Origin of the sequence: Mesorhizobium sp. M2E.F.Ca.ET.219.01.1.1, assembly GCF_004016445.2 — a bacterium.
In the GTDB taxonomy this organism is placed as follows: domain Bacteria; phylum Pseudomonadota; class Alphaproteobacteria; order Rhizobiales; family Rhizobiaceae; genus Mesorhizobium.
In genome coordinates this window covers 1-57,671 of sequence record NZ_SADT02000009.1, presented here as the reverse complement: position 1 = coordinate 57,671, position 57,671 = coordinate 1, and the positions used below count along the sequence as shown (strand labels likewise).

At 58.5% G+C, this 57,671-nt stretch carries 49 protein-coding genes and 6 pseudogenes (1 of these 55 running past the window's edge); 19 read left to right on the top strand and 36 right to left on the bottom strand.

The features are described 5' to 3' along the window. Both EN862_RS32960 and EN862_RS32955 read left to right on the top strand, forming a co-directional pair. On the top strand, window positions 1-2,101 hold the 3' portion of the coding sequence (locus EN862_RS32960) for a TaqI-like C-terminal specificity domain-containing protein (RefSeq protein ID WP_127868761.1). 1,931 nt of this gene lie to the left of the window's left edge; only the last 2,101 of its 4,032 coding nucleotides appear in the window; the start codon falls outside the window, past its left edge; it ends in the stop codon at window positions 2,099-2,101. Between the two features lies 1 nt (window position 2,102). Continuing rightward, a complete protein-coding gene (locus tag EN862_RS32955; protein WP_127868760.1) occupies window positions 2,103-3,587 on the top strand; it encodes a hypothetical protein in 1,485 nt (494 codons plus the stop codon). A gap of 242 nt (window positions 3,588-3,829) precedes the next feature. Here EN862_RS32955 and mcrC read toward each other — a convergent pair whose 3' ends face one another. The 9 genes from mcrC to EN862_RS37465 all read right to left on the bottom strand — a co-directional run bounded on the left by mcrC (window position 3,830) and on the right by EN862_RS37465 (window position 12,155). Further along, window positions 3,830-4,960, bottom strand: a complete 1,131-nt coding sequence (mcrC, locus tag EN862_RS32950; RefSeq protein ID WP_127868759.1) for a 5-methylcytosine-specific restriction endonuclease system specificity protein McrC — start codon at window positions 4,958-4,960, stop codon at window positions 3,830-3,832. After that, complete coding sequence (locus tag EN862_RS32945) at window positions 4,960-7,161, bottom strand: AAA family ATPase (RefSeq protein WP_127868758.1); 2,202 nt, start codon at window positions 7,159-7,161, stop codon at window positions 4,960-4,962. The genes mcrC and EN862_RS32945 overlap by 1 nt, the downstream gene beginning before the upstream one ends. A gap of 182 nt (window positions 7,162-7,343) precedes the next feature. Beyond that, on the bottom strand, window positions 7,344-7,817 hold the full coding sequence (locus EN862_RS32940; protein ID WP_245519797.1) for a helix-turn-helix transcriptional regulator: 474 nt from the start codon (window positions 7,815-7,817) through the stop codon (window positions 7,344-7,346). Window positions 7,818-8,272: 455 nt separating this feature from the next. Then, window positions 8,273-8,593, bottom strand: a complete 321-nt coding sequence (locus tag EN862_RS37070) for a hypothetical protein (RefSeq protein WP_245519796.1) — start codon at window positions 8,591-8,593, stop codon at window positions 8,273-8,275. A gap of 124 nt (window positions 8,594-8,717) precedes the next feature. Continuing rightward, window positions 8,718-9,416, bottom strand: coding sequence for a ParA family protein (locus tag EN862_RS32925; RefSeq protein WP_127868780.1), 699 nt, complete (start codon window positions 9,414-9,416; stop codon window positions 8,718-8,720). Window positions 9,417-9,509: 93 nt separating this feature from the next. After that, the gene (locus tag EN862_RS32920) at window positions 9,510-9,746 is read right to left on the bottom strand and encodes a hypothetical protein (protein WP_127868756.1); all 237 of its coding nucleotides are present in this window, start codon (window positions 9,744-9,746) and stop codon (window positions 9,510-9,512) included. Window positions 9,747-9,748: 2 nt separating this feature from the next. Continuing rightward, window positions 9,749-11,329, bottom strand: coding sequence for an IS66 family transposase (locus tag EN862_RS32915; protein ID WP_127868755.1), 1,581 nt, complete (start codon window positions 11,327-11,329; stop codon window positions 9,749-9,751). Between the two features lie 62 nt (window positions 11,330-11,391). Then, window positions 11,392-11,745, bottom strand: coding sequence for an IS66 family insertion sequence element accessory protein TnpB (gene tnpB, locus EN862_RS32910; protein ID WP_127868754.1), 354 nt, complete (start codon window positions 11,743-11,745; stop codon window positions 11,392-11,394). Further along, on the bottom strand, window positions 11,742-12,155 hold the full coding sequence (locus EN862_RS37465) for a transposase (RefSeq protein ID WP_127868753.1): 414 nt from the start codon (window positions 12,153-12,155) through the stop codon (window positions 11,742-11,744). The genes tnpB (EN862_RS32910) and EN862_RS37465 overlap by 4 nt, the downstream gene beginning before the upstream one ends. Before the next feature lie 737 nt (window positions 12,156-12,892). On the opposite strand from EN862_RS37465, the gene EN862_RS32900 reads away from it, so the two are divergent. The 5 genes from EN862_RS32900 to EN862_RS32880 all read left to right on the top strand — a co-directional run bounded on the left by EN862_RS32900 (window position 12,893) and on the right by EN862_RS32880 (window position 21,895). Beyond that, window positions 12,893-13,294, top strand: coding sequence for a MobC family plasmid mobilization relaxosome protein (locus EN862_RS32900; protein WP_127868752.1), 402 nt, complete (start codon window positions 12,893-12,895; stop codon window positions 13,292-13,294). Window positions 13,295-13,297: 3 nt separating this feature from the next. Then, window positions 13,298-15,751: a conjugal transfer protein TraA gene (locus tag EN862_RS32895; RefSeq protein WP_127868751.1), complete on the top strand. Its 2,454-nt coding sequence runs from the start codon at window positions 13,298-13,300 to the stop codon at window positions 15,749-15,751. 6 nt (window positions 15,752-15,757) lie between these two features. Then, the gene (locus EN862_RS32890) at window positions 15,758-15,964 is read left to right on the top strand and encodes a hypothetical protein (protein WP_127868750.1); all 207 of its coding nucleotides are present in this window, start codon (window positions 15,758-15,760) and stop codon (window positions 15,962-15,964) included. 1,357 nt (window positions 15,965-17,321) lie between these two features. Next, complete coding sequence (locus tag EN862_RS32885) at window positions 17,322-17,693, top strand: hypothetical protein (protein ID WP_127868749.1); 372 nt, start codon at window positions 17,322-17,324, stop codon at window positions 17,691-17,693. 470 nt (window positions 17,694-18,163) lie between these two features. Further along, window positions 18,164-21,895 carry a caspase family protein gene (locus tag EN862_RS32880; RefSeq protein ID WP_193771620.1) on the top strand — a complete coding sequence of 1,244 codons (3,732 nt, stop codon included), beginning with the start codon at window positions 18,164-18,166 and terminating at the stop codon, window positions 21,893-21,895. Between the two features lie 763 nt (window positions 21,896-22,658). Here the strand turns inward: EN862_RS32880 and EN862_RS32875 are convergent. Next, window positions 22,659-23,405: a DUF4336 domain-containing protein gene (locus EN862_RS32875; RefSeq protein ID WP_127868747.1), complete on the bottom strand. Its 747-nt coding sequence runs from the start codon at window positions 23,403-23,405 to the stop codon at window positions 22,659-22,661. Window positions 23,406-23,549: 144 nt separating this feature from the next. Here EN862_RS32875 and EN862_RS32870 point away from each other — a divergent pair, with 144 nt between their 5' ends. Beyond that, complete coding sequence (locus EN862_RS32870) at window positions 23,550-23,783, top strand: hypothetical protein (RefSeq protein WP_127868746.1); 234 nt, start codon at window positions 23,550-23,552, stop codon at window positions 23,781-23,783. Window positions 23,784-23,944: 161 nt separating this feature from the next. Here the strand turns inward: EN862_RS32870 and EN862_RS32865 are convergent, their stop codons facing one another. Genes EN862_RS32865 through EN862_RS32805 form a run of 13 tightly spaced genes read right to left on the bottom strand, consistent with a single transcriptional unit; the run spans window position 23,945 to window position 36,919 of the window. Further along, on the bottom strand, window positions 23,945-26,086 hold the full coding sequence (locus EN862_RS32865; RefSeq protein ID WP_127868745.1) for a type IV secretory system conjugative DNA transfer family protein: 2,142 nt from the start codon (window positions 26,084-26,086) through the stop codon (window positions 23,945-23,947). Further along, window positions 26,083-27,099, bottom strand: a complete 1,017-nt coding sequence (gene virB11, locus EN862_RS32860) for a P-type DNA transfer ATPase VirB11 (RefSeq protein WP_127868744.1) — start codon at window positions 27,097-27,099, stop codon at window positions 26,083-26,085. The genes EN862_RS32865 and virB11 overlap by 4 nt, the downstream gene beginning before the upstream one ends. Next, window positions 27,080-28,306, bottom strand: a complete 1,227-nt coding sequence (virB10, locus tag EN862_RS32855) for a type IV secretion system protein VirB10 (RefSeq protein WP_127868743.1) — start codon at window positions 28,304-28,306, stop codon at window positions 27,080-27,082. The genes virB11 and virB10 overlap by 20 nt, the downstream gene beginning before the upstream one ends. Beyond that, window positions 28,306-29,115, bottom strand: coding sequence for a TrbG/VirB9 family P-type conjugative transfer protein (locus EN862_RS32850; RefSeq protein WP_127868742.1), 810 nt, complete (start codon window positions 29,113-29,115; stop codon window positions 28,306-28,308). The genes virB10 and EN862_RS32850 overlap by 1 nt, the downstream gene beginning before the upstream one ends. Further along, window positions 29,112-29,801: a type IV secretion system protein gene (locus EN862_RS32845; RefSeq protein WP_127868741.1), complete on the bottom strand. Its 690-nt coding sequence runs from the start codon at window positions 29,799-29,801 to the stop codon at window positions 29,112-29,114. Before EN862_RS32845 ends, EN862_RS32850 begins: the two co-directional genes overlap by 4 nt. Before the next feature lie 38 nt (window positions 29,802-29,839). Continuing rightward, window positions 29,840-30,871, bottom strand: coding sequence for a type IV secretion system protein (locus EN862_RS32840; protein ID WP_127868740.1), 1,032 nt, complete (start codon window positions 30,869-30,871; stop codon window positions 29,840-29,842). A 15-nt stretch (window positions 30,872-30,886) separates the two neighbouring features. Next, window positions 30,887-31,111, bottom strand: coding sequence for a hypothetical protein (locus EN862_RS37060; protein WP_127868739.1), 225 nt, complete (start codon window positions 31,109-31,111; stop codon window positions 30,887-30,889). Next, complete coding sequence (locus tag EN862_RS32830; protein ID WP_127868738.1) at window positions 31,101-31,805, bottom strand: type IV secretion system protein; 705 nt, start codon at window positions 31,803-31,805, stop codon at window positions 31,101-31,103. Before EN862_RS32830 ends, EN862_RS37060 begins: the two co-directional genes overlap by 11 nt. 10 nt (window positions 31,806-31,815) lie before the next feature. After that, window positions 31,816-32,901, bottom strand: coding sequence for a lytic transglycosylase domain-containing protein (locus EN862_RS32825; protein WP_127868737.1), 1,086 nt, complete (start codon window positions 32,899-32,901; stop codon window positions 31,816-31,818). Continuing rightward, window positions 32,898-35,309 (bottom strand): VirB4 family type IV secretion/conjugal transfer ATPase, encoded by a 2,412-nt coding sequence (locus tag EN862_RS32820; RefSeq protein ID WP_127868736.1) that lies wholly within the window; start codon window positions 35,307-35,309, stop codon window positions 32,898-32,900. Before EN862_RS32820 ends, EN862_RS32825 begins: the two co-directional genes overlap by 4 nt. Before the next feature lie 3 nt (window positions 35,310-35,312). Continuing rightward, window positions 35,313-35,612 (bottom strand): VirB3 family type IV secretion system protein, encoded by a 300-nt coding sequence (locus EN862_RS32815; protein WP_127868735.1) that lies wholly within the window; start codon window positions 35,610-35,612, stop codon window positions 35,313-35,315. A 2-nt stretch (window positions 35,613-35,614) separates the two neighbouring features. Further along, window positions 35,615-35,962 carry a TrbC/VirB2 family protein gene (locus EN862_RS32810; protein WP_127868734.1) on the bottom strand — a complete coding sequence of 116 codons (348 nt, stop codon included), beginning with the start codon at window positions 35,960-35,962 and terminating at the stop codon, window positions 35,615-35,617. 12 nt (window positions 35,963-35,974) lie between these two features. Further along, window positions 35,975-36,919, bottom strand: a complete 945-nt coding sequence (locus tag EN862_RS32805) for a lytic transglycosylase domain-containing protein (protein ID WP_127868733.1) — start codon at window positions 36,917-36,919, stop codon at window positions 35,975-35,977. A gap of 154 nt (window positions 36,920-37,073) precedes the next feature. Between EN862_RS32805 and EN862_RS32800 the strand changes: the two genes are divergently transcribed. From EN862_RS32800 to EN862_RS36380, 6 genes are all read left to right on the top strand, one after another. Next, complete coding sequence (locus EN862_RS32800) at window positions 37,074-37,682, top strand: hypothetical protein (RefSeq protein ID WP_127868779.1); 609 nt, start codon at window positions 37,074-37,076, stop codon at window positions 37,680-37,682. Then, window positions 37,679-38,224 carry a thermonuclease family protein gene (locus EN862_RS32795; RefSeq protein WP_127868732.1) on the top strand — a complete coding sequence of 182 codons (546 nt, stop codon included), beginning with the start codon at window positions 37,679-37,681 and terminating at the stop codon, window positions 38,222-38,224. Before EN862_RS32800 ends, EN862_RS32795 begins: the two co-directional genes overlap by 4 nt. Beyond that, a complete protein-coding gene (locus EN862_RS32790) occupies window positions 38,221-38,934 on the top strand; it encodes a thermonuclease family protein (protein WP_127868731.1) in 714 nt (237 codons plus the stop codon). Before EN862_RS32795 ends, EN862_RS32790 begins: the two co-directional genes overlap by 4 nt. A gap of 111 nt (window positions 38,935-39,045) precedes the next feature. Further along, window positions 39,046-39,585, top strand: a complete 540-nt coding sequence (locus tag EN862_RS32785; protein ID WP_127868730.1) for a hypothetical protein — start codon at window positions 39,046-39,048, stop codon at window positions 39,583-39,585. A 12-nt stretch (window positions 39,586-39,597) separates the two neighbouring features. Continuing rightward, window positions 39,598-40,014 carry a hypothetical protein gene (locus EN862_RS32780; RefSeq protein WP_127868729.1) on the top strand — a complete coding sequence of 139 codons (417 nt, stop codon included), beginning with the start codon at window positions 39,598-39,600 and terminating at the stop codon, window positions 40,012-40,014. A gap of 18 nt (window positions 40,015-40,032) precedes the next feature. Beyond that, window positions 40,033-40,194, top strand: a complete 162-nt coding sequence (locus tag EN862_RS36380) for a hypothetical protein (protein ID WP_167524594.1) — start codon at window positions 40,033-40,035, stop codon at window positions 40,192-40,194. A gap of 339 nt (window positions 40,195-40,533) precedes the next feature. Here the strand turns inward: EN862_RS36380 and EN862_RS32775 are convergent. From EN862_RS32775 to EN862_RS32730, 11 genes and pseudogenes are all read right to left on the bottom strand, one after another. After that, window positions 40,534-40,902: pseudogene (locus EN862_RS32775) on the bottom strand (helix-turn-helix domain-containing protein); the annotation flags it as partial. 112 nt (window positions 40,903-41,014) lie between these two features. Next, window positions 41,015-41,443 carry an IS66 family insertion sequence element accessory protein TnpB gene (gene tnpB, locus EN862_RS32770; RefSeq protein ID WP_127868728.1) on the bottom strand — a complete coding sequence of 143 codons (429 nt, stop codon included), beginning with the start codon at window positions 41,441-41,443 and terminating at the stop codon, window positions 41,015-41,017. Beyond that, window positions 41,424-41,544: pseudogene (locus tag EN862_RS37055) on the bottom strand (IS66 family insertion sequence element accessory protein TnpB); the annotation flags it as partial. The gene tnpB (EN862_RS32770) and the pseudogene EN862_RS37055, both read right to left, overlap by 20 nt. 109 nt (window positions 41,545-41,653) lie before the next feature. Beyond that, window positions 41,654-42,305 (bottom strand): annotated as a pseudogene (locus EN862_RS32760) (IS6 family transposase). A 214-nt stretch (window positions 42,306-42,519) separates the two neighbouring features. Then, entirely contained in the window at window positions 42,520-42,786 is a 267-nt protein-coding gene (locus EN862_RS32755; protein ID WP_281035870.1) for a sensor histidine kinase, read from the bottom strand. Beyond that, window positions 42,783-45,497, bottom strand: a complete 2,715-nt coding sequence (locus EN862_RS32750) for a glycosyltransferase family 39 protein (protein WP_127868726.1) — start codon at window positions 45,495-45,497, stop codon at window positions 42,783-42,785. The genes EN862_RS32755 and EN862_RS32750 overlap by 4 nt, the downstream gene beginning before the upstream one ends. A gap of 97 nt (window positions 45,498-45,594) precedes the next feature. Further along, window positions 45,595-45,759, bottom strand: a complete 165-nt coding sequence (locus tag EN862_RS36375; RefSeq protein WP_193771619.1) for a hypothetical protein — start codon at window positions 45,757-45,759, stop codon at window positions 45,595-45,597. Window positions 45,760-45,881: 122 nt separating this feature from the next. Then, window positions 45,882-46,088, bottom strand: a pseudogene (locus EN862_RS32745) (IS6 family transposase); the annotation flags it as partial. Window positions 46,089-46,145: 57 nt separating this feature from the next. Next, a pseudogene (locus EN862_RS32740) lies at window positions 46,146-46,331 on the bottom strand (IS6 family transposase); the annotation flags it as partial. Window positions 46,332-46,507: 176 nt separating this feature from the next. Then, window positions 46,508-47,827, bottom strand: a complete 1,320-nt coding sequence (locus EN862_RS32735; RefSeq protein ID WP_127868725.1) for an ATP-binding protein — start codon at window positions 47,825-47,827, stop codon at window positions 46,508-46,510. Then, entirely contained in the window at window positions 47,820-48,566 is a 747-nt protein-coding gene (locus tag EN862_RS32730; RefSeq protein WP_127868724.1) for a response regulator transcription factor, read from the bottom strand. The genes EN862_RS32735 and EN862_RS32730 overlap by 8 nt, the downstream gene beginning before the upstream one ends. Before the next feature lie 231 nt (window positions 48,567-48,797). On the opposite strand from EN862_RS32730, the gene EN862_RS32725 reads away from it, so the two are divergent. The 3 genes from EN862_RS32725 to EN862_RS32715 all read left to right on the top strand — a co-directional run bounded on the left by EN862_RS32725 (window position 48,798) and on the right by EN862_RS32715 (window position 54,084). Beyond that, window positions 48,798-49,652, top strand: a complete 855-nt coding sequence (locus tag EN862_RS32725) for a MipA/OmpV family protein (protein WP_127868723.1) — start codon at window positions 48,798-48,800, stop codon at window positions 49,650-49,652. A gap of 104 nt (window positions 49,653-49,756) precedes the next feature. Further along, window positions 49,757-51,004 carry an efflux RND transporter periplasmic adaptor subunit gene (locus EN862_RS32720; RefSeq protein ID WP_193771618.1) on the top strand — a complete coding sequence of 416 codons (1,248 nt, stop codon included), beginning with the start codon at window positions 49,757-49,759 and terminating at the stop codon, window positions 51,002-51,004. A gap of 11 nt (window positions 51,005-51,015) precedes the next feature. Next, window positions 51,016-54,084 (top strand): efflux RND transporter permease subunit, encoded by a 3,069-nt coding sequence (locus EN862_RS32715; RefSeq protein ID WP_127868721.1) that lies wholly within the window; start codon window positions 51,016-51,018, stop codon window positions 54,082-54,084. Between the two features lie 12 nt (window positions 54,085-54,096). Here EN862_RS32715 and EN862_RS36610 read toward each other — a convergent pair whose 3' ends face one another. Both EN862_RS36610 and EN862_RS32705 read right to left on the bottom strand, forming a co-directional pair. Beyond that, window positions 54,097-54,438 (bottom strand): hypothetical protein, encoded by a 342-nt coding sequence (locus EN862_RS36610; protein WP_210235697.1) that lies wholly within the window; start codon window positions 54,436-54,438, stop codon window positions 54,097-54,099. 392 nt (window positions 54,439-54,830) lie between these two features. Continuing rightward, on the bottom strand, window positions 54,831-55,076 hold the full coding sequence (locus EN862_RS32705; protein ID WP_127868720.1) for a hypothetical protein: 246 nt from the start codon (window positions 55,074-55,076) through the stop codon (window positions 54,831-54,833). 439 nt (window positions 55,077-55,515) lie between these two features. Here EN862_RS32705 and EN862_RS32700 point away from each other — a divergent pair, with 439 nt between their 5' ends. Beyond that, complete coding sequence (locus tag EN862_RS32700) at window positions 55,516-57,129, top strand: hypothetical protein (RefSeq protein ID WP_127868719.1); 1,614 nt, start codon at window positions 55,516-55,518, stop codon at window positions 57,127-57,129. Beyond that, window positions 57,119-57,671: pseudogene (locus tag EN862_RS32695) on the top strand (dienelactone hydrolase-related enzyme); the annotation flags it as partial. The gene EN862_RS32700 and the pseudogene EN862_RS32695, both read left to right, overlap by 11 nt.

The window sequence follows — 57,671 nt, the reverse complement described above, 5'->3', positions numbered from 1 at the left end:
CGAGGCCATTCCCGCCGCCAATGAACGCGCCGCCGAGATCGAGAAGGCCGAAGCTGCTCTCGCCGAATTCGACGCCAAATTCGAGAGTGGCCACTATCCCGATTACACCCGCAAGCTGTTCCTGATCGACCGCTGCCTGCATGGCGTGGATATTCAGCCGATCGCCGTGCAGATCGCCAAGCTGCGCTGCTTCATCAGCCTGGCGGTCGAGCAGAAGGAGAATCCTGACCGCCAAAATCGCGGCATCACGCCATTGCCCAACCTCGAAGCCAAGTTCGTCGCCGCCAACGCGTTGACCCCGCTGCACCGTCACGGTCAGGTGAGGCTGGTGAGCCAGGACTTGCTCAAGAAGCAGCGGGCGCTGCGCGAGGCCAACCGCGCCTTCTTCGCCGCAGCCAACGGAGCGGCCAAACGGCGGGAGCAGCGCAGGATTAAGCTGTTGCGTGCGGAAATCGCCGACGAGGTGACCCGAGACCATGCCTTCGTCGGCGACGATGCCAGGAAACTCGCGGCTTGGGACCCGTTCGATCCCAACGCCTTCGCGCCCTTCTTCGATGGCGAATGGATGTTCGGACTCGATGCCACGGCCAACGAAGGCTGGTTCGATATCGCCTTCGCTAATCCGCCCTATATCCGGCAGGAAAAGATCGAGAGTTTTCGCATCAACGATCGGCCCGTCATCGCCAAGGCCCAGCTCAAGATCGATTACAAGACTTTCGCTGGCACCGCCGACATCTATGTCTATTTCTACGAACGTGCATTGCGGCTGCTCAAGCCCCAGGGAGCGCTCGCCTTTATCACTTCGAACAAGTGGTATCGACTGCCTTATGGGAAGGGCCTTCGTGAGTGGCTTGCCACCAACGCGCGTATTCTGAAGATCGTCGAATTTGGTGATGCGCCTGTGTTCGAGGCGATCGCCTATCCGACCATCCTCATCGGCACGCGGAAAGCCGCACCGGGCAAGCCCAGCCCGAATGAAAGCGTCCGGGCGCTCAACTGGACCCCGGTCGAGGACGAAGACCCCAAGGAATCAGTCAAGAGCTTCCCCGAACGGTTCACGGCTGAAGCCTTTGAAGTGCCTCAGACCGAGTTGGCTGATGGTTCTGATTGGCAGTTCATCCCGCGCTCGTCCGGCAAAATTCTGGCACGCCTTCGAACAAATCCGTTCACGGTCCAGGACTTTACAGTCGATACCGTATACCGTGGAATTACGACCGGATATAACGACGCCTTCGAGCTAAATGAGGCGGAACGACTAGCCCTACTCAAAGAGGACGACTCTTCAAGCGATCTCATAAAGCCCTTGTTGAAAGGGAAGGACCTGTCGCGCTGGACTACTCCAACGGCGAATAGGTGGATAATCTTCACTCGACGGGGTATTCGACTCAGGGACTATCCCGCGATCGAACGACATCTTTCTCAATTCCGGGACCGGCTGATGCCGAAACCAAAAGACTGGGTCGGTGCTTGGTCCGGCCGCAAGCCCGGAAGCTACGAGTGGTTTGAGATACAAGACAACGTCGCATATTGGCCGATATTCGAGAAAAGGAAGATCGTCTCCAACAAAGTTACGGACAAGCCGAATTTTTCAATTGATTTCGAGAAGTCATACCTTGCCAACACCGCATACTGTTTTGAGGCGAAAGAGACAGAGTTCGTTACAGGAGTTCTAAACTCCAGTACTCTACACTACGTAGCGAAGCGGGTCTTCGCAGACAAAGAAGGCGGATTTTATGAGGTCCAGCCCGCGGCGCTCCTCAGTCTTCCGATTCCTCTCTGCGGCGAGAAGGAAAAGGAACTCCTGGTGGCCGCTGTGAGCGCTTTGGTTGCCGGGGCCGACCGCCTGCGTCTCGAAGCGCTAATCAACGCCTTCGTTTACGAACTTTTTTTTGCTGACGAGTTGCACGCGGGAAACCTGCGCCCCTTCGCCGCCGCGCGCGAGGCGGGGTTGATGAACCTCGCGAAACTCGAAGGCCCCGCGCTCGCTCGCGCCGCCGACGAATGGTCCCGCTGCCTCGCCGACCCCGCCCATCCGCTCTACGCCACCCTCTTCGACCTGCAATCCATCGAGGCGGTCAGGATCATCGAAGGACGGACGTGACATGGCGAAGCCGGGGGGAGACGCCGCGAGGATCGCGTCCATCGCTATTTCCGACTTCCGTGCCTTTCCTTCATTGGCGCCGGCCTCCATCCTTCTCGATGGCAAGAACCTGTTGGTCTGGGGCGAGAATGGATCGGGCAAGTCCTCCATCTACCGTGCGCTTCGTGGTCTATTCTCGGTTGAGGCGCAAGATATTTCGCCGATGCGCAATGTTTTCAGCGAGTCAGCTGAACCGAGCGTCAAGGCCACACTGACCGACAAGATCGAGCTGCTGTGGTCGCAGGCAGTGCATCCGACCGCAACGGTGCTGGATACGGCGCGAAAGTCGGCCTTTCTGAGCCATACGCGGCTGATCGAAATGAACACGGGCCGGACGGCGAACGACGCCCCGAACCTGTTCACCGTGGCGGTGGAAAAGCTCCTCGCCGATTACGAGGCGACGGTCGCAGGCGGACTTAAACGGACAGTCGGCGAACTGTGGGCGGAAGTGGACGCAGCCCTCGAGCGCCGCGTACAATACACGAGGGGAACTCGTCGTCCGTCGGATTTCGCGGAGAAGGTTAAGGCAGCCTGCGACCAGTTCAATGAAGGAATGAAGCAGGCGCTAGAGGCGCTGGAAGCCCATGCCAAATCCGTCCTCCGCAAGCTGCTCGACGTTTTTCAGCCGGATGCACTCGACCTGGTAGGCTTCACCTTCTTCGGCGTGACTTATGACGAGAAGAAGCGCGAATTCGTCAACCAGACGCTGACCGCAAGCGTAAAATTTCGGGATCATGCGCTGCCGGCGCCACCCAATTTCCTGAATGAGGCGCGCCTTTCCGCGCTGGCGATCGCGACATATCTTGCTGGTCGCCTCGCCTGCGTCCCGGAAAATGACAAGGCGCTGAAGCTGCTAGTGCTCGACGATCTGCTGATCAGCCTCGACTATTCGCATCGCCGGCCGGTGCTGGACCTGATCGGGGAATTGTTCAAGGGGTGGCAGATCATCCTGCTCACCCACGACCGCTTCTGGTTCGAACTCGCGCGCGAGCAACTGTCGGGCGAGCCGTGGAAGGCGATCGAGATATATGAGAAGCTCGACGCCGATGGCCTGTTGCGACCAGTGATCTGGGAGAGCCAGGAGGATCTGGTCACGGAGACCTTGAAACAGGCGGGCAGGTTCCTCGACGATAATCATCCCGCAGCCGCAGCGAACTATGCCCGCACGGCGTGCGAACTGACGCTGCGCCGCTACTGCCGTAAGCACAACATCCCGTTCGGTTACATGGATGATCCGCAGAAGATCAAAATCGAGGATCTGCTCAACAAGGGCGAAGCCCACGCGAAGGGGAACACCGGCCGCGAGGCAGCCTTCAAGGGATTGAAGAAATACAAGAAGCTCATCCTCAATCCGCTCTCGCACAATCCCACGCAGCCTATCGTAAAGGCTGACGTGACGGCGGCGATCGAGGCCGTGAAGGAGCTTGTGAAGGCATGCCAGAGATGAGCTTCGCTCTAAAGATGACTTGGCACCCAAGCGCCGCGATCACACCATTTGAACCGTCAATCGTCGGTCCCTCTACGAAACGCCGCTTCGTAATCGTTCCGTTGAGGTTCCGGTTCCGGACTAGCTGAAAAGACGAAAGACCTGATCCAGCGCCTAAGAGTATCCTCGACATTGCGGAACAGATCGCCCTGGTCGCCACACGACTACCGCGTAAAGGGTATCGGCACGGCTTCCCAATTATCTTAGGCGCTGACCAAGTCGGTTCTGGGCGATAGAACGATGTCGCGCAGGCGCTGGATAACCCCCGAGGTCGATTGCGCGAGGTCGACCGTGACAAAACGCAGCTCATGCCCCTGGATGCGTACCGACTCGTTGACATCGGTATCAATCGACGGATGGATGAACATTCCCGAGGCAGTCAGCGAGAGCGCATTGTCCGCCCGTTCTTGGCTACGGAGATAGGCGTACAGTTGATAGATGTAGCCGCTCTTCAGCACAGCGGCGCGGTGCTGTGAGCGTCCAAAGACTGACGTGAATTTGGTGTCGATAATGAGACGCTTCCCTTGCCCTGCGTGCTCTAGAATGATGTCAGAAATCATCCCCGGCATGATCGCGGCGATACCACGCGTTTCGGATTCGATCTGCCATTTTAGAAACTTGCCTTGATGGACTTTCCATCCAAGGTGCGGCAATTCGGCAGCGTAGAAATTTCCAATAGCTTTCTCGAACAGGTGGCGGACGAGCACGATGTCCTTCTCCACGCGTGTCAGTGTGTGCCCGCCGGAATCTTCGGTTGGCAATACGAGGTCGAACACCAGCCGCGCGAGAGTCACCATCAAAAGGTCGTCGGCATCATGCCGCCCGATGCGATCTGCGCTCAGCTCGGCGCGCGAAGGCTTGATCCCCCCGACGCCTTGGCGCCCCAGATCGCCGGCTAAACGGCGGCATTCATGGGCCAGCGTCCAGTCGTCGAGACGGTTTGCGAGAGAATCCAATGCAGCCCGGACAAGACGATTGCGCGGCGTGTCGAACGTGAACTCCTCGAATCGGCATGCAACCATGCCCTTGCTCAGCAGGTCACCTGCGAAGGTATCGAGGATGTCGATGCGCCCTCTAACGCGGGCGAGTACAGCCCGCTTTTGCAGGTAGCCTCTGCTAAGATTTCGCCGCAGCCGCCGATCGACGGCATAACAGAGGATTCTGCCAATCAACGACGGGAAGTCCGGCGAGTCTTCGACCGCAGCTGCGTGCTGGCCGTGCAATTGCGCGAGGTTGTGGGCATACAGAAAGAGCAGCCAGATATTGCGAACTGGAATGCCGCCGATCAATCTGCTTGCGTCTTCTCCGGGCCTGTCAATCGTCGTGGCCTGCATTATAGCCCTTCGAGCAGCTTTTGCTTTGCTCCAGCCACCTTTTCGGGCGCGTCGAACCAGTATTCTTCAAGCAGCGGCACAATTTCCGTGCGAACGACGTCGCCGAACCATCCCTTCGCGTCACCGGCCAGGGCCCCGGCGGGCGTCACGTAACTATGACCGATGCGGTACTGATGCCCAAGAGAGCGATCCTCGCCGATCTCCTCGTTGAGCGCATTCATGCGCCGCTCGATGAGTGAAATGGCATCCACTGCAAGTCCACATTTGTTAGCGCACCAATCCCGCCACAGGCCATTGAGCTGCGGCTCAAGGGTGATGAACGCGAAGCGACGGCGAAGGGCCAGGTCCACAAGCGCCAGCGAGCGGTCGGCGATATTCATAGTGCCGATGACATAGAGGTTGCGCGGCACGTAAACCCGCTCTCCGAGCTCCCTCCGATAGGCGAGCTCCATAGCTTCCTCGCGACTGCGCTTTGTGTCCTCCAGGAGTGTCAGCGCCTCACCGAAAATCTGTGCCGGGTTGCCGCGATTAATCTCCTCGATCACGAGAACGAACGGCCGATCCGGCTCGGCCTTTGCGGCTTCGACGATCTCCAGAAACACGCCGTCGACCAGCGCAAGCTTGCCGTCACCCGAGGGTCGCCAGCCGCGCACGAAATCTTCGTATGAGAGTGAAGGATGGAACTGCATCACGCGCAGACGGTCGCGCGTGACTTTCGGGTCTTTTGATCCGATCAGCGCGTAAGCAAGCCTCTTGGCGAGCCACGTCTTGCCCGTTCCTGGTGGTCCTTGCAAGACGATGTTCCGCTTGCTGTCGATGCGGGCCAGGATGCCGCTGATTTCTTCCTTGGCCAGGAAGCAGCCATCGTCCGCGATGTTGTCGACCGTGTATGAAGGGGCTGCCGCCTCTTCCTCGGTTTCGAGTGCATCCGTCTCGAAAAACTCTTCAAGGCTCGCCGCCTTTTGCTCTGGCCCGTACCTCTTGGCAAAATAGGGCTGTCTGATCCAGAAATCGTAATCCTGTTTTGCTCCCGCAAAGGCGAAGACGATCAGCCTTCGCGCGAGCTCATCACTCGCATCGGCTTCAACGACGGTGACCCGGTACGTGTAGAAGAACCAGTCGCGGGGAGGGTCTAGCACTTCCCATTCCACCTTGACGGTCCTGCCGTCGCCAAGGTTTTCAGTGATCGTTCCGATCGCCTTTATGCGCATACAGGACACGGGCTGTCCGCGGTTATCGAACGGCAGATTGTGCTTGCGCACGAACGCCGCCTTGATGGCGATGCGGTCTCCCCGCTTCATGCGGCGAACTTCATCGCCGAACTTGTCTTGGTAGCCATTCTGCCAAATGCCCTCTGACAGAAAGCGCGGCGTTTGATCATCCGTTCCCCAGGCCGCTCCTACAAACCAGAAGCTGCGTGCCGGATCGGCAAATAGCTCCTGTCCTGTCACAACCTCTGGCGCGGGCTCCTCCTCGTCTTCGGCGGTCTTGAACTGCGATTGGACCTCGCGAAAGATTTGTAACGCGCCCGCATGAGTAAGCGACGTATTCAGGCCTTCCGAAGTCAGTGCCCACACGCCGCGTTTCGCGGCGTCGATCAACCCGGCCTTCGCCAGATAGAAGCGCGCCCAGGCGACTTTGTTGTTAAACTTGGATTGCCCGCCTTTATTGACCCCTTCGATTTCCGCGGCAGGAATGTCGAGGTGATCTTTGATCCACGCGAATACCTTGTCAGGTGTTGCCGAACCGCCCTGCGCGCGCAGCGCGTCGAGCACAGGATTGAAGTAATGAACGAAACGCGGCCCTCCTGCGTCATCGTCATCATTATCGGAGGGCATCCCCAGTTCGTCGGGAGCTATCCTAGCCCATTCAAAGACCGCCTGTTGCTGTTCCTGAACAAATCTGTGGGGGTCATCGACGGTCAGGCCAACCTTCTTCACCGCCGCCATGAATCCTGAAAGGGACTCGCCTTCCAGCCTACCCGTTTCGACATTATCTTTGCTGACGACGATGGCCGAGATGAGCGGCCATCCGCGCTCGCGAGAGATCACTACGAGCTGGTCGAGCTGCAGCGGCAACGGACGCCGGGCTTTTTTCCACGCCAAACCGCTCGCCGCAGCAACTTCGCCGTACGAGACAAAGCGGCCTTGCCTGGCACCGTCGAGAATAGCTTTGTAGCTCTTGTTGATGTCTAGGCTCATCGATCCCCCGTTGCCCCCGATATTGCGTTGTCCGACAGCGATGGGCAAGTTTCCCCTCGCGCCCTCTTTCGTTTCCAGGAACTGCAAAATCAAAGACTGCTTTCGTCTGAAGCCGTTCGGCGTCCCACGAAGGCGGGCGACGGCGACAAGCCAAGTTGGTCAGGACAAATGCGGGGCAGGGATTAGCGGTCCCCATCGCCCTTTGGTGCACTCCCCGGCGTGCCACCGGCGGCACGCTCCAAGTCCGCCATTTTCTTGACCAGGGCGAGCAGATCGCGCTTGGTGCCGTGCGGAAGAGACACGACCTGTCGCGCGAGTTCCATGCTGTCGCGCGCTTCTTCCGGCGTGCGGCCCCATAGATGCGGGGCAGCGCTGTACAGCATTTCCATCGGCATAAATCCTAGGATTTCGCACAGGTGGATCATCCTGGTTACGTGCATCTTTGAAAAGGCACGTTCATAACGGCCATAAACCTGCATCGAAAGGCCAAGCAAGGGCGCGAGCTCCGCGCGCGTCAGATCCTTGTCCTCGCGCGCCTTGCGGATGAACTGAGCTATTCTTTCGTCAATCTCGCCAAAGGTTTTGATGCCGTCGTATCCCGGGCGGCGGAAAACAGGTTTATCGATCTCGGGATCAATCGTCTCGACCAAATCCATTTTGTCTCTATAGGCATCCATATCCTTAGGCACGTCCCCTCCCTCCCACTGAGAGAAAATTAGATGGCCTTTGCTGCAACCATTCGCCAAGCACCCGGGTTTCCCTCGAACACAGCTTCGACAAGTTTTTCCCCATCGACCCACCCCCGATGCGCCAGGAGTTCGCGCGCGATAGAATCTCTGCCATTCCTAATACATCGCTTCACGGTAACCGTCGATCCAGTCCCGTGCACTGAGATATCCCAATTGGATAAGCGAAAGAGCTCGCCTTTGGCGGTTTCGTCAGATGGCCGGATGGCCGTATCGAGAGCGGATTCCATAAGCCCGTTCAATGGGGAAGCAGCATTCGAGCCTTCACCCAAGTCGATGCCTTGGCTTCCGGCCCATGGTGCGGCATAGATGCCAATAAGGATACCGATCGTGATCCCGAGCGGGAAGCTTCGACCGGGCACGGATCAATAGCCGTTGTCCCGAAGGAACTGGTCGATGGCCGCCTTGATGATCACGGTCATCTTGATGTCGTTGTCGAAGGCGGCTTTTTGCAGTCGCATCTTCGTGTCGTAGTCCAGCGGGCAATTGACGTAGTGCTTGGCTTCCCGCGCGTGCGCCCGCTTCAAGTCGCGGAGGCGATAACGTCCCTCCTCCTGAGCCAGGGCACGTTCGAGCGCCTTGCTCTTGCGCTCTTCCCCGGTCGGGTTTGGCAGACCGCGCCGAGGCCGCTCACTTGTCGCATCCGCTTCTGAAACCGGCAGCACTGTTGGCCCCTGTGCGGTCATTCGGGCCTCCTCTTCCGACACAGAGGCTGGTTTCATTGTGGCTTTGGATGTGGCTGGCTTCGGCCGCCGAGGAGCGATCGGAAAGTCAGAGACGGACAGTTTGCCTGGTTTAGACATTTCCCACCTATTTCCGGGTTGCCGCGAGATGGTGATCGAGCTCAGCCACAAACGCCGCGATCTCCGCGCGACCCTTCATGACCGGATCAGTGAGCTCGAGCATCTGCAAGGTGCCGAGACCGTTGCGGATTTCGCGGTAGCAATTTCTTTCGGTGAGCTCGGTTTCCATCAGCGTCGATTCATAGCCATTGTCGCGAAGGTTGGCGATGAACGGACGGATCAGCCTGTAGGCCTCGAGAACGCGTCCCGGCAGGGCGATGCGCGTCACCACGTTGAGGTGGGGAATCGCGCGCCCCTCCCGGTCGCCAATATCCGCCGTGATGGTGGCGGCTTCGCCGGCCGCCTTAATTTCATCCTGGTTCGGCTGAAGAGGCGTCAGCACCAGGTCAGAGTTGCGGATGATCGTGTCGCGGATGACGCTGTCGACACCGGGAGAGTCCATCAGGATTACGTCATAGACGCCGTCTTGTTCGGCCAGCACGGTTTCAATGCTTCGCTGCGTGGCCGCGCTGTGCAGCTCGATGTTGGCCGGAAGATTGTCCTTGGCCTCACATCGCTTCCACCATTCGGCGAGGTTCTGGCGCGGATCGGCGTCGATCAGAAGAACCCTCTTTCCCTGAATAGCGTACTCGCCGGCAACGAGGATAATGACCGTCGTCTTCCCGGCGCCGCCTTTGCCGCTGATCGCGCAAATCCTTTGAGGCATATTTGATCTCCCTCTTTTGATGCCAAAGCCGAACACGACAGGCCGTCGCCACGCTCTGTATCCTCGTAAGCGCCCGGTCATGACCCAGGGCTCTTACCGGCCATCGTTTTGACCGCTGCCGCGATTGGCTTTGTGCTCGCGGATGAAGTCGGTCAGGCATTCGAGGCCGAAGTCTGTGAAGGCAGGGATCTGCTGATCGTCGGGCCCGTAGACCCAGAGGCAACCGTCCTCCGGTTCCATGTCGACATAGACCTCCCACAGCAGTTCGGCATCCTGGCCGAGCATTTCGGCGGCGAGCGGGAGGGTGTAGACCCGGGTGATAGCAGCCACGGTCAGGCCGCCAGTCTGGTGCCGGATCGGGCGCGCCAGTTCCAGGGGAGAAGCTCGTCGATGCGATTGGCCGGATGGTCGCTGACGCGGCCGATCAGGTCGGCGAGATAGGCCTCCGGATTGATGCCGTTCAACTTGCAGGTCTGGATCAGGGTGTAGAAGACCGCGGCGCGCTCGCCGCCGGAGTCCGAGCCAAGGAAGGTCCAGTTGCGTCGTCCAAGCGTCAGGGGGCGGATCGCCCGTTCGGCGGCATTGTTGGTCATCTCGAGACGGCCGTCTTCGGTGAAGCGGCAGAGCGCCTCCCAGCGATTGAGGCTGTAGCGGATGGCCTTGGCGAGGTCCCCCTTGCGGCTGATCCGGCCCAGGCTGGCCTCCAGGTAATTCTTGAGGTCGGCCAGCAGTGGCACGCTTTGAGCCTGGCGCGCAGCCAGACGAACAGCAGCGCTTCGGCCATTGATCTCGCGCTCGACGGTGAAGATCGCGCCGATCTTGTCCAGCGCCTGACGCGCGATCGGCGATTTGGTCTTAGCGTGCTCGTCGAACAGTTCGCGCCTGGCATGGGCCCAACACGCGACTGGCTCCAGGCGCGGCCGACCGGTGATCGGATCCGGTTCGTAGAGCTTGTCAAAGCCGGCATAGCCGTCGGCGTGCAGGAAGCCGGATGCCGGCGCCAGCAGGGCTTGGGCGTGCTCGCCCTTGCGGTCAGGCGAGTAGCGATAGAAAGCCGCCGGAGGATTGGGCGAGCCCCAGGTGCCTTCGTCGCGCACAACGACCCATAGCCGGCCGCTCTTGGTGCGCCCGCGTCCGGGATCCTGAACCGGGATCGGCGTGTCGTCGGCATGGATGGCCGGGCCGGCGCGAGCGTAGTCGCCGATGCGGTCGGCAACCGGCGCCACCAGCCAGGCGGCCCGTCCGACCCAGTCGGCCAGGGTCGATCGATCCAGGTCGACGCCCTCGCGGGCGTAGATGCCGGACTGTCGGTTCAAAGGCAGGTGGTCGCAATATTTGGAGACCAGTACGTGGGCGATCAGCCCCTGGCCGGGTCTGCCGCGCTCGATCGGCAGGCTCGGCATCGTCGGCTGGGTGATGGCCTCGCAGTCCCGGCAGCTCAGTTTCGGCCGCACATGCACGATGACTTTGAAGTGTGACGGCACATATTCCAGCACCTCGCGTTCATCGTCGCTGATCCTGCGCAGCCGCTCGGAACCACAGGCCGGGCAGGCGCAAACCCCGGCATGGGTGACAATCTCGCGCGGCAGGTGATCGGGTAGCGGCCGGCGATTGCCCACGCGCTGTGGCCTGGTCGGCGCCGGTATCGCGCCCGGCATCGCCGCAGTCGCATCCTGGCCGGCTTCGCTGGCGGCCTCGGCCTCCTCGAGATCTCCGATGATCAGCTCGAGCAGATCGATCTGGCGATCGAGCTTCTCGGACGACTGGCCGAAGCGCGCGCGCCGCAGCGTCGCCAACTGGGCTTTCAGCTTCTCGATATGCAGCGTCTTGGCGTAGAGCTCAGCCTGCAAAGCCGCTGCGAACGCGCGCAGCGCGTCCGGATCCGACGGCAATTCCGCAGTGGCGAGAGACATGCCGGCTTATAGCAAAGTCATGACTCGCGAGCGAGAATAAATCCTTGGAATCAGGAACTTATTTAGATGGCTTCGGGGCGCGTGACCGGTTCCGGCGCGACTGTCCGCCGCCAGTCGATCCCTTCGACGAGCAAGGCCAACTGAGCCGGTGTCAGTTGAAGCCGGCCTGCCACGATCGGCGGCCAAACGAACTTTCCCTGCTCCAAGCGCTTGGCGAACAGACACAGCCCACTTCCGTCCCAGGCCAGGATCTTCAACATGTCGCCGCGCTTCCCGCGGAACACAAACAGCGCCCCGGAGAAGGGATCGGTGGCCAGCACGTTCTGGACCTGGGCGGCCAAGCCATCCATCCCTTTGCGCATATCGCATGGCTGCGTCGCCAGATAGACCCGCACCCCAGACCCGGGCGCGATCATGCCGCCGCCTTCAGAGCCGACAGCACCCGCCGCAGCGCCGCCTCGCTGACCTCGGCGTCCACCCGCACGCGCACGCCGCCGAGCAGGACGATCTCAATCACACCGCGCTGTTCCGCCCCACCCGCCGCGGCTGGTGCAGCAGCTGGCACGCTGCTGATGACCTCGACCGGGATCAACTCCAGCGGCAAAGCCGTCGACGCCGGCGGGCGCATCTGCCGGCGCCAGGTGAACAACAGGTTCGCATTGATGTCGTGCCGCCGCGCCACCAGCGACACCGACGCCCCGGGCTCACAGCTCTCGGCCACCAGCCGCTGCTTCTCTTCGAGCGTGTATGACTTGCGCCGGCGGGCGCGCGCCGTCTCGCCGCGAGAATCTTGGCCTGCCACTCCATCCGTCGCGATCGTGTCCATTAAACCCCGCTCGTGGACACTATCTTCAGCGTCCGGAGCCCGACCCCTATCCGATCCGATCCTCGCCACGGAAGGCGGTCGTCACCGGACGCTTACGTATCCTCTTGGGCAACTGCATTTCCATCTGAAGTGAATGCTGGGTTCGCATGGCGGTTTACACGATGCGATTAAGCCTCACTATCCTAGCGTGTGATACTTCAATCACATCTTACTTTCACATCGTAACGTCATGGCATGTGAACACATCGTGTGAACAAGTCGTGTGAAATCGGATCAACCGCGCGTTGCCGAGCGCTTGAGTGATCCTGGAGTCTCCACGGTCGCCCAATTCCCGTGCTTGACCGATGAAGCCGGCCGCAGGCCTTCCCGTTCCTTTTGTGGTGAACCCCGGAGCCGCGCGAAGGCCGTCTGTGACGCTCGCACGCAGTCCGCCAGGGCGAAGAGCGGAGCGTCCCTTGCGGGCGAGTACGAGGGGCACACAAAGGCCGACAAAGCGGTCCTGGAGGTGAACCCTGGAGAGCGTTTTAGCGTTTGAAGCGGCAGGGGCGAAGACCCTGCCGGTCGTTTCGATTAGGGCGAGCGAGAGTTGTGTCTGCTCGAAAGTTTCTTCGGTTGAGTTTTGATTCAATGTCTATTGATGATGGCAGGATACGGAAAAATGTGCGACATTTTCCTGACGATCGAGGAACAAGCCCTCGATGCCTGCCGCAAGCGCCAGAGAGAGGGGCCCAAGGCCAATGGACGACGCGAAATTCGAGGTCCGGCTCGAGCCGGACCGGAAGGGTCGAATGGTGCATGCCCGCGTCAGCGCGGACGAATATGCGGCAATCGAAAAGGCCGCGAAGGCGGCCGACATGACGGTATCGGGATTTTTCCGCTCGCTAGTCCTCGAAGGCGCCGGAGTACGACCGATCCTGACTAAGGATGATCGGCTCGTCATGGCGCTGCTGCTTGAGGACATGCGCGCTATCGGGGTGAACCTGAACCAGGTGGCGCGATCAATAAACAGCGGCAAGAGCATTCACCCGAGCGAGCTCGACATCAATCTTGGCAATGTGCAGCGCATCCAGGCGGCGGTGATGGTCGAGCTACGATCGCTGTCGAAACGTGCCGGCCATAAGCGGCGTGGGGAGGGGTAGGTCTTGGAAATTTTCTTCGGCGCCTTCACGAGCGAATGGGAGCAGCGTCGTGCGGCGTTGCTGCATGAGCTATCGCTTGGGCCAAAACGTCGTTCGTCGGCCGAAGATGAAATGAAGCGCCGATTGAAAGCTATGGCCGAGCCAGGCGGCGGCGGTTCTGGTGCAGGCGGTGGCGGTGGCAGCCGGCCTAAAATGCAACGGGCGGCCGCCGGGCCGATCTTCGCGGCCGAGAGGCGGGCGGCAGCGGCGTCCCGTCCAATCGAAGCGCGGTTAACGGCGGTTGCCCAGGGCAGCCAGCCCGCGGTTATCAAAATGGCATCCTACGGCGCCGGCGCGAGGGTAGGGGCGATGCTGAATTATGTGTCGCGCGGTGGCGAGCTCGCCGTCGAGAACGAGAACGGCGAGCGCATCAGCAGCCGCGAGGATCTGGCGCGGTTGCGGGGAGACTGGAACCATCTTTTCCAAAACCGCGCAGAGAGCCGCGATATTGGAAGCTTCAACACAGAGATTGCGACTGCGGTGGTTTCGTCAGACGAGGCGATGCATGAGCTGGTCAGGAACAGTTTGACGAGCGCGTTCGGCGATCGACGCTATGCTTACGCGGTCACGCGCCAGGGCAACGGCGCGCTGACGGTTCAAGGTGCGGTTGTGCTCAGAAGCGGGCAGAGCGAGCGGCTGAGTGGCGACGACAAGGCCGCCAGTATCGTTCAGGCGCGATATGACGCGAGTGCGGCCGCGCAGGATGTGGCTGCGCGGTTCTGGTTCCAGGGCTACGGCAATGGTGTCGAGTATGGCGCCAGCTCGTTGCGAAGCCTGGTTGAACGTCATGGCGGCGACGTTCGTGACGACCGCGGCCAAATCGTCGGTGACGAAAAGCTCGCTGGCGACCTGGTGCAAAAGGAATGGCGCGGTGATCTGCACAGCCGCAAAAGCCGCGACGTCATGCACCTGATCATGTCGGCCCGCGCCGGCACGAATGCCGAGGCGTTTGAAAACGCTGCACGCGACTTCCTGGCCGAGCAGTTCGCCGGCCATCGCTACGTGTTTGCCATGCATGATCCGGCCAATGATCCGAAGGAAGAAGGGGAGGGGGGCAAGCGGCCGCATGTCCATGCGCACGCGATCATCACCATGCGATCGGAATCGGGTGATCGGATCGACACGACCCCGCAGGTGTTTCGGGAGTGGCGGGCCACAATGGCGCAGATGGCCCGGGCGCATGGAATAGCGATGGAGATGACCGATCGTCGCGAGTTCGCCAGTCCGCCCGCCTTCACCCGCAATCAGGTGAGGCCGGTGAGCAGGGAAGGGCGGACCGAGCACGTCGGGACCAGCGAGGCGGCACAGGGACGGTACGACGCAAAGCGGGGCGGACGGCGCAGTTTGGCGAAGGCCGAAAGGAGCCGGGAGTATGCCATAAAGGCAACGCAGAGCTGGGAGAAAATTGCGCTCGCCAGCGGTGATCGGCGTGTTGTCGCTTATGCAGAACAGCTGCGGGATCATTTGACAGCAAGCCTTTCGGCAGGTCAGGCGGAAGCGAGCATAAATGTCGTCCGTGCAGATTTCGGGTCCAAATTCCGCGCCAATCTGGTAACCTTGCAGGAAGTCGTTCTGGAGGGTCAGGAAATGCGCGAGACAACGCGGGCAGAGTTTGAAGCCTATGAAAAGAAGGTCGAGACGGCCTTGTTCCGGCTGGAGCGGAGCGTCGGTCCGGACGAGCGAGACGACTTTGATGAAGTCGCGTCTGTCGCCCGCGAGCATGTGAACGGCCGGCGCGAGCTCATGGAGCTTTACGAGATGAAGGGCCAGGCACAGGAGAAGCAGGGGACTGCGACCGAGCGAGACGAAGGCCAGGAGCTTCGAGACGATGCGAATGAACAGTGGGATGCGGCAGTCGCCAAACACGGTGAGGCGGTTGTTGAGGCGGCCAATGACGTTCTTGTGGACATCGAAACCAGTCGCGAGGGCTTGGATAGAATCGGGGCCGGTGAGCTTTCCAATGACGCAAGGGTATTCCGCGCTGAAATTGAGCGCGGACTGGCTCGCGCGGCGGAGCTTGCCGTCCAGGGCAACACCTATATGCGCGAGGTAGCCGAGAAGGATCCGGAGCTCAAGCGCGCCATCGAGGCGGCAGAGCAGACCCAAGAGCGGCCGGCGGAAGACAAAGGCAAATCCCCTGCAAATGTCGATACCGTGACCGAACAGCAGCGAGATCCTCGCCCCGAGGAGGCCGAGCATCGGCCGGACGAACCGGCCGAGCAGGCTCACGGATTGGCGTCGGCCGTAGATGTTACAAATCGGCTGCAGGATAAGGTAGCCAGGGACAAGGAGGCCGCACAACGAGGCGGTGAAACGACGCGGACCGATCCGGCCCAACAGCATATTCCTCGCCTCGAGCAGTTGGAGCGGGAGGAACTAGAAAGAAGGGAACGCGACCGCGACGACCGGGACCGTTAGAGGACCATGTTTGATCGACAGGACTACGTTTACCAGAGCAGCGACCCGAAGGGTGACGAAGGGTTTGGCAAGGCATTTGCCATCGCCATCTGTTTCGTTTTCTTCCTGGGTGCACTGCAGGTTGCTTATGAAACGGTGTCTGGCTGGTACCAAAACTTCATGCAGTGGGGCAGCGAATTGCTGGCTTTTTTATCCGGCTTTTGGCCGTTCTAACAGTTACGGGCCGCTGGCGCTCAAGTCTTATGCAAGGAAGAAATGGCAGACGAACCGAACCGGAATCCGACTGCTGACGAAATCGCCGGTACAGTGGTGGAATTCGCCTACCGATGCTGAGCGCGCAAACTGGCTCGCCAGGGCGGATTCAGCAGTGCCTGCCGAGGCCTGGGCAACATATAAACGTCGGACCGCTCGATCTACAGCCTCCCGGAGGGATCCACTAATTCCACTAATATAGACCGTGTGGTAGCCATCCGCGTCCTCACGTGCCGCCGTTTGAGACGGCAATCGAGAGCGACAACCCGCCGAGCTTTACAGCCATAAGGAAAGTCGGCGGCCCATCTTTCAATGGGCATTGCCTGAACCCGCCGACCTGCGGATTGCCAGTGGCCCCGCGATTCGGAGCTTTGCCGGAACGAAGGTGTGCCGTCTAGCAATGTAGGCGTGTACAATTCCAGGTGCAGAAGTTTTCAACACTCTGCATTAATCCACAGCCGCCGGCCGATGATGCCGGTTTTTTTGTTCTGTGGTCCTGCTTCTACGTGCCCCACATCTCTCCCGTGGGTGCGCATGGTTCCGAGGTTGGTCACATTAGCAGATGCTTAGGAACAGGCCAAAAAAGATGAGGGCCGGCGTCTACCCGGCATCAGCCCTCTGGCTCGCGCCAATCAAGGAGGAATCAAGGCGGCAGCGGTGGAGAGGATAGCGGTATCACAGAAAGAGGCCAGCCGTTAGCATGAGCGACTGGCCCCAATACACTCGCAGGCGACCCGGGGAATTAGGGGTTTGGGGGACGTTAGGTCGATACTGCGGGCTGTTATCAATGGTAGCACATTAGAGGCTGCTTGGATAAGAAAATCGTCACCGCACCGCAGTACTGTTGTCGTTGCTTGCGGGTCCGGCGAAATTGCCGTTCGCTGGGTGACTGAACCGTTTCTGTGGCTTCCTTGATGGGTTCCGGTGCTTTGACCAAGCAGCTGTTTGTCAGCGGATGTCGAGCTGGGTTACGCGAACGTCGTGACCCGAAACCGCCGCTCCCGTCACGCTTCGAGAACGACTGCTGTGCGCCTCACTTCGGTCGTTCGGGCGACTGTTGCGATCGCCGAATAGCGGCTATTTCAATGTTGCCGCCACCCTCGGCCGGGAACACGGAATCGGATTGAGGATTTCCATTTCACGATATCGATATGAGCTAGACGGAAGCTTGCAGCAGACGTTCCTTGTGCTTGTCGCCTTCTTGTGAGATCGATGGCACTTCCGTGGCTCCGCAATTCATGATAGTGCCAATTTTCACAGGCGCGCGCTGCGGCAGCCTGTCCTTATACTACTCATTCATGTATTCAGGCGGACCGCAATGGCGCAGGTGGCTCCAGACCCCAATCTCCAGGCTAATCCGTCAGCTGGACGAAACTTGTTTACGGCTGCTGATACTATAATCGGCAATCGTACAGCGTACGAATTTTGGCTGACGCTGATAATCATAGCCTTTGGTCTATCCGTCATTCTAATTCTCTTATGGCATTTCCGTCGCACAAATCGATCAAGTACGGAAGATTTTACCCGATCAGTTGTTGTTATCATGGTTGTCACTGCGGCACTTATACTTGTCACGGCGGGATATAGCAACGAACAGATTGCGCCAGCATTTGGGTTATTTGGGACCATCATCGGTTACACACTCGGTCGATTGAGTAAAAGAGATGACAGCGCCGACCCAGAGGGCTAGATGCTATCGCATCTATAAGGGGGCAGTCGCCGTCCCATTCTTTGGGTTGGTGCTCGGTTCGATGGCTTTTCCAACGAATCTTAGAGCAGATTCACTACCGCAATCGCGACCACCCCTCGGAACGGCAGAAAGACAAGTTCCGGCACTTCGTAGTATTACTCTGGCAAAAGAGGCTGTTTCTGTTAGTAACTTGGGGGACGCAACACTCTCATTTTCTGTATATCTTAACGGTGCTTGGAAAAATTATAAGTTATCATCAGGAGAGACGGTCCAGATAGAATGTGATTCAAGCCAAGATACAGTCTCCATAAGCTACCATGATGGCTCAGTTGCTCAGGTAACAAATATCTTGCTTGGTAAACGCTACGCCCTCTATTGGAGTGCATCTGATGCTCGATGGAAGCTGTCCTCTTTCAATGAACTTGGGAGCGAAGGCGGTTTGGAGGCGAAATAGGGTGAAAATCTTGCCCATGTTCACGATTGTCGCCGCCATAGTGCTCACATTGATAGTGCAGGCGTCGGCGGTCTCTATCAATTCCGAGAATGCCAGCGACCTTGATCTTCAAATCATTACGGATCAAGCATCTGGGACTAAACTGGGCATTCCACGCAAGATCGTAGATCGAGGCACGAGAACTAAATTTGGTAGCCATTGGAGTACTCCGGATCAGAAGTTGAAAATAGACACTATGTCTATCAGCGATGGTACGTCACTGGTCCAACTGTATACCGAGGTCATTGCGGTGCGAGGGCGACTTCTTACAAATATCAATCAGGTTCAACCAAACAAAGACAGATTCATCATAAATGCCGACAATAAGGACGGCTCAGCCATATATTTCAGTGCACATCGGAAGGGCGGCACACTAAAAGTACTGCAGATCGTATACTCAAAAGTTCCCGATTATTATCCGGTGGCATTGACCATCTATCAGACGTTTATTCCATTCCCGAGCACCGAAGCCGTTGTCGCCAACTTCTGTTCGGCAGATCGGTCTAACCCTCAAAATTCGGCATACGTGGCCGCGAACGCAACAACTGCGAACGTTGGAGAGGCAGTTGCGATCGACTGGAAGGTTTCTGAGGAAAAGACGGATCGCCCTTTGTATCTGGTGGTTTTGGTGTCGTCGCCTACGCGGTTTTTGGGAGAAGGCTTCTACGCACTGAGCAACAGCAGTGCCGGCAATCCCAGAGGCGTCAGCTACGGGATTGGTGAGAATCGAGCCATCTTTCCGCTTAGCACAGCCTTCTCTGCGCACTCTGGTGTCCTGAGTGTGATGCTCTATTCGGCCGGAACAACCAGAATTCAGTGGGCTTTAGTCCAAGGAGGGGAATGTCAAAGAATCGTTTCCCAAGGGTCGCTGCATAAAATAACTATTACGGCCAATCGAGTCCAGGTCGTCGCTAGAAATAATTTCTCAATATTGCCCCCCGTGAAGATCGTGCAGGCCGTAAGCGCCCCTTACAAGGCATTAGATTATGGGTCTTGGTTTGAAATAATAGACGGAAAAACTGACGCGTTTGTTCTTCGACGACAGGGCTACGATCCCACGTTTTCACCGACCGGGCGTTTTCTAATTGTAAGGAACGTTGAGCGAGAGAGAGTTGAAGTTATCGATCTGGTCGCATCTAAAACATTGGGTAAGTTCGATGCCCATGAAATATCCTGGACTCACGGAGATAGCTTCATGTACGTACTTGGAGCTCGGGATGATGAGTTAACAATAGTCCAAACTCTCCGCGGTGCGCGAGATGAAATCGACGATGTTGCGCCCCTGAATCCTGTCGCGGCCGCCGGCCCCGCCCATAATAATGCAGACGAATTCGCTCCGACAATAGACATCAATCCCTCTGTATCCGGGTGCTTATATTGCTCCGCTAGAGATGAGGTTGAGTTTCAATTATCCATAGACGACGGTACGGTCGCCGTATACGAAACGTACGCGGCGAACCGAGGGAACGCATCGGATGAGATCACTGTTTACGACTTGGGCGCTCATTCCGATGCTCAGAAATATAGCACCTCGCAAGCCGGTATTGAAAAATTTGAGACTGATTTTGGGATGCCCTGGCCCCGCATCGATGGCTGGGATGCTCAGGATGGAATCCTAACTGCGATCTCCGAAGGGGTGCCTCCAGACACAGACAACAACGGCTTTGGAATCCTCAGTAGGCTTGAGGTGTCGGGAAATATTTCAACACTCCAGAAGCAGCCATCAGTCCCTGCAACGAGTGTAGATTTGTCGCATCCCACGGCGGAGATCGATTTCTCAAACGTAACCGAAGTGCTCTCTTTACTTGCAGATAAGCAGATTCCAGGCCTCAAAGCCCCTCGAGACAGACGCAAGCTCGCGCAGCTGCAGAAAACACTCTCCAAGATCTACCCGAACGACATTGCCCAATTCGGATCGGAAGATGGCTATGGCACTGCGGCGCTTCCCGACCCACACGCGAGAACTGAAGATACACCATACAAGATCGAGTTGACGATGCCAGGGCGTTTGGTGTGGACGTGGAAACAAGGTATAGCTCAGTATTTCTTGACTCAGTCGGTGGATGCAGGTCGCAACGGTCATACGTTCGATTTTAGAATACTGCGAGATGAGGCAGGCCGCCTCGAATATTCTGATCTTAAGGCAGATTCTACGCGCTTTCGCCTCGGAGCAGATGTTGGCGATCATGATGAGCAATTTGAGTTAGGCGACGTTCGAACAGAACCTGAAGCAGCCCTCACCGAGTCGTCGCTCGTGTTCTTGGCCGCCGGGCGATATCTACTGCTAGCAACGAAACCTGTTGCAAGCATCATTGTTTTCGATTTAGCCGAGTGGAGAGTGCGTTGCAGCATCCCGGCGCCGGTGGATGGCTTAAATATTGAAGCGTTGGCCGTTACTGAGGATGTATCCCATGTCATCCAGGAAAATAGGGATAGCACCTTGGCGGTCTATGATTGCGCCAATGGCCAGATGGCGCTTCGGGGAGCGAACTATGATCGGGAACTCGTCTTACTCGATCGAAACGGCTATTATGACGCGTCGGACGAGGCAGCAGATTACCTTGAAGTTCGAATTCCTGGGATTTCTGGGCGCCATATACTGTCACAGTTTGCGGGGGTGCTCAGGAGACGAGGCATTGTGGAGCAGGTACTTGAAGGGAAACCGACACTCGCGGCCCCCAAAATAACCGCACCCCCGCGCTTAGAGATGCGCGACAATGGAGCGTCAAAAACATTGGCGGCGGCAAGTGACGGTGGACTAAAGTTCGTGCAGGTTTACGCTGACGGACAACCAGTTGACAGAATAGATGTGTCTGGCAGCGCCGCCGAGATATATGTACCTGAAAAAGACCTTGTAAGAGGCAACGTGACGGCGTTCGCGATTGACGCTAGTGGATTGGTCAGTGCTCCGGTGTCCTTACGCCGAGTACCGAGCGGCCGCCGCGTCGGGATGGCTTACGTTGTTTCAGTCGGCGTCAACGCTTATCCACTGCTGCCTGCGGAATGCGGAGATACTGGCAAGGCAAGCTGCAATCTGTCGCTCGCCGAAGCCGACGCTATTCGAATATCAACAGCGGTCGAAAGATCGGAAGTATATGAACGCGTAATCCCGAGGGTTCTTCTGGGATCTGGTGCTACGCGGCAGACGATTCTTGATGAATTAAAGAGGGTTGTTCAATCGGCGCAACCGGACGACACAATTGTCCTGAGTTTCGCCGGGCACGGATTGCGCATTCGGGATCACCTCATATTGGCGCTATCCAGCACTTTACCCGAGGAATTTGCTATCGAAGCCACTTCCTTACCCTTTGAGCGGATTTCAAACGTAATTAAATCGGCAAAGGCGCGTGTGGTAGTTCTTTTGGATGTCTGCCATGCCGGATTGTCTGGGGTGGCGAGTATTGCTACCAACCAAGAGGCAGCTGACCAATTGGTCACAGACAGCGGCGCTTCAGTAGTTATATTCTCTGCATCCCAGGGGGCGCAAACAAGCATAGAATCTTCTGCAAATGGTGGTGGCCTATTTTCGCTGGCGTTTGACCGAGTGATAGATAGAGATAGAGAGAGGTTTGACATTGATGGGGATGGGGTCATTGATGCATCTGAGTTGTTTTTCGGATTGAAAGCGATCGTCTCGAGAGAAAGCGGTGGATTCCAGATCCCAACCTTCAAGCGAAACTTGCTACTGGGAGAAGTTGCTCTCTTCTAGTCGCGCGCGCGAACCAGTCTGGACGCCTCCGTCACCCAAAGCCCCGCTTAGCTCGGCCGTGACGGAGTTTTCGAACGCCCTCGCCAAAACGAGCCCGCCGAAGGTTGCTGCACGGCGTGGTGATGCATCGGCTGTTGAACAAGAAACAGAGTCCCCTCGGGCCGTCGATCGCCACAGCCTGGCTCGAGGCCTGCATGACGCTGCTCGAAAGTGCACGGCAGGGGGAATAGCGTATCACGATTTGGAGCCCGAGGAGGCGTTCAATCGGCTCGATGTGCTGAAGGCCAGGTCGCGAGTAGGTCCGCTCTGAGGCACCGCAACCTGGGCGACCTAACGGCAAGTCCAGACGATGCCATCCAGGTCCAGTTGATGGATGGACAAACTCGCCGAGCCACGGAAAATCCTTGGCTTTGGCTTGAACAAACGTTGCGGGTCGGCACCACGCCGGCCTGCAACGCACCGATGTTGGTTACACAGCACCGGGTTCAATGACGGACCTTGGCGCCTATCCATCGCGCAAACAGCCATTAACTGCCGCCCTTATTAGACCAGCGAGTTCGATAACCCTAAATTTTTGCTGCGCCAGCAACGCGACTTTAAGGATCTCAAGACGAAACACGATCGAGCAAAATGTAAGGCGGTTCTCGAGTTCGGCGAACCGGAAGCTGACGGTCCGCTCGCAGCCCCAAACTGCCAGTCAGCAACGCCCAATTGTCGTTATGAGTCGGGGCGGCGCCGATACCCGACAGCTGCCCTTTGTTCATCAGGAGCGCTCATCAAAAATTCTGCGAATAATCTCGTCGGTATCTGCATCAAAGCAGCGCCCATGGCTCAACAGGACTCGCCTCGGGCGCCAAGAGCGAATTCTTTCGGCAACGACCGCCGCTCTTTGGCGCTGGAAGAGGAGCGGCAGACGCATTCCAAAGAATGTCCGGCCGTGCGGGTAAGCCATGCCGGAAAGCTTCGTGGCCGTCCTCCAAGGCTCATCCATTTTGTCCAGTTCCAGGTTGATAATCGTGTCCGCGAGGATGAGGCTTCGGGTTTCCCGGTGGAAGAAGATGAACTCCTTAAAATACCCACCGGGAAACAGCATCTGGTCTATGTCCGTGCGCCACTCCTCCGGCGGGGTCTGGCTGAGGTCGCGGTTAAATCGAACGCGGATATGCCGTGCTTTCGCTCGTTTGCGCACACCCGGCGACGCCCACGTGAGTGCCTGGGGGAACGCCTCCGCCCACTCTCCTATGTGAGCGTAATGGAACTGGTTCGGAGAAATGAGGTGGCGGACCTTCCCAAGCCTCTCAAGCTCGGTTGCCAGCTTGGTATCGAACTTAGTGGGCGAATGAAGGAACAGATCACCGTTGGACAATCGGACGACCGTCATCCGAGTGGGGTGCGGCAGTGGAAGCCTGACACCGGCAATGATCACGTACTCGAAAGGTCCGTCAACGATGCCGATGTTCGGCCCGACGGCTTTGTAGATGTTGATCGGTTCATAGAGTGATGCGGCCATTGCGGACCCCACTCAACCATTGCATCCTCGCCGGCCTGTTGCGTGCGGGCGCTCGTACTGGCGGCATAGAAGTCAATACCGATATCCTGCGATTGAACCGGCCCCTTATGTCGCGACGATCCGGGGAACAGAGGAGCAAGTGCGATGCCGCTGTCAACCTACACCCTTGCCGAGGACCAGACAGGCGCATGGAAACTGGCGTTCGAACCGGAGGAGCTCCATCTTTACATCGCCTTCGCCAAGCCTGGGTCGGAGCCCGATCCGGTCGCAGGCATGACCGCCGAGGATTTCCTGGTTACGATTCCGCGTGGCCCGCTTCACCGCCAGGCACACGAAGGCTTTGTCCGATTCCTCACAGCATCCATCAGCCGGAGCTAGCTGCGCGCTACCGCGGAGGAGAATGCCGCTTTCGACCCGTTGCAGCCGTTGGCGCGTCCAGACCGCTCACTTCACTCACCGTCGCCCCTGGCATTGTACTTTTCTTCTGAGCGTTACACTTCGCTCCTGAATTCGCATAAAGACCCGGAATTCGTGGCTCTTTATGCGCGGGCTTCCACGGCCTCCAAGCCGAGTTCGACGGGATCGGGGACCGTCGTCGCGAAAATATCGAGATAGTTTCGCCGTTTCGTGGGCGAAGCTTGGCCGAGCTTTTCGACTTTCTGGAAAACCGTTTCCTTGAGGCGTTCAGCGCTAGGTTTCAGGCCTTCTTCGGCAACCTTAATCCGCACGTCGATAGCCGCTGCGTCCGGTGTCGCCTCCGCTTCGTTTCCAGATCCGCCACTCGACGCCGCTTTAGCGCGTTTCGGTTTCGGTAGGCTCACTTTGCGATTCACGGTGCGGGTTGCGGGCTCCTTTGTTGCCGGCGCCGGTTTCACGGTCGCAACGATAGTTGGCATCGCCTCAGCGCCATTAACTGGTGATGACATTCTCTTTTCGAAACCAGCCATCCCGGTAGTCGGGGCACCGGCATCTTCGGCGGGCTGGCCTGCCCGGTCATAATCGTCGGTCAAAGCCGGAACCGGCTGTACCGGGAGATATTCGATCGGCGGCACATCCGGCATGTGAGTCTGCGAAAATGCCTCCGCGGACTTGAATGGCTGTGTCTCGAAAAAGCGCAGCTTGTCGCCGAAGATCGGGCGCTGGCCTTCAACAAGCAGTACCATCTTTCTCTCCGGCATCTGCCGGATTTCCTGCGGCATCATCAGGTCACGCTCGCGAATCTGTTCGACCTTCGTGCGCCTTGGCAGGCCGAAGAGCTCGATCGTGCGCGATTCCGACTGGTAGCGGATGGTCCGCTTTCCGAGCGCACGGGATGCATAGTCGGCGGTCGCCTGATCATTCGCGCCAAGAATGAGCTGATAGCCACAATTGCCGAGCAGCGAATGCCGGGAGGTTTCGCCGTAAATCTCGTCGAGATTCTTCAGGTCCTGGATGATGATGGCGAGCTTGATCTTGTACCCTGCCACATAGGGCAGCTTAGTCATGATTTCGTCCATCTTCTTGAGCTGCCGAAATTCGTCGAGCAGGAAGTAGACCGGCAGCGAGTTCGGATCGTGCTCGAGGGTAAGAATGTCCATTGTCTGTTGCACAAACAGCGTCAGGAGCGGCTTGAGCAGCGTGATATCGGTGATGTTGGGCGCGACGTAGACGGAAATCGGCCGACGCTTCATCGCACGGAGATCCATGTCGGTGACGTTCGTCGCGGCGACGACACGCTCGTTCTTGAACGGCCGCATTGCCTTCTGAATATCGAGCAAGGCCGAAGCGGCGGCGCGCTCGGAAAGCGCCAGGTAGGCGTTGAAGCTTTCCAACGTGAATTTGGACAGGTACGGCTCTTTTGCCTTGATGGATTTCATCAACGCCTGCAGGTCGACGCCGCTGTTGAAGAACGAGTTGACCTCCCCGAGATTGCGCCGGCCGTTGTAAAACGGGCTTTCCAGCACATAGCTGATAGCGCCTGCCATGACCTGTTGGGCGGTCGCCTGCCACACAGAGTTCTCGGATTCGGTGTTTTCGGGAACGAGAATGCTCGCCGTGTTCTGGATGTCGGTCGTGCGATTTCCGCGTTCCTGGCGAATGAAGTCGAGAGGATTGTAGCGGTTGGTCCTCTCCGCGCCTGGCGCGAATAGGAAGACCTGGCTGCCGTTGCGCCGGCGATAGCCCGCCGTCGCCTTGAAAATCTCTCCCTTGAGGTCGGTTACGATCATCGACCCTTCATGCATCAGAGCATTGGGGATGACATAGCCGGCGCCTTTGCCCGATCGTGTCGGCCCGATGATCAGATGGTGACGATCATCCTTGGTGCGCAGGATTTTGCGGCTGACGCGACCGAAGACATGGCCGGCTTTGCGAAACCACTTGCCGCGGCGCAGAGAGGCGATGTCCTGAAAAGCTGCATCACCGAGTGGGCTGCCTTGCGGCCGAAGGCCGATGTAAGCGACGAGGCCACCGGCAAGGAGGGCAGGGACGAGCGCCCAGATCGCCACCATCTGCAATGTGGTGTTGCTCTTGTAGAGCCAGAATTGTTGCAATGGGGCGAATGGGTTGGTGGTGATCGTCGTTTCGAGAATTCGGCCGTCACGGAAAAAAATCTGCAGGCCGAGGCCATAGCCGAGAATCCAGACTGCAAACACGATTCCGGTGCAGAAGAGCAGGTAAAAGGCCTTATTGCCCTGGCTCATGATTCATCTCGGGCAAAGAAGATTTCCGACACGCCGCGCTTGCCGCCGTCGCGGCGGAGCTGGATGACGATCGGGATGACCATCTGAATGTACGACATCAGATCGGCTTTGGAATAACCTGACGACATGCCAGCCTGTTGCATCATCATGGCGAGCTGCTCGTAGGCACCCAGTGGCGTGTCGGCATGGACAGTGGACATGCTGCCTGGGTGGCCGGTGTTGATTGCGCGGAGAAACGAGAAGGCTTCCGCGCCGCGGATCTCGCCGACAAACAGCCGATCGGGGCGCATGCGAAGCGATGCTTCAAGCAGGCTTTGAATCGTCACATCAGCCGTACCCTGATCGCCCTTTGAGGCGAGGAGGTGCACCTTGTTGGCCTGGGACGGAAACAGTTCGCGCGTGTCTTCCAGCGTCAGAATGCGCTCATTGGCATCAATGCTTTTCAAGCATGCGTTGAGAAATGTCGTTTTGCCGGAGGAAGTGCCGCCGCTGATCAGGATCGAAACCCGTTTCGTGATGGCCGTATGGATGAAGTCATAGATACGGCCGGCGCGCAGATGGGCAATCAAGTCGCGATCGATGTCACTTAGGCCGCCGACGGCGACCGATACTTGGTCGAGCGAGCCGCTGTCGCGATACTCCTCGAGCGTGAAGTTGTTGACCACCTGCTTGCGGATTGAGATCGAGCCGCCTTCCGGAGCGGCCGGCGGCAGGACGACCTGAATGCGTTCGCCTGTCGGCAGCGCGGCGCTGAGAATGGGCTTGGAGCGGCTGATAAACTGACTTGTCGCGCCGGCGACGCGCTCACCGATGTTCTGGATTTCGGTGGCCGTCAGCTCATGGATCTCGTGATGCTCCATATGATCGGCGCCGAGGCGTTCGACATAGACGTGTCCCGGCTTGTTGATCGAAATTTCGACGACGCTCGGGTCTTCCAGGAATGATTTCAGCGGCGACAGCGCGCGATCGAGAAAATGATAAGGGTTCGGGGCTCTACCGACGGCGACGTTCACGTTGAATTTCCTTCATCGCTTCGGTGACGGGATCGTCGTAGATGGCGCTGAAATCGAGATCCTGCCGGACATAAACAAAGATGCGCTCGCCTTGGCTAACGCTGATGGTCGGTGGGATGCGGAGATTTTCGCTCAAGGCCTGGTTGGCCATGTCGCTGAAGGTTTGCGCAATCGTATCGCGCGCCAGTTCCTCGCCGCGTTTGGCATCGTCGTTGTTCTTGCCGTACGCTTGGTCGCTTCCGAAGCCGGTCAGGTAGCTGGCGCCGGCGCCGACGATGGAAAGGACGATGGCCGAGCCGAAACGTTCGCGCCATTTGTTGTCGACATGGCCGGTGAGACCGGAACGGCCGAGACTGTCGCTTCCGATCGAGTTCAGGCGGACACTCACGCCATCATCACGGATAAGCCGCGTCCAAATGACGAAGATACGTTTTTGTCCCCTGGTCACATCGGACTGATACTCACCGATCAGTCGCGTTCCCGTCGGGATCAGGATGCGGCGGCCATCGAACGAATAAACATCCTGAGAGGTGATCGCCCGAATCTGCCCCGGTAGGTCGCTGTTGATCGCCGTTTCGAGAATGCCGGGAATGAGAGTGCCTTCCGGGATCAAGGCATCAATGCGCTTGAGTTGGGTGGCCTTCGCGCCACGGTCGGCCAGGCTCGATGCGGCAGCGAGGAACTTGCTGTTGCGGTCCTCACCTGCGACCGTAGAGCCGCTGCCATTGGCGCCGCCGAGTCCGCTGGCGCCGTCCTCAGCCTTGGCCTGGTCGAGCGAGATCAGCCCTGATTTGTAGCGTTGCGGAAATTCTTCCGGTGGCGGTTCGTCCGCGGGGGGCGGCGCGACGGCCGGCTCAGCAACCGGGGGCGGCGGCGGTGGAACGTTGAATTCCGTCGTGTCGATCTTGGGTTTAACCGGTTCGGGCGGTGGCGGAATATTGATGATCGCCGGGTCGGGTTGCGGCTCCGGCTTATCCTGCTCGCGCACGAATGACGGGGGACGGAACGTCGTGGTCCGAAACTCCTCGTCGCCCTGGGTGATGTCATGAGAGGGTTCCTTGGCGGGCGAGAGGACGAAATAGGCGGCGACAACGCCACCGATTAACAGCGCAGCACCGCCGAGCAGCTGATTGCGTTTGGCATTCTTATTGGCGATGGCCGCATCGTCGCCGGCAAGCATGGCCTCTAATTCTGGAGATTGCTTCATCAGTTGCCGCTCCTCCAGCGCTTCTTAGCCTGGCGATCGGGAGCCGGGCCGCGGACGTCGGGGTCTGGGGTCCCGAAGTCGGGCTTTCGAAGGTTGAAAATGCACGTCCACTGATCACCGTCGCGCAGCGTGTATTGAGTGGCGACGCCATCGACGACGAGATATTCGCCCTCCTTGCGGAAATTGCGCAGCGTCTCGGAAAAATCCGATTGAACGGCAAAGATCGCCGGCGCGCGGCCGTCGAATTTGAAGAAGGTCTTCTTGCCATCATCAAAGACCATCGACGGTTTCAGGGCCGCGTCGCCTGAGAACGAGTAGTCAATGTTGACGTTGGCCTTGTCGATGTTCGCGACGTTGGGGTTTGCCGCCCTATATTCCGCCTCCTTGCGCAAGGCAGCGTTCAGATCCTTCTCTGGATAGACGAAGCGCACGCCGAAGACCTTGTGGCCTGCCTCTGGCGCATAGTCGTGCAGCTCGATGAAATAAATTCGTTTCGTCGTCACCACGTTCATATTGGTGGTGACGTTCTTGGCGACCGGTTTGACGAACAGGATGTTGCCCTTCTCGGAAGGCGCCACCTGCCAGCTTTCCGTATCGCCGAGCGAGATCGTTTCGAATTTCTCGTCTTCATCGAAAATGATCATGGTCGAAATGCCGTAGGTGGCATTGACCGTGACCACGTTGTTCGGCTGATAGACGACACTGGTAACGCGCCCGTCGAGGTTGCCCGGACGAGGCGTTTGCGCGCCATGGGCGTGAGTCAGGATGGCGACGGAAAGCGCCGCCGAAAACAGCAGGCGCCTCATCATCCCTCGTCTCCCGGCGTAACCGTTTCCTGGTCGCGGCGGTAGTTGTAGACCTGGAATCCGAGAGGGTTTTCAAACCGCCATTCATTCGTTTCCGGCGTGTCCGTATAGCGGTAGCGCACAACCGAAATGTAGTGCCGGACGATCGAATCCGTGTCGGACTTTTCCGTTGTCGAGAACCGGACCAGCGCTGTGCTGGCATTCGAGAACGTCACGGACTTGACGTCGACCAGCACGCGCTTGTTTTTGCCGTAGACTTTGGTCGGATTGTTTCGGTTGGCTGCGCTGTACTGCTCTGCCAATTCGCGTGCCGCATCTCCGGTCGACAGCAGTGCGGCGACGCCGAAGTTTTCTTCGATGGCGAACGGGTCATAGCCCTCGCGCTGGCGGATATAGCGCACCACATTGGCTTGCGTGATGGCCTGCGTCTCTGTCAGGGTCAACGGCTTGGTCAGGCCTGTCTTGACCTCGATATAGCCGGTGTTCTTGTCGACCTCGACGATATACGGCTCGAAGCTTTTCAGTGGGACCAAGAGAACGAGCGCGACCAGCGCCAGCAACGTGATCACGCCGAAAAGCAGCGCCACGAACCATGCAAGCGAGCGGGAGCGCTTCGCCTTTTTGACAATCTCGTTTTCCCATCGATCGCCGTCCTGAAAATAGCTCCTCAGAGCACCTTCATCTGCCATGTTGATCCAGCCCTTACTTTGCCTGCCGGCGAGCAGCCTCAGCGAGGCATGCTGTTGTTGGAGATTCTGTTCTGCATGGCGGTGCGCTCATTGGCCGTGCGAATGTTGGCAATCATGCCGGATTGGATACGATTGCGTGCTCGCATACCGGCATTGCCGACCACGCCTGCCGCGCCGCGTGCAGCGTCGAGTGCCTTCGTTGGAGCCGTCATGCCGGAGTATTGCGCAACAGCTCTCGCGACGTTGCCGATGCCCGCTGAGACGCCGCCGACGATGCTTTGGGCCAACACCTGGATATGGAAAAGTACGAATGCTCCTGCGAAACACAGCAGCAGGAAAGCCGACACGTCGCTGAGCTGCAGCCGGCGTTGGTTCGCTGCATTCGTCACCTTGGTTAGCTCGGGATCCATGGCGGCGATGAGGAAGGCGGCAACCACATAGATGAAAAGCGGTATCAGCGCGTAGAGCAGGACCTGTTGGAACCACGACACGCCGAGGCGTCGCGTCTGCTCGAACAGCATGCAGGCTATGAAGATCGGGGCTGTTCCGACCAGCACCCACATCATCACCTTCGCCAGCAACAGGATCGCCAGCGCGACGGCGATAAAGACCGCCACGCAAAGCATGATAAGAAAGCCGATCATCGACGGCAGAATGGCAAAGTAGCCCGACTGTTCCGCAAACGCCGCCGCTGCTTCATTGGCGGTCTTCCAGATCATCGACAGGCCATTTGTCGGTTCGGTGATGCCGGTTCCCGTGGCCGTCAGGATCGCGCGCCCTACATCCTCTGGCGTGTTGTTCAGCCAACTGTAGAATAGCGTGTCGAAATTGCTCCATTCTCTGACGATCAGCAAAATGACCACCATCCGGGCGACGCGGCCGACGACTTCGGCAACGCTGACCCTGGACGTTCCCATGAAGAGCTGCAGGCCGTAATAGGCGACGTAGGCCAGGAACAGGACGTTGAGCAGCGGCGTAATTTCGCTGCCGACAATCCCATATGCCCTTTCCGAAAAGGTCCTTCCGGTGTCTTCAATCCGGTCGAGAAGGTCGCCTAAGAAATCTTCCATTGCCGCCGATCGTCCTTATGGAGTTGCCATCGCCTTTATCGCGGCCGCGGCCGTGGCTGGGTCGCCGTTGACGTACGACATCGGGCCGCATTCCTGGCGAGGGTCGGCAGCGTAGGACGTCAGATCTGCGGGTCGCTTGCAGGGGGCCGTTTTCTCTTTGACCGTGCCGCAGCCGGCAACGCCGATCGCGATCACGACGAGGAACAATGCTCTGCCTAAGTGTGCGGGCTTAGTTACCACCGTAGGTCAACGCCTTCTTCGAGTTGGAAATGTCGGTGAGCCGGCGCTGGTTATCGGCCTGCAGGGAGCCGACAGCACCGTTCATCACGCCGATGAGCTCGTTGATGGTGAGGCCGGCCTGGACCTGCAATTGGGTGTTCTGATCGATCGACCCCTTGATGTCCTTAGCCTGGCCGATGCTCTGTCCGGCTTGTTCGAAGGCGCTCCGGCGCGTCGTCACGGCCTTCTGCGATCCGGTCACAAGGGCCGAAACGCCAAGCACCGTGTTCATCAGCTCTTCATAGGACTTGTCGCTGGAAAAGCCGCTGTTTGACTTGCCAGAGAGGCTTTTCACCAGCTGCAGGCCATTGATGAAGGTGGTCGCGATCTTGCTGATGTCGCCACCCATGCCGCCGAAATTTGGCACACCGCCTGACATGATGCTGTCGAAGGACGGCATGGAGGACACGCTGAAACCGTTGCCAACAGCCAGATTCTGCATCTGGTTGGCGTCACCGCCGCGATCGCCGGTGACGGCCTTCAACGTGTCCTCGACAGTCGACAGGATGTCCTTGTTCGTGTTCAGGATCTTGTCGGTGGTCATGGCCGTTTCCTTGGCCACCTTGAGATTGGCGCCGTCGATGACCGGCACACCTGATGCCCATGCCGCGGAAGCAAAGAGAACCGAACACGCAGTGAGGATAGAGCGCTTCATAGAGGTCTCCTTATTGAAGCTTGAGTTGCAGGTTGAGGGTGGATTCACGCTCGCGCTTCTGGACACAGGCTTGGTCCGCCGGGCTCCAGGTGAACCCTTCGCGCGGGTCGCACAGACCAGTGGTTTCGCGCGGCACCTCGCCTTTGTTTTTGTCTCCAGAGGACTGAGATGAGCCCGACGTTTCAGTCAGCTGCATCGCGTTTCTTGAATTGAACAGGTCAGCCATTGTCGTCCCGAGCAGGATGACCTGGTTCATCATTTCGAGATTGGCGTTTCGCGCACCGGAATTGTGGTCCCAGCTGTCCTGAATGGTCCCAGTGGTCAGGCCGCCGAGCTGCTGCAGCCATGACGCGACGTTGGCGCCGCTCTCCTGCGTGGCTTGCGACGTCGCCATGGCGTTGATCGTCGAATCCCGCATGCCAGTGTAGGATGTGCTGCCGCCGCTATAGTTGATCGGGATGTTCGCCCCATTCGCCCCACCGAGTGCCGGCAGCCACTGTTGGGTGATCTTTTTGACGTAACCCTGCGTTTCCTTGAACGGCGGGATGCCGCCGTATTTCTGGACGCTGCCGTGACCAGAATTGTAGGCGGCAAGTGCCAGATTCACGTTGCCGCCGAACCGCTTGAGCTGCTGTTTCAGATAGCGAGCGCCGCCACGCAAATTTGACTCGATATTGTAGCGATTGGCCCCGAGATCGCTTGCGGTCCCCGGCATCAGCTGTGTGAGGCCGTATGCGCCGGCGCCGGATTGGGCGCACGGATTGAAACGGCTTTCCTGGTAGACGAGAGCCATAAAAAGGTTCTCGTCTACGCCTTCTTCCCTCGCGACCCTTTTGACCAGGCCGACGATTTCAGGGTTGGCTTGCGCGGCCGCGGTCGGATCGTCCTTGCGACCTTCCCTGTAGACGGAGCAGGTCACGCCTTTGTTGATCGAATACCGGTCCTTGTCGGTCTTTTCGATTTCGCCGACCTCGTCCTTCCGATCCGTTTTTGTACCGAGGTTTGCTCCGTCAATGACGGGAACACCAGACGCCATCGCCGGAACGGGGGTGGCGAGTGTTGACACCAGCAAGCCAAGGGCCAGACGATTTCTCATTGGGCCTTCTCCCATCCGCAAAATTCAGCCAGCCACTTTTCCGGCTCGTCGCCGTATTTTCTCCGAAGTGCTGCGCACTCCTCGATCGTCTTCTTTCGGCCCGACAGGACCTTCACAATGTCGGGCATCGACGACAGATCGAGGCGGGCAATGACCGAGTCATTCCCGTGCTTGACGAGAAAAGTGCGCTTCTCAGGCGGGGTGTTTTTGATGAAGTTGAATTCTTTGACCGTCAGGCCAAAGCGGCTGATGTAGCTTTCCTCGTCCGCGCGCGGATTAGGGAAGTGGATGTTGGTTGCCGACTGCTCGATCAGCGTGTGAGATGCCCGGGCCTTGGTGATGTCGGCCGCCGACTGCGTTCCGAAACCGACAATGCCGTTGAGCTTGCGGATGGTTTTCATCTTGTCGACGATGAACGCCGAAAAGGTATCGTCCTGGAGCAGCTGCCAGCCTTCATCCATGAAGAACATGACAGGATCGCCGTTCAGCAGCTCATCCAGCCGATGGTAGAGGTACATCAGCGCCGGTGTGCGCAACTCCTCATTTGCGAGGATGTTGGTCATGTCGAAGCCAAAGACACGACGCCCTGAGAACGACAGAACGTCGTGCTGAGCATTGAACAGCCATGCCTTTTCGCCGTCGATCCATGGCCGCAGTCGTGCATGAAGGTCGTTGGCGTCTGCGCGAGAGCGACCGACGAGCAGGGTCGACAGGTTCACCAAGTTACGCTCAGCCGCGGGCTCTTGCATGAGCCGAGCCAAGGCCTTTTCGAGTGTATCTTCGTCTTCCTGGCTAAAGTCGCGACGATCGCTGGCGCGAAGCATTGCCTTCAGTAGCCGCAGGAGAAATTCCCGGTTCGGTCCGGTGTTCTCGAGCTGGAGAGGGTTGAAGCCGGTGGGTGTTTCCGGGGACAGCACCTCGTAGGTGCCGCCAACCGCCCGAATGAAGATCTCCGCACCGCGATCTTTGTCAAAGAAAACTGCCTTAGGCGCGGGAGTGATACGCATCGCCTGGGCAAGCAAGAACGTCAGGCCGACCGTTTTGCCCGAACCGGTTGGACCGGTGACGAGGAAATGGCCAATGTCGCGTTGGTGAAAGTTGAACCAGTACGGCGTCTGCGAAGTCGTTTCGAGGATCGCGATCGGCAGGCCCCAATGCGCGCCGTCGGATTGTCCCGTCGCGAAATTGTGCATCGACGACAAACCGGCAAAATTGCCGCTGGACAGCAACGCCTTGCGAGCGATGTAACTGTGATTTCCCGGCAATTGCGCCCAAAAGGCTGCTTCGAGGTTCATATCCTCGCGCAGCCAGTTGATGTTCATGTCGGTGAGGCATGCCCCAAGCTCGGAGACCGCCTTGCTCACGCCCTCCAGATCGCGCGACAGGCACAACAATGTCAGATGGTGGAAGCCGAAAACGGCTTCCTGGTTCATCAGGCTGTTAACCGCGAAATCGATGTCGTGTTCGACCGAGCTACCCGCTTCGTCCGAGGTCTGGATTTGGCGCTGCAGGCGGGTAATTCGCTCTTGAGCAATGGGCTTGTCCGCGATCGTGAACGATTGCGTCAGAATGAACTCGTGATTGACTTGCAAAAGGCCGTCGAGCATTCCCGGCCCTGTGAAGGGGGGATATTCCTTTACCGACAGAAGCGCGCCGAAACGGCTGTCCTCGTCGACTGCGGCTTGTGCCTGCATGGTCCGCTTGCTGAAATGCAGGCGAGAGGTGCCGACATAGTTGCTGATGCCCATACGCGGGAGCCGCATCTTACGTGGCACGCCGCAGGTCAGGATTGTGTTGAAGAACTCGCAGGGTTCGGAATATGGCTCGCCGTCGCGGCGAGCGATGCCGAGCGCACGCGCGCCGTATTTCTCGAGCTCGCGCGTGATGTTGGTGACCAGCTCCTCCAGTTCCGTCACGTCCTCGCGTGACTGCCGAGAGCGGCCGTCGCGGCTGGCGTTTTTGAGTATCCGCTTAAGGGTGTCACCGATTCCGAGCGCACCCCTCATTCCTGACCTGACGATGGTCAGGTAGATCTCGTTCGTGAACATGCGCTTGTGGCGCAACTGCTCCATGTAACGCTTGTTGAGTAGGTCGCAGAACGGATCATCAATGGCGCCTCCGATCTCGGTTTCAACCGCGCGGCGAATGACCGTCGACCATAGCGAAAACCGGCTGGAACCGAGCGCGCGGATCATCGTGTTTTGCACGACGGAGCGCATGTTTAGCGTGGCCTGGTCCTCAGTCTGGAAGAACAGGCCATCGAGCTTGATGACGCTGATCAAGGCGCCATTTTCCAAGCCGATCACCATGTCGGATGCATGGCGCAAATAGGGGATATGAGTCGACATTGGCCGCTCGTTGTGAGCGGCCTTCCCAAACCCAAGCTCATCTGTGACGACTTTCAGCATCGGTTATGGTCCGTATGAGTTGGTGCCCCAAAAGCTCTTGTTGCGCGTGCGGGGCGTCTTGCGCGACGCAACCTGCATTACGTCGAGGATCTTGTTGTCCCAGGTGCACACAGTGAAAAGGACGAGGTAGGCGACTGGTGCGGTCAGCAGTGCCCACAGGGAGTTGGAGCCCAACCAGCCTATGATCGTAAAACCGACGACGATAACGACGGCCATGTACGGCACACCCCAAAGCGTCGGTGAACGGGTAAGACCGATCACCAACGGCGTCAGGGCAGGCTTTTCATCCTCGAACTCAGCCATCGCTATTTGCCGACAGCCGCAATCATTTCATCGACGATGGTTGGTGCACCGAAGACCAAACCGATGCCGACGATGACGGCGCCGGCCGTGAACCACGACAGCCGACCGGCGAAGGCGAGGAAACCGAGGCCGATCACCGCAATGATCGCTAGCAGCCGGCCGAACGGACCTGTGATGAAATCCACGATCATTTGAACGGCCGTCTGCAGTGGCGCGAAGGCGCCGCCGGCGCCGCCACTTTGCGCCAAGGCTAGATCGACGCCGGCCATGTGCACGGCCGCAGCCAATCCAAGAACGGCTGCCAGCTTCCATGCGCTGACCTTCGGCCCGTCAATTGCATTGCACTTCATGCGTTCTCTCCTTCAAAAGTGCATCACTCCGCCGACAAACTTGCCGGTCTTCCTCACGGCGATGACACCGACGTCCTCACCACCGCCTGCGATTGTCGTGGTCCCGGAACCCTTGGGGTTTGCCTTCGGCGCCGGCATGGGCAAACCGATCTGGTAATTGACCACCTTGGCGACGTAGCCGACGGTCTCCCGAAACGGCGGGATGCCGCCGTACTCGTAGATGCGTTGCTCGCCGCTGTTGTAGGCAGCGGCGACAAGCAGAGGATTTTGGAACTGGTCGAGCAGGACCCGCAGGTATTTCATGCCGCCTTCTATGTTCTGCTCCGGATCGCAGATGTCCTCGACCTGGAACCGTTCGGCGATCGCAGGCATGAGCTGCATGGGGCCGCGTGCGCCTTTGTCCGAATTGCGAGTTTGGTCGAAGCCGCTTTCCGCCCAGGCAATCGCCGCGGCGAAAACCTCGTCGACCTTGTGACGCCGCGCCGCATCGACAACCAATTGCTTGATTTCCGAAGGGCTCAGCGGTGACGGACCGCATGCCTGCACGCTTGGCGTGCTGTCTTGAGCTGCATTTGCCACGACATTTTGGGTAGTCTGTCCTACCGGCAGCTTACCCAATATGGCATCATCTTCTGTTTCGTCCTCCGTTGTGTAAGCCCGCTGCAGTATCCCAAAATGAGTAACTGCCCGCTGGTCCTCTTTAGCTGTCTTCTCTGGCGCGATAACGCCGTCCTCACTGAGCACGTAATGATCGCCGCTTGTGCCCCATCTAGAATCGAAAATTTGACTGACGGCAGCATCAGTGGTGCTTTCAGCTTGCGCGAAATTGCTAACAAAATTGGCGGATTTCTGCGCTTCCTGGGCTATTGCCGCGCCAGCGATGAGCACATTAAGCAGGATCGAACAAATCAGGGATCCATTGCCTCCAATGCTGCTCGCTCCAGCCCTTTTCGTCATCGCGACCCGCCTCATTTGCGGTGTTGAGATTGTGGCGAAAACCGATTAAGTTCGCCATTGTATGAACCGATTTGGTGTAGCGATACAATCTTTTGCGCTACACTTAAACCCCAAAAGTGGGATCGGCATGAGCCAATATGGTAAAGGGATGGAAATGAAACGGACCATCTTTGCTGCATTCGCAGGTTGCGTTATCGCAACGTCGGCCTGGTCTGTGGACAACGTCAACAAGGACTACATCAAGTCGCTGGCGGCACCGGGCAAGACGGTGCTGGTCGTCGAGTACTATGACGGCAGCGGCAAAGCCGTGGACCGGAAGGGCTACGCGTCAGCATCCGGATATGTGGCGGTATCGCCCACGGATTTCCGGGTCGATGGCAAGACCAGTCTTCACCTTTACGGTCTCCAGCCGTGCCAAGGTGAAATGGTCAACAGGAAGGAAGGCTTTGCCGGCACTTGCGCCGACTTCGCGCAACAGCAGCTGCAAATCATGCTGAAAAGCCCAAAGGTCATCTTCTGCCGGGCCTTCGTCAGCGAGCAGTCGTCTCCGACGCAGAATGCTACCTGCTACGGCTACTATAACTATCCCGGCAGCCTCGATTCGGTTGATATGTTCGAGGAACAGCTTTTGTCTCTCGGCGCGTTGCGCCTGACAAAAAAGCCCGATGGCTCCTATGACCGGCCGGACCTCGCGCAGGCCGAAGATGTCGGCAAGAAAGGGTCCTACGGCATGTGGGCCGATCCGCGAGTGAAAGCCCAATGAAGAGGTTTCCACTCGCCCTTGCGCTCACCGCGGCCGGTGTCGCAACGGCACTTAGTGCGCCGGATGGCTATTTCGACCTGAAGCCGGGCATAACACTGGAAACCGGCGATACCTGGGTCGCCGACGGTCAACGTTATCGCCTCTTTGGCGTTCAATCCTGCCTTCGCGGCACCAACTACACCGACTTGAAGGGGCAAGAGCGCGACTGTGGCGATGCCTCCCTGGCAATTTTTGCTGCCTATATCAAGGACACCAAGCCGGTTTGCGCGCCGGTCGCCAAGACGGCGGACCTGACCTATGTCATCTGCTACGCCACCGTTGGCAAGGATCGCCTCGACCTCGCCACGATGATGATTTCGAGCGGCTACGCCTTCGCTTCGCTCGATGATCAGGGCATGCCCCTTCATCCGCCGTACTCCGTGGCCGAGCTGGACGCCCGCGAACGCAAGGCGGGTCTCTGGCAGTTCCCTGATGTTGTGCACCCTGCAGTCCTGTTGGCCAAGACAGCCAACGAGCGCGCCAAGAAGGAGGCGAAGCAATGAAAGCCCAACTCCTCCTGTCGGCAGCAATGCTTGCCCTCAGCGCTGAGGTCGTCGAAGCGGCCGATGTCATCAGGAATGAGCCTGTCCTCAAGGTCTACCGGCCAGCCGTAGAACCGTCCGCCGCCCAGGTGACCGGGGTGCGTCTCGTTCTGAGGGGGCGGGTCGCTGTCATGGACGGGCGGACGCTTTGGTACCCCCAATACGCACTGAGCGTCCAACTGGCCGACATCGACGCGTGCGAGCTTCCGCAATGGGCACTCGATCCCAAATGGGAAGACCGCGAGCGCGTGAAGGCCCCCCTCCCCGTTCCGTGCGGACCATTTGCCAAGGCTTGGCTCAAACGAACGGTCGGCGACAAGTCGGTGACCTGCAACGTCGTCTCCTACAGCGTCGACGGTACGGCGATCGCGCGTTGCACGACCGGCGCTCGAGATCTTGCCCTGGAAATGCTTCGTGTCGGTTGGGCGCGGGTTGCCTCTCCCTATCCGGTCAATGGCCCATATGCCGCCTATCAGCGTTACGCCATGGCCGCGCGCTACGGCATGTGGGCAACCTACGTGCTCGACATGAATGAATGGCGCCGCAAGGCCGTCGACAAGACGCTAGAGCGCCGGCCGATCGCTGATTTCAATCTGCTGGCCGAACGCGAGAATGAAATATCCCCGCCTTTTGCCGATGCCCGCAAGCGACCGTTGAGGACAGACCGATAGCTGCCGGACTTCGTCTACGTGCCAGACGCTTCGAAGCGAACCGCTCCACTCTAGCCGCACACCGTCTGTCGTGGGCGATGCCCGCAATTATCATCGAGAGGACCGCCCGACATGAAACACCTGATTTATGCCGCCGGCCTCGCCGGCGCCGTGCTCCTTCCCGCCGCAGCGGCCAAGGCACAAGACGCATCCTGGGGCTGCCAAGTCCTGCTTTGCGCAGCCTCGCAAAACCCTTCCTGGCATGGCGTGCAATACTGCATCCCGCCGATGATCAAACTTATTGCTGCCATGTCCAACCCTGGCTTCTCGTGGCCAATCTGCAACGAAGCAAACGCCGGTGCACCGGGTCGTGAGGACTATGCCGGTTGCCCCGAAGGCACCAAGATCGGCTACAGCCAATATGGCCGGGACGGAAATCGCGGCGTGCCGGATCGTTGCGTCAAGACCCTCAACACCTGTCAAACGCACCCCGGTCTAAACGGTCCCGCCAATCAAGCCGGCGTGATTTTGAATCGCCGGGCCCGTGACGGAGAAGACTCTTGCATCAAGGAAATTTCCTCGCCGCGGCCGAGGCGCGCTGACCCCTGGTACTTCGACATTCCGAATGACCAAGGCGTCAAGCAACGCCACTGGTTCAATCTGAATCTCTAGTGGGTCAGAGCGATGAACAATGCCGTCCTGCTCGCCATAGCAGCCGGCGCCGGCCTTGTGGTCGGCGCCGGCGGAACCTGGCTGGCAATTCCACACCCGACTGTCGAGGCAAGGACCATTCCCAAGGCCGAGCTCACGGCGGCGATAACCGCTGATCCCTCATTGTGCCCTCTACCAGTCGTGGAAAAACCGTCAGAGGGTGAGGCACTGGCCGCCTATCAGAACGCGCAATCCACCTCACCGTTGGCCTGGGATCGCAACGACATGCCGAAGATCTCACTTGCCCTTGGCCAGTGCGACAAAAACAACAACGGCCCCGGCGTTTCGTGCATGACCACGGTCAAGATGTCGCCTGAGGCACAGCCCCTCAATCGTGTTGTAGGCTTCGCAAAGGCGGCAAACGGCGAATGGGTTGCCACAATCTTCTAGGCCGATGAGGTGTTCGTAATGGAAGATCAATTTCTCGACTACGTGACGGTCTTTGCAACAGCCGTGGTTTGCTTCGTCATCTCACTCTGCCTCGGCTGGAACTTCCTCGCTGCGTTGCTTTTTGGAATCGTCACCGGCGCGGCACAGGCCGGACTCATCCGCCTAGTGGTGAAATTCTGACGTTCGGTAACCGACACGGACTTCCGTTTTGGGCGGTGAGCAGTCACCCGCTGGGACCAGCACGAATGACGGCCATGCGCCAGGAGCAGTCCTCCCCTGGGTCGCACTCTAAATGTCTCGAACGGGGCCGGAAGGGGACTGTCGGCTTGCTAGCGTTAGCCAATCGAAGCCGTCAACCAACGCTAAGAACAATCTTGAAGCACCAAGTCAATGTCACCGGCCGCGCAATCGCCGCCGAACTTTGGCGTCCGTATCCTGCCACCGGGCCTCCCGTTTATAGGAGTCAGCGATGCCATAAAGAACACTGGCGACTTCTGCCTTGATGATCACGTTCCCGCCATGGGCGACCAGCCCATGCCGGTCGAGAACGGCAGGCACAGTACTCTTCGACGGCACCCGCACGTCGCCGGCAAGCTTGCGCACCAGCAGTTCGCGGATCTTGCGTGCACCCCAATGCGGCTTGTCCTTCTTCAGCCGCACGATCATCGCTTCGACCGGCTCGGGCAGCTGGTTGGCATAGCGCACCGGTCGGCGCGACCGGTCCGTCAGCGCCTCCAGGCCGTCGTCCTTGTAGCGATTGAAGATCTTGTAGCCGGTCTTGCGCGAAATGCCGAACTCCCGGCACACATCGCTCATGCCTTCGCCCTCAAGCAAGCGGGCGACAAATCGTAGACGTTCCTCCATCACCGAAGTCTCTCTCCACGGCATCAACACCTCCCGCCAAAAAGCGGAAAGTGTTACCCATGTCTCCGGTACAAAACGTCACCTATCTCTCAGGTCGGGCAGCATAAAAGCCTGATCGTGCAAGTGTAGCAAGTGCTTAGGCCGCCTGTTGCCTGTTGGTTGGGCGGCTTGCGTTCAGACACCGGTTCTCGGGCTGGCAATGGCGATCGTGTTCATCGGACCTCAGAAGTTCGAATCCCGCCCGGTGCGCCATCGCGTCGATATCGATGCCATCGAGGATCCAATGAAGCTGTTCGATCGTCAACGTGACCACCGGCACCTCGCGGCGCGGCCATCTAAACCTGTCCTCCGTCAACCGCTTCAGGACAAGCACAAAGCCTGAGCGATCGAAGAACAACAGCTTCATCCGCTCACGCCGGCGATTGCAAAATGCAAAAACCGCTGGAGCAAACGGGTCCAATGCCATCGTCTCCTGGACCAGAACCGCAAGGCTGTTGATGCCGGCCCTAAAATCGATCGGCTCTCGATGAAGGTAAACCTTGAGATCAGCGCCAAGTCTGAACATGACCAAGCGCTCCGATGATTGCCGTCAATGCATCTACGTCACCCGCATTCCAACGTCAGCTTCACGCCGTTCGGCAGTGACGCGCTCAACCTCGCTGGAGAGTGTCAATGCCGCGCGAATTTTCTTCAGAAGCGCGGCAGCAAGGCCGCCAACGGCATCGTAAACTTAACGGTAACGAGGACAGACCATGACGCCGGCCGAGTTTGTCTATCACGCTCGGGCGATTTTCGCCCACAGGTTCATCGCCGCTGAACGCAATTGGCGATGATGGCCGGAGGAGATGTCGTGTCGGGGAATGTGGAACAGGTTGGCGATGGGATCGTGGATGGAGACGAAGCGTTGAAAATGTCGCTGTGGCTTGAAGCGCTTCATAATCTGCTCTCGTCGCCGGATCGGCTGATGGGAATTTTCCGCCCGATTTTTCAAGCCCTTGTGTGAGCGATGCTCGACACCCGGCATCAACTCAGCTTTCGCGGCAGCATAAGAGCGCGGCTTGTCGGTGACCATCACCCTCGGCTTGGTACCCTGGCTTTTGAGCAGCTTGCGCATCAGCCGCAGCGCAGCGCTCTTGTTCCTACGGCTTTGTAAAAGCGCATCGAGAATAAAGCCTTCGGCATCGACGGCACGCCACAGCCAGTATTTCCTGCCCTTGATCGATACGACAAGTTCATCACGATGCCATTTGTCGGCAAAGTTGCCGCGTGATCGCCGCCGGGTTGATAAGCGAACTTGAGGCCAAATTTCACCACCCATTCCGACAGTGTCTGAAACGCCCCTTCAATCCCGCGTTCGGCAAGCAGGTCTTCGACTTCGCGAAGGCTCAGCGGAAATCGGTAAAAAGCCACACGGCATGGGCGATAATCTCGGCTGGAAAACGTGGTTACGGGTAAGCGGTTCTTCGGTCATGCTGGTCGAATATCACCTCGATCAGCAAAATCCGTTAAGGCGACGCCACCACATGTTTCCGATCTCCGTTTGTCCAGACGTTTGATCGGTAGCATCTGCCGCGGCCCCGCCAGGGCTTCGTTTTGTTGCAGTTTATGTTGAAGCGCAAAGCCTTGTTCTGTACGCGGCGGTTAGAGCGCAGGTATTATCTTGGGTATTTCCAAAACGGCTTTTAGCCCTTGTGAAGTGCGCCGCTGCAGTTGAAGCGAACCGTGATGGGAACGCGTTATGTCGGAGACGATGGAAAGGCCAAGACCGAAACCCGCTTCCGAGGCCGGGCGCGACGTGTCGACCTTGAAGAAGGGTTCCACAACCCGTTCGACAAGATCTTCCGGAATGCCGGGGCCGTCGTCTTCGACCGAAATGACCAGCGTCTTGGCGCGTTCGGCGAGCCTCACCTCCACATGCGCGGCAAATTTGGTGGCGTTGTCGCAAAGGTGCCGGCCATTGTTGACGATGACCCGCTACGGACGCGCAAGCCGTATCCCACGCGATAGAAAAATTCTCCCGCGATAGAACCACCTTTCATAACAATACTCTTGATGACCGGCCCAGTGCTTTCAAAGCGATCGGCAACCACTTCGTCAGCGATATCTGAAGCTTTGAAACCGAACATAACCACCACGCGCCCTTCACCGAATGAGGTGTCAGGAAGCCATTCACGGAACATTAGTCCGTTTCCGCCAAGCAAATTTTGGCTTGTGATCATTTCCAATGCGGTATTGCGGCGAAGATAAAAGGCCAGTTCGCTTGCGATATGGTAAGTATCCATCCCGATCAGCATCGGTGTACTGCCGGTATCTGCCGCGACTTTGTTGCCAATCTGTTCTGCTTTCTCAGCGAATTCCTCCCAAGCGACAGGCAGCCCGCGAAGGCTGCCCGAGTAGTTCAACAGAGGTAAGCCAATCGCCACGTAAGTTAGGATGGCTGAAAATGAGATGAGACTGAAGGCCGTGCTGAAATTCCAGGACCGTACAAGCCGTGTCGGCCGCGCGTCGCGAACATGCGTCGAAATAAAATGGGCGATCGCCGGCAGAGCGGCGAGCCAGAGGGGGCCGGTCCAATTCATCTTCACTCCGTGAAAGAGACTGAAGATGACGAAAACGGCGAGAGGGACAAGAGTGTAGGTTAGAATGAACGCTGATCTAACCGAGTGCGAGAGACGATCTTGGCTACGAGCCAATCTCCACAGCGTGATCACCACCGAAAAAAGTCCTACGGGGCCAATTAAAAGAGTAACAAACCCGATAAGAGAATGGAACGAGAAATGAAAGGCCGCCGTCCATCTCCGAGTGCCTTGGAATACAAACGACGCCCAATCGTGGGCTGCATTCCAACCTATGACAGGCGAAAAAAGCAGCGCTGCGATAAATGCCGAAAGATATGGCCAAGGCGTCAGCAGCCAGCGACGAGCCTCAGGCCGGAGAATTAGGAAGACTAGACTCGCCGGAACAAGCAGCGCGATCGTGTATTTGGAAAGCATCCCCAAACCGACGACGATCCCTGCGCCGATCCAGGCTTTGCGCCGTTCTCCAATGAGGGCGCGTTCAAGATAAAACAATCCACCCGCCCAGGCCGCCGTAAGGGGCGCATCAGGCGTTATCACCAATCCAATCGCGAAGAAGAACGGCAAAGTGGAAATCAGTATTACTGTGATAAATGCTTCTGTTCGCCCGAAGAGATTGAGTGCGAGGCGAAATCCAAAATAGGCGGTCGCCATCCAGCATGCCGTTGCAGCGGCTCGCACACCGAATTCGGAGGCGCCGAAAAGCTTCGTGCCAATCCACATAAGCCACGCGACCATTGGCGGATGATCTAGGTAGCCCCAATCGAGATGTTGCGCATAATTCCAGTAGTAAGCTTCTTCCGGAATAAGGTCGATATTTCCTTGGTAGACAATCCGGAGCACAACAACGTAGAGAAAAATGGCTATTGCCTTGAGTTTCCAAGAGGTTGCACCAGATCGATAGGCGCCTGTGCGAAAGATGAAAAACGCGCTCCCTATGTAGCTTACTATACCGCCTCCGAGAATTCCTGCGACAATACCCATCCATTTCGGCAGGCCCGCAAACGCAGTCGCGTCAACCAAAAAACCCGTGCGGATCGCCAGCGCAAGTGCTGCTACCAGCAGGTAGCGGATCACCCCATGTCCGTAGTGTTGGCGATCTGGAAATGACCACCGCGCATTGGCCAGGTAGTTGAAAGTCGCACTGAAACAAAAGCCGCAAACATTGGCCATTCTCAGGTTCGCACCAAGATCCTGCAAGACCGTTACAATGAGGAGATCGATCAGGAAACCCATTGCGCCAACGATTGCAAACCGTTTCGTGCCTCTTGAAAGATCCGATCCTCCAGAGAACTGATAGAGCCGCCGTAGATAAGCAGCAAATTGCCGAATTCCAATCTTGGAAGTCCCCCTTGTGCGATCGGTAAATCTAATAGGAACTTCAGTCACTCTCAGCGTATCGCCGCCAGCGTTGATTGCTTCGAGCGCAATTTTGAATCCCTCGGCTTTCGCGCTGACGGCAAGCAGGGACTCGCGGCGGATTGCGAAAAATCCCGACATCGGATCTGCGGCATCGGTAAACGGCCAGGCAAGTGCCCCGCCGACGCGGGAAAGGATGCGGCGGCGAAGCGGCCATCCATCCATCGAACCGCCTTCCATATTGCGACTACCGATAACCATATCGAATTCATTGACATAAATTGGTGCTATCAAGCCAGGTAACGCAGCCACCGGGTGGCTACCGTCAGCGTCAAGCACCACGAGGATCGGAAACTTCGCAACATGCGCTGCCGCGACGACGTCAGCAGCCAGACCTCCTGATCCCCCGCCTTGCACGAACGAGATTGGCCCATCCGTTTGCCATCTCACTACCTGGTCGATTGTGCCGTCTCTTGATCCTCCGTCAGCGACGATGATCTCAAAATCGTAGTCACCGCTCATTTGAGAGATGATATCGGCAAGGATGTTGTCGATATTTTCGATTTCATTCAGCGTTGGGATAATGATTGAAACCGAGCAACGGTGTTCCTCGAGTTTGATTGGCACCGGATCAAACGGGTAAGCTTGCCCTGTTACTAGGCTTTGAATACGATTTTGAAGCAAGAGGTTCTCCAGCAATTGACAGCAAATGCGCGATCGCGTCGGTTGGCGCGATAACGAATGGATAGCTGCTGGTGGGAACGGGGATCGTTAAGTGTTATTAAGCTTTGTTTCGTTCATAGGCTGCCTCAAGGGCTATGCAGCCGCCGAAGATGACGACGACGGCACGGCGACCCAGAGATAACGGATTTTGGGAAAGCACGTGCTCGACTTGATCGGTTGGTTTGCCCCGGCCCTGCTGCAAGGCCGACAGAGAAGCAGCCATGGAGCAATCCGCTTTCGACATCCAACCGACTGATCGCGCGGCTTAGTTTTTGCACCCCGAAGCGACGCGGGTGGAACAGCGCGACGCTAGTCGCTGCGATAAGGGCAGCGACGACCCGATGCACGACGGCGGATCTTGCTGGCGAAGGCACGCCCGAATTTCTCCGCCCAAAGCCGGACCGTTTGATGCGAGACCACGACCCCACGGGCAGCCAGCAAGTCCTCGACCATTCGCAAGCTGAGAGGGAAGCGGAAATACAGCCACACGGCGCGGGCAATGATTTCACCGGGAAAGCGATGGCGGCGGTAGAGTGTATCAGGGCCTGTCATGGCCTGTCATCGCACATCGAGTTCCACATTCCGTTAAGTTGACGATGCCAACCTAAGGCCAAATTTCACCACCCATTCCGACAGTGTCTGAAACGACACTTCAATCCCGCGTTCGGCAAGCAGGTCTTCGACATCGCGAAGGCTCAGCGGAAATTGGTAATAAAGCCACACGGCATGGGTGATAATCTCGGCTGGAAAACGTGGTAACGGGTAAGCGGTTCTTCGGTCATGCTGGTCGAATATCACCTCGATCAGCAAAATCCGTTAAGGCGACGCCACCGCCTATGCCTTTATGACCTCAAATCACGTCGTTGTCATGCAAAGTTTGACCATCCCCGGACACTTGGATTCTGCCCGCGGCGAGCAGAAAGGTCTTTCAATTCAAGGGGAAGATCGTTTATTTATCCGCGCAGCAGAGCTCAACGCGGGATCGTCAAAAGAGCGCTCAGCCCGTGCGGAAAGCGCTGTCGCAGATGAAGCGAGCCATGATGGGAATGCGCGATATCGGCGACGATGGAGAGGCCAAGCCCAAAGCCTCCTGGCGACGCCGAGCGTGATGTGTCCGCTCTGTAGAACGGTTCCACGACTCGCTCGATGAGTTCGTTCGGAATGCCCGGTCCATCGTCTTCAACCGAAATAATCAGCATGTCCGGCTGCTCTGTCAGTCTGACTTCCACTTTGTGAGCGAACTTGGCCGCATTGTCGCAGAGATTGGTGACGGCGCGTGTGACTGAAAGCGGCCGGCATCTGGCGGCAAGCTTGTTGGGGCCGATATAGGCGACAGCGGCGCCGACATCTGAAAACTCGCTGCAGACCGTCTGCAGGATGCTGGCCACATCGACAAGCTCCGGAGCCTCGTTCGCGTAGTCGTTTCTCAGATAGCTCAGGCTCTCGACAAGCAGCTTCTCAATGCGGTCGATATCGGTCAGAAGCGCGTTCTTCTCCGCGCTTTCGGCCATGCGTTCCACCCGCAGCTTCATGCGGGTGAGGGGAGTGCGCAGATCGTGGCCAATGCCGCGGAGCATTCGGGTGCGGGCATCGATCATCTGTCTGATCCGGCGCCTCATCCCATTCAACGCCCGGGCGAGCGCGACGATCTCGACAGTGCCTTTCTCCTCGAAGATCGGGGAGCCGATACTGACGTCGGACATCGTCGCCGCGTCGGCGATCCGCCGGATGGGCTCCGTAATGGCCCTGATCGCAAAGACGAAGAAGAAGACAATCAGGACAACGAAGGCGACGAAGTAATACGGTCCGCGCGCTAGGAGCGCGTTGGTCAGCAGGGAGTTGGGAAAATCGGAGGTAAGGAGGATGGTATCGTCATCGATCTTTACCGCGATCACACGCCGGTCGTCGAGGAATGTCCGCCAGCCGCCAAGCGGCGGTGGATCGTTGTCGGGCGGAAAAAACCAGTCCGCCATCGCATCCGCGATACTTTGGACGCTTGACGAATGGGTGAACCGGTCAAACGTCGATATCGGTGCCAGCGATATTTCCCAACCTGCCCGGTGCACATTGGCAAGAATTATCTGGCGCTCGTCGGGCGAGGCGGATCGCAGGAGTTCGGCGATCGCATCCAGCTTGCGCGCCATGTCCTCGAGGTCAGGGCCGGTATAACTTTTCTTGGCCCAGTGCTCCAGCGCCCCGCCCATGGTTATGGCGGTCACCAGCGCGATCAGGATGATGATGGTGATCTGGCCCCGGATGGTCGTGGGGATACGACGCAGGCGGCTAAGCATCGATTTCTTCCACCCGCGCGGTGAACATGTATCCGCCGAGGCGGACGGTCTTGACCAGAACCGGATCGCGTGGATCGAGCTCGATCTTTTGCCGAAGGCGGCTGATATGCACGTCGATGCTCCGTTCGATCGGTCCCGCAAGGCCGGCATGGGTGACCGCGAGCAGCTGTTCGCGGGTCAGAACCCGACCGGCGTTGCGGCAGAATGCCAGCAGCAGATCGAACTCGTGCGTGGTCATGGTGATCCTGGCATTGCTTGGATCATGAACCTGACGGCGCAGCGGATCGATCCTCCAGCCGTCGAAGCGCAGCAATTTCGGCATATGCCCGACATCCCGCCGGGCTGAGAAACTCGACCGGCGAAGCAGGCTTCTGATTCTGGCGATGAGTTCTCTAAGGATGAAGGGCTTCGTCACATAGTCATCCGCGCCGATTTCGAGGCCGATGATCCTGTCGATGTCGCTGCTCACCGAGGTCAGCATCAAGATGGGTATACTGCCATTCGCGCGAAGCCGGCGGCAGAGGCTCAGGCCGTCTTCGCCAGGCAGCATGATGTCCAGTATGACAAGATCGAATCCGATGATTCGCATCTTTGCATCCATGGCCATACCGTCGCCTGCGATCTCCACAGTCATTCCTTGCTCGATCAGGCTGTCCCGCAGCATCTCGGCGATGGGGGGGTCGTCTTCCACAATCAGGATTTTCGGCCTTTCGAATGCCGAGCGGGCATTGTCGTCCACCAAACACAGAACCTCCGTTCAGATACGGTATCCTTAGCATGGCCCCGCCACCGCCGCGGGCTTGCAATATTAAGAAATATTTCGGGTCGCCGCCTGCCATCGTCCATCAGCAATAACTCTTAACATTATCCAACACGCAGTCTCCCGTTCTCATGCCATTTCTTCGAGACGTAACGCGCTTCCGAATTGCTGACTTCGGGGAAGGCGCGCAATCGAACCTTTGGAGCATTCATGTCTGCCTCTATCCAGAAGACTGCGGACCGGTCCCGCTTGTTTTATGCGGCAATCGCCTCGCTTTTCCTCTCGCCGTTCGCCGCTGCGGCGGCCGATTTCACGAGCGAGCAGGATGCCTCTCCCCAGCCTCCTCCGGACCCGGCGCGCTTCGGCCCGGTTCGACAGGCGCTGCATGACTGGCATGTGATCGTCGGCGCCGGCGCCTCCTACCAGCCGAAATACGAAGGCAGCGACGAGTTCGAGGTGTCGCCGATCCCGTTCATCTCGGCCGAGTTCTTCGACCGGATCACCATCGATCCGAGCGGCATCGACGTGAAGGCGCTGCAGAAGGGGCCTTTGAGATTCGACGTGAATGTTGGTTACGACAGCGGCCGCAAGGAAGACGATGCCGATGCATTGCGCGGCATGGGCGACGTCGATTTCGGCGTGACGGTCGGCGGCAAGGCAACCTACAGTTTTGGCCCGGCCAGCCTCTTCGTGTCGGTCGACAAGACGATCGGCGGCAGCGATGGGCTGCTGGCAAAGGCCGGCGCGTCCATCTCCCAGCCGATTACCGAGCACCTTATTTTGGGCGCCGAGGCCTCCGCCACATTTGCGGACGACAACTACATGGAAGCCTATTTCGGCGTCGACAGCCGGCAATCGGCTCGCTCCGGCTATTCGCAGTACAAGGCCGGCGCGGGGATCAAGAGCGTCGATGTCTCGGCCTCGGCGACGTATCTCATCAACAAGAATTGGGTGGTGAAAGGCCAGGAGAGCGTCGGCTTCCTGGTCGGCGATGCGGCGGATAGCCCGATCGTCAAGGAGAAGGTCCAGTCCAAGACGATGCTCGTGCTCGGCTACCGGTTCTGACACCCCCCGAACGGTCCCGCCGCGACACAATCGCATTCCCCTGGCGGGGCCGTCTCGATCCCGCCCACGCGGCAATGAGACCAATCATTGGCAAGGAATACTGCATGACGCTCCCCATCTCCGCCTACAGCGCATCCTGCCAGCGGCAGGAAGGCCAGGTCCTTCGGTTCATGAAGGTCGGTCAGAGGATATCGCTCGTCCTTGTGCTTGCGGCATCGGGCCTTCCGGGTCGCGGCCTTGCCGCCGACGGGCAGGCGCCGCGCGTAACGGTGGTCGCCGCCAGCGAAAAGGTCCTGGAGCAGACCGTGTCGGCGGTCGGAACCGTGGTTCCCAGGGAGACGACGCTGGTGAACGCCGACCTTGAAGGAAGCAAGATCAATTCCATCCGTGCCGAGGAGGGCGACCTGGTGGCGCAGGGGCAGGTGCTGGCGACGCTCGACGCCTCGAAGCTCGATATCGAGCTGCTGCAAAACGATGCCCAGCGCAGCAGCATGCCCGCCCAGCTCGGACAGGCCTTCAGCGCGCTGGAAAGCGCGATGATCTCCAGGGACGAGGCGGAGGCCGATCTTCGGCGTGCGGAGAAGCTCGTCCCCAAGGGGGTGCTTTCGCAGGAAGCTCTCGAACAACGTCAGAAGGCGCTTGCGCGAGCGGAGGTCACCGTCGATTCCAGCCGGCAGGCCGTCAAGGTGGCGCAGGCTGCGGTCGAGACCGCTGCGGCAGCGCGCAAGGACATAGAATTGCGACTCAGCTACACGAAGATCATCGCGCCCGTGGCCGGCAGGATCGTCAAGCGGTCGGCGAAAGTCGGCGGCGTCACCTCGTCGTCCAGCGAGCAGCTCTTCGTGATCGCAAATAACGATGAGTTCGAGCTGGAAGCGGAAATTCCGCAGGCGCAGTTCAATTCCATTTCCGTGGGAGCATCCACGACCATTTCGCTGGATGACGGAGCCTCGACCTTGAAGAGCGCCGTCCGATTCATCGCTCCGGCGCTTGCCGACGGTACGCGCCTCGGGCGGGCGCGTATCCCACTGCCGCATGGCGGCGCAGCTGCGCCGGTCGGCGCTTTCGCCTCGGCGCAGATCGATGTCGGAAGCAGGGCCGGCATATTCCTTCCGTCGTCCGCGATCACGAATACCGGCGAGACGCCATCGATCACGATTCTCAAGGACAACCGCATCGAACGGAAGGCGGTCTCGCTCGGCGTGCGCCGGGGCGGACTTGTCCAGGTCCGGACGGGCGTCGACGAAGGCGACCTGGTGGTGCTGAAGTCGGGCGGCTTCATGGATGTGGGAGACGAAGCGATCCCCGTCATGGAGCAGGCGGATGCCTCGGCGAATATCAACCAGAACTGACGGTGCGATCCATGAACATTTCAGCGTGGGCGATCCGCACGCCCGTCCCGGTGGTCCTGCTGTTCCTGCTGCTGACGGGTCTCGGCCTGAGAAGCTACCAGACGCTGCCCATCACCTATTTTCCGACGGTCGACGTTCCTGAAGTGAAGGTGACGATCGAGGAATCTGCGGCATCGCCGGAAGAAATGGAGGTCCAGATCACCAAGCTGGTCGAGGACAGCGTCGCGGTGCTGCCGAAGATCAAGCATATCAAGTCGATGATATCGGAGGGCCGGTCGGAGACCAATGTCAAATTCGAAATAGGCGTACCGATCGACCGGGCCATGTCCGATGTCAGGGATGCCGTGACGAAGATCCGCGATCGCCTGCCTGCAGCGATTGACGAACCGATCATCGATCGGGTCGATTCCGAAAACCAGCCGGTCGTGGTGTATTCGGTCAAGAATGCGTCGATGTCGGCCCAGGAGCTGTCCTATTTCGTCAACGACGTCGTCATCCGCAAGCTACAGGGCCTGCCGGGCGTGGGGCGCGTCGAACTGGTCGGCACCGTCGAGCGGGAGATCCATGTCCAGTTGAATGGAGACCGGCTCGCGGCGCTGCGTCTCACCGCGACCTCCGTCAGCGACCAGATCGCGGCAAGCCAGTTCAACCTGCCGTCCGGGCGCGCCAACGTCGATGCCCGGGACAAGACTCTGGCGACCGCGGCGGCGGTGAAGTCTCTCGATGATCTGAGATCGATCCGCCTGACCCTGCCGCAGGGAAAGACGGTGGCGGTTGCCGATGTGGCGACCGTGGCGGATACGATCCAGAAGCGGGAGGACTTTGCGCAGCTGGATGGCGAGCCGGCGATAGGGTTTACCGTCTACAAGACGATCGGGGCGGGGGATGTGGACGTCGCGCAGAAGGTCGCTGCCGCGCTTGACGGGATCACGGCGACGATGCCGGGGACCGTGTTCCGGGTCGTCGATGACAGCGTCACGCAGACGATGGCGAATTTCCTCTCCGCCCGCAGCACATTGGTCGAGGGCGCGATCCTCGCCGTGGTCGTCGTCTTCTTGTTCCTGCGCGACTGGCGGGCGACCGCCATTGCCGCCATCAGCCTTCCCCTTTCGGCGATCCCGACCTTCTGGGCGATCGAGCTGGCGGGTTTCTCGCTGAACATGCTGAGCCTGCTTGCGATCACGCTGGTGACCGGCATCCTCGTCGACGATTCCATCGTCGAGATCGAGAACATCGTTCGCCATAGGAGCTTAGGGAAAACTGCCTTCAGGGCCGCTCTCGACGCTTCGGATGAAATTGGGCTGGCCGTCATCGCGATCTCTGCCGCCATCATCGCAGTGTTCGCACCCGTCGGATTGATGGGCGGGGAGATCGGGCAGTATTTCCGGCAGTTCGGCCTGACGGTCGCCATCGCCGTCTTCTTCTCGCTGCTTGTGGCGCGGCTGGTGACGCCGCTCATGGCCGCCTATTTCCTGAAGTCTTCGGGCGCCCCGCATGAGGAGAGGGAGGGCGCCGTGATGAAATACTACCGGATGCTGCTGGCGACGGTGATCCGATCGCGATGGGCGACGACGGGCCTTGCTGCCGGCCTGTTCGCGCTGTCGATCATGTTTGCCACCCGCTTGCCGACCGAGTTTCTGCCGGCGCAGGATACCGGTCGGATAACGGTCTCGATCGAGCTTGCGCCCGGATCGACACTGGCAGAAAACGAGACGGCTTCGGATGTCATCGCCCAGCGGCTCAGAAAGATCGAGGATGTGAAGACTGTCTTCGTGCGCGCCGGGGCCGGGGCGGATGGCGTGCGGGATATCCGCAAGTCGGTCATCACAATCTCTGTCGGGGACAGGGGACACAGGAAGCTCAGGCCCGACGACATAGAAAAGAAGGTCGATGCCGAGCTGAAAATGATTGCCGATCTTCGCTTTGAATTCATCAACGACCGCGGCGGCCGGGCTGTCTCGTTTGCGATCCTTAGCACCAATGGCGAGGAGGCGTCGCGGACGGCACAGGCGATCCTCAGGGAGATGCGTTCCAACCCGGTCTACGTCAATCCGACATCGTCCGAGTCGTCGCGGCAGCCCGAAATCCGCATGGACGTATCGCCAGGCCGGGCTGCCGATCTCGGCATAAGCGCCTCGCAGATCGCCGAGGCGATAAAGGTCGCGACGATAGGGGATTCCGACTCGAAGCTTCCGAGCTTCAACGACAAGGGAAGGCTGATCCCGATCCGGACCCTCGTCGCGGACGATGGGGTGGACAGCGTGGAGAAACTGAAGCAGCTGCGGATAACGACGGCTTCGGGCGCAATGGTGCCGCTGGAGGAGGCCGCGCGTTTCGAGGAGGGGGAAAGCGTTTCGGTCATTCAGCGCATGGAACGCCAGCGGCGGATCGAGATTGGCGCGGATCTTCAGCCGGGCGTTACGCAGGGCGACGGCATTGCCCTGCTGAAGAAGCTCCCTTCCGTCAAATCCTTGCCGGTGGGCGTCGAGATGCAGGCGACCGGCGACTCCGATTCGAAGGACAACGTCTTCACCAGCTTCGCATTCGCGATGATCGGCGGGCTGAGCCTGGTGATGATCGTGCTGATCTTGCTGTTCGGAAGCCCGCTGACGCCGTTGACGATCATCACGCCTCTTCCGCTGGCGGTCGGAGGGGTGATCGCTTCCCTGGTCGTGACGGGCTATCCGGTGTCGCTGCCTGTCGTCATCGGGATCCTGATGCTGATGGGGATCGTGGTGAAGAATTCGATCATGCTCGTCGATTTCGCCATCGAACTGGAACGGTCGGGCCTGCCGCGCATCCAGGCAACCATCGAGGCATGCACCGAGCGATTGCGGCCGATCACCATGACGACTCTGGCGATGGCCGCGGGCATGGTGCCGGCCGCGCTCGGTCACGAGATCGGCGGCGAATTCCGAGCGCCGATGGCGGTCGCGGTCATCGGAGGACTGGTGGCATCGACGATGCTGTCGCTCATCGTCGTTCCGGCGATCCATGTCCTTATGGCCGGAGCAAGCGACAGGCTCAAGCGCATTGGTGGAATGATGATCAATTCCGAAGCTCATACGGTCGAGTCATAGGCAGCCAGGACTTCAGCCCTGAGCGGTGGGCCTTATGACGATGCTGCCGACATCGACATCGTCCGGTTGCTCGATCGCATAGGCGACGCCGCGAGCGATCGATTCCGGGGCAATTGCCACATCGCCGATGAGCTTCATCATCTGGAGCTTGTGCTGGTCGGTCTCAGTCGCAAGCTGTCCGAATTTATGGCCGTCGCCTTCGGTGATCGCGCCCTTGATGAAGATGAAGTCGACCTTGCCCGCAGGCACGCGCTCCATTTCGGCGGCGGGGAGAACGCCCGCTGCCAGAAAGGCCGACGCGATGACCGTCATCGCCAAGGCCAGCGAGCGGCGAAACGGACCGCTCGGATACATGTGTTCCGCCCCAAGACCCGCCCCTATACCATTCCATTGAGCGAGTTAAAGCACAATGGCGGCCTCGCGTGCAACCAGGGCAACTAGGCCCCTTGTTGTCACTGCGTCATGTCCGCTTTGCCGCAACAGCGACCGGGGCTCGATGACCGTTATGGGGCGCACAGCAGTCGTTCTTGAAGCGTGGCGGGAGCGGCGGCTTCGGGTCACGACACTCCCTCGGCCCGCCTTCAGGGAAGGTCTGCAAGGGGACGAAACCGGTATTTCGACTCCGGTACCAAGCGTCAGATTTCCACCACTAGTCCATGGAAGGACTGATCTACTGTGACAGTCCTTCACGGAAACGCCTGCGCTTAATCTCGCCTGGGCGGCGGACTTTCCCCATGGTCGAAAGCTCACCCGACGGGCGCAGCCATTTTCAGAATGGTCGCCAGCTCCTCCTCTTCGAGGCGCTTGCGCTGGGCGATGAGGTACGCCGCGATATACACGAGCTTGCCGATCGACTCCTTGTGATCGGCCGGCCGATACATGGTCACCTCGCGGCGCGCCATCGCCTCTTCGGACACCCGTCGCCCTTCCCCGTCGGGAACGATGGCAGATGCCTTTTGTGTCGCCATGTGACGCTCGGTCACGTCAGCCAACTTCAGCTCCGAAAGGGTACGTCGCCCCTTCTCTGTCCGAGTTTCAAACATTTCGCCTCAGCTCCTTCCAAGCTGCCTTTCCCTTACCCGCGAAGCGGTCTTCTGCCCGAAAGGGGCAGGAGCCCCGCTCCTGCTCCCCGAGCTCGCGCGGAGCAGCGGGAGAGAGGGGGGCAAGCAGAAAACCGGAAGGGCGATCGCCCAACCCGAAGGGCCAGCCGGGGATTCGTCCGCGGATTCCCGGCTGGTGCTGCGGGCCAAAGGCAGAAGCATGGGGAAGACCGGTTTTCAGCTTGCTGGGGAGAGAGGGCAGAGCCCTTTCTCCCCTTTCATTGAGACAAACCGCTAGTTGCATCGGGTCGATAAAAACCTTGATCAGGGAAGAGGGCACGATAGGATACGAAGCCTAGCGAAACGAAATGAAACCTGAGCCTGTAAGTCATTGTTTAAGAACGGAAAGTTATTTCTCCCTCCGCCAAGAGACGGGAGTGATTTCAAAGAATTATTCAAAGGATTAGTGGCGGCGGGTGCGGGTCGGCCATTGGGCAAAGACGGGTTTCCTGCAGGCCCATGGACGCCCGAGCTTCTTGCAGAGGCGATCTCACAGATTGATTCCAACCGGATTGGGGTCGATCTGCGAACGGTGCAGCTTTGGTTTCAAGAGAATGAGAAGGGGATTAGCGCTGCCAACATTCGTTGGCTGGCGAGGGTTTTTGGGTGCGATGATCCGGTGGCAACTAGCGAATGGCAGATGGAGCTGAGTGCGGCGCAATCGCGGTTAACGGCCAAGAGGCGAGAATGGAAGAGAGCGGGAAACACCGTTGCGCCGGAGGTTCCAGATAAGGCGCGGGCTGCGACTTTCGATGATGAGTTAGACTCCCCGGCAGAGCTCGCACGGGGCACTGACGCCAAGGGGCCGAGCCGGCGTTTTAGTCTGGCGAGGGCGTCGGAGGCGATTTTTAGTCGCGGATCTCCCTTGAATTTACCGGCGTCGGTGTTTGCGGGCATCACTGCCCTTGGGTTCTTGTCGTATATTACGGGTATCCACAACGCTACTTACGTACGGTCGGATGGCCTCGTTAAGCAGGTTGGCTTTCTTTGGGCGCCAAATTGGATGCTCGACTTTATGGTGTTTTTGCCGTTGTTTTTTGCCTTCGTGATAGAATTGTTGGCCTTTTGGAAAGGCGATGGTCGCATAAAACTTGTATCGCAGGGCGACCGGATGGAAAGCGACTATGCCTGGACACGCAGCGTAGAAGCTTCGTCGTATACATATTGGGCGGTTTTTTTGATTTGTGTGGTGTTCGCCGGTCTTTTTCAGTGGATCGGCGTGTGTTTGCTCCCGCTGATGAAAGGCGGTGGCAACTATGCGACGGATTGGGGAAAGTTAGCGATTGTGCGCCCTGAGGTCATATCGGTACCGGAGGCGGTCGTGTTCACCGGTCTCGCTTACCTATACATGTGCCTGTGCTTTTATCTTTTCTTTGTCGGTCTCATTTTGCTTTATACGGTGGTCTATGACCTTCGGAGAATTGGTGAGGCATCGAAGAGTCGACCGGAGATGGATTATCAACATGAGGTCAATGAAGTCGGCCTCAGGGTGATGCGTGGGATTTTTCGATGCACTGTTTTGGGGGTTCTGATCGCCATATGCATGAAGGCCCAAAGCTCATACCTGACATCGCGTGGAGAAAATATTGTGGCTTGGTTGATCGGCGATATGTCTTCAGCCTTGTATGGGGGCAATAATGTGAGCGACGGGTTCGGTTATAGAATGCCGACGCATTATAGCAGCCTTCTTATCGTTATTTCTACCTGTTTTGTTTTTCTGTATGGGTCCATCCGTTTGGGTGTCGGAAGTCGGTTTCATGTGCCTTTGTGGAAGATGTCTGCGGTCGTGGTGTTACTCGTTGCTAGCTACTTGCTGATCGATGCATTTGCTGGCTTTTCGATCCTTCTGGGCGTTGGAGCGCTGCTCGCGATATACGGGCTAATTGATCCCGGATTTGGGGAATGGCGAGCGGGTAAGTTAGGAAACAATCATAGTGTATCATAGTTGGCTTGATCGTTGGGATGAGCAGCGGGCGCGACGCGGTGAGGAAGGAAAGAAAACAACGGATTTCGTCCTTGACGCGGAACGCGCCTTTCCAGGCGCGAAGAATGTAGCAAGTATCGAGGAGTTTTGTGTCCTTGCGGACCAGGCCGCGGCTGATCCAGCCTTTTTCGGTGAGCCGAGTGAGAGCGATCAGGGTTTTGAAAGGAAAGATGGGTGGCTCAAATTTCCATCGGATATTTCTACTGACATTGAAGAGAACAATGTCGTCTGGGCGAAAATCACAGAAAGCGGGTCGTTCGATCAGGCGATGGTGATCTTTCACCATTGGAATGCAAGCGCGCGGAACCGTCAGATTGCCAACTTTTTCTCGCGGCGTGGCATCACGGTTGTCGAGATTGCCATGCCATATCACTTCGAGCGCAGCCGTCCCGGCTCCCTGCATGCAGATTATATGCTTAGCCCGAATATCGGGCGAACAATTCAATCTGTAAGGCAGGGAGTATTGGATGGGCGAAAACTCATACGGTGGTTGAAGAGCGAAG

Excerpts from the sequence above, each read along its gene's own strand:
- EN862_RS32955 (WP_127868760.1), top strand. The coding sequence starts at position 2,103 with ATGGCGAAGCCGGGGGGAGACGCCGCGAGGATCGCGTCCATCGCTATT.
- mcrC (WP_127868759.1), bottom strand. The coding sequence starts at position 4,960 with ATGCAGGCCACGACGATTGACAGGCCCGGAGAAGACGCAAGCAGATTG.
- EN862_RS32945 (WP_127868758.1), bottom strand. The coding sequence starts at position 7,161 with ATGAGCCTAGACATCAACAAGAGCTACAAAGCTATTCTCGACGGTGCC.
- EN862_RS32940 (WP_245519797.1), bottom strand. The coding sequence starts at position 7,817 with ATGGATTTGGTCGAGACGATTGATCCCGAGATCGATAAACCTGTTTTC.
- EN862_RS37070 (WP_245519796.1), bottom strand. The coding sequence starts at position 8,593 with ATGACCGCACAGGGGCCAACAGTGCTGCCGGTTTCAGAAGCGGATGCG.
- EN862_RS32925 (WP_127868780.1), bottom strand. The coding sequence starts at position 9,416 with ATGCCTCAAAGGATTTGCGCGATCAGCGGCAAAGGCGGCGCCGGGAAG.
- EN862_RS32915 (WP_127868755.1), bottom strand. The coding sequence starts at position 11,329 with ATGTCTCTCGCCACTGCGGAATTGCCGTCGGATCCGGACGCGCTGCGC.
- tnpB (WP_127868754.1), bottom strand. The coding sequence starts at position 11,745 with ATGATCGCGCCCGGGTCTGGGGTGCGGGTCTATCTGGCGACGCAGCCA.
- EN862_RS37465 (WP_127868753.1), bottom strand. The coding sequence starts at position 12,155 with ATGGACACGATCGCGACGGATGGAGTGGCAGGCCAAGATTCTCGCGGC.
- EN862_RS32900 (WP_127868752.1), top strand. The coding sequence starts at position 12,893 with ATGGACGACGCGAAATTCGAGGTCCGGCTCGAGCCGGACCGGAAGGGT.
- EN862_RS32890 (WP_127868750.1), top strand. The coding sequence starts at position 15,758 with ATGTTTGATCGACAGGACTACGTTTACCAGAGCAGCGACCCGAAGGGT.
- EN862_RS32885 (WP_127868749.1), top strand. The coding sequence starts at position 17,322 with ATGGCGCAGGTGGCTCCAGACCCCAATCTCCAGGCTAATCCGTCAGCT.
- EN862_RS32880 (WP_193771620.1), top strand. The coding sequence starts at position 18,164 with ATGTTCACGATTGTCGCCGCCATAGTGCTCACATTGATAGTGCAGGCG.
- EN862_RS32875 (WP_127868747.1), bottom strand. The coding sequence starts at position 23,405 with ATGGCCGCATCACTCTATGAACCGATCAACATCTACAAAGCCGTCGGG.
- EN862_RS32870 (WP_127868746.1), top strand. The coding sequence starts at position 23,550 with ATGCCGCTGTCAACCTACACCCTTGCCGAGGACCAGACAGGCGCATGG.
- EN862_RS32865 (WP_127868745.1), bottom strand. The coding sequence starts at position 26,086 with ATGAGCCAGGGCAATAAGGCCTTTTACCTGCTCTTCTGCACCGGAATC.
- virB10 (WP_127868743.1), bottom strand. The coding sequence starts at position 28,306 with ATGAAGCAATCTCCAGAATTAGAGGCCATGCTTGCCGGCGACGATGCG.
- EN862_RS32850 (WP_127868742.1), bottom strand. The coding sequence starts at position 29,115 with ATGATGAGGCGCCTGCTGTTTTCGGCGGCGCTTTCCGTCGCCATCCTG.
- EN862_RS32845 (WP_127868741.1), bottom strand. The coding sequence starts at position 29,801 with ATGGCAGATGAAGGTGCTCTGAGGAGCTATTTTCAGGACGGCGATCGA.
- EN862_RS32840 (WP_127868740.1), bottom strand. The coding sequence starts at position 30,871 with ATGGAAGATTTCTTAGGCGACCTTCTCGACCGGATTGAAGACACCGGA.
- EN862_RS32830 (WP_127868738.1), bottom strand. The coding sequence starts at position 31,805 with ATGAAGCGCTCTATCCTCACTGCGTGTTCGGTTCTCTTTGCTTCCGCG.
- EN862_RS32825 (WP_127868737.1), bottom strand. The coding sequence starts at position 32,901 with ATGAGAAATCGTCTGGCCCTTGGCTTGCTGGTGTCAACACTCGCCACC.
- EN862_RS32820 (WP_127868736.1), bottom strand. The coding sequence starts at position 35,309 with ATGCTGAAAGTCGTCACAGATGAGCTTGGGTTTGGGAAGGCCGCTCAC.
- EN862_RS32815 (WP_127868735.1), bottom strand. The coding sequence starts at position 35,612 with ATGGCTGAGTTCGAGGATGAAAAGCCTGCCCTGACGCCGTTGGTGATC.
- EN862_RS32810 (WP_127868734.1), bottom strand. The coding sequence starts at position 35,962 with ATGAAGTGCAATGCAATTGACGGGCCGAAGGTCAGCGCATGGAAGCTG.
- EN862_RS32805 (WP_127868733.1), bottom strand. The coding sequence starts at position 36,919 with ATGACGAAAAGGGCTGGAGCGAGCAGCATTGGAGGCAATGGATCCCTG.
- EN862_RS32800 (WP_127868779.1), top strand. The coding sequence starts at position 37,074 with ATGAAACGGACCATCTTTGCTGCATTCGCAGGTTGCGTTATCGCAACG.
- EN862_RS32795 (WP_127868732.1), top strand. The coding sequence starts at position 37,679 with ATGAAGAGGTTTCCACTCGCCCTTGCGCTCACCGCGGCCGGTGTCGCA.
- EN862_RS32790 (WP_127868731.1), top strand. The coding sequence starts at position 38,221 with ATGAAAGCCCAACTCCTCCTGTCGGCAGCAATGCTTGCCCTCAGCGCT.
- EN862_RS32785 (WP_127868730.1), top strand. The coding sequence starts at position 39,046 with ATGAAACACCTGATTTATGCCGCCGGCCTCGCCGGCGCCGTGCTCCTT.
- EN862_RS32780 (WP_127868729.1), top strand. The coding sequence starts at position 39,598 with ATGAACAATGCCGTCCTGCTCGCCATAGCAGCCGGCGCCGGCCTTGTG.
- EN862_RS36380 (WP_167524594.1), top strand. The coding sequence starts at position 40,033 with ATGGAAGATCAATTTCTCGACTACGTGACGGTCTTTGCAACAGCCGTG.
- tnpB (WP_127868728.1), bottom strand. The coding sequence starts at position 41,443 with ATGTTCAGACTTGGCGCTGATCTCAAGGTTTACCTTCATCGAGAGCCG.
- EN862_RS36375 (WP_193771619.1), bottom strand. The coding sequence starts at position 45,759 with ATGGCTGCTTCTCTGTCGGCCTTGCAGCAGGGCCGGGGCAAACCAACC.
- EN862_RS32735 (WP_127868725.1), bottom strand. The coding sequence starts at position 47,827 with ATGCTTAGCCGCCTGCGTCGTATCCCCACGACCATCCGGGGCCAGATC.
- EN862_RS32725 (WP_127868723.1), top strand. The coding sequence starts at position 48,798 with ATGTCTGCCTCTATCCAGAAGACTGCGGACCGGTCCCGCTTGTTTTAT.
- EN862_RS32720 (WP_193771618.1), top strand. The coding sequence starts at position 49,757 with ATGACGCTCCCCATCTCCGCCTACAGCGCATCCTGCCAGCGGCAGGAA.
- EN862_RS32715 (WP_127868721.1), top strand. The coding sequence starts at position 51,016 with ATGAACATTTCAGCGTGGGCGATCCGCACGCCCGTCCCGGTGGTCCTG.
- EN862_RS36610 (WP_210235697.1), bottom strand. The coding sequence starts at position 54,438 with ATGTATCCGAGCGGTCCGTTTCGCCGCTCGCTGGCCTTGGCGATGACG.